The sequence below is a fragment of the Elusimicrobiota bacterium genome (assembly GCA_016182905.1).
In the GTDB taxonomy this organism is placed as follows: Bacteria; Elusimicrobiota; Elusimicrobia; order UBA1565; family UBA9628; genus GWA2-66-18.
On record JACPFR010000031.1, the window covers coordinates 1 to 53,573 of the forward strand.

A 53,573-nucleotide genomic window follows, 5' to 3' on the forward strand; every position below is an offset into this window, starting at 1 on the left:
TCTGCGCGCGAGCGTAACCCGCGAATATCAGAATGATCGACCGTCGAGATCAGCTTCGCCTTCGGGTCCAGGATCTTCCAGGGACGGTCCGGTCGTCAGCAACGACGGCGCAGTTGACTCGGCTCGTCCATATCAGAAGCGGCTCTTGGGCAGGACCTTGCGCGGATCGAGCGCCGTGCGGGCGCGCCGCATCTCGAAGTGGATGTGCGGCCCCGTCGAGCGCCCGGTGCTGCCCAGGAGGGCGATCACCTGTCCCTGCGTCACCTTCTCGCCCAGCTTGACCTTCAGCGAATCGTTGTGGGCGTACAGCGTGGTCACCTGCGAGTCGTGGCGCAGGATGACGACGTTGCCGTAGCCGCGCATGCGGTCGTTGGCGTAGAGGACCTCGCCGGCCGCGGAGGCGTACACGGGCTCGCCCGTGTCGGCGGCGATGTCGATGCCCTCGTGCGCCTTGTGCCAGCGGTGGCCGAACTCGGAGCTGACGATGCCCGCACTGAGCGGCCAGCGGTAGTCGCCTTTGTAGGCCGGGAGCTTCGGGTAGCGCCGCGCGACCACGCGGGTCACCGGGGCGGAGTGCAGGTCGCCGCCGTCGTTGTGCATCTGATAGTACGCCGCTTTCGCCGCGTAGTAGCCGAAGTCCTTCACCAGGCCGCCGGCGACGACGACGGTGCTGACCGCGACCTTGGTGGCGAGCTTGGCGGTGCCGTAGGTCAGCTTCGCCGTCCCCTTGACCACCTTGCCCGCCGTGCGGCAGCCGCTCAGCAAGAAGACGGCGGCGACGGCGACGGCCAGGTGGCGGCGAGGCATCCGAGTGAGGATACACGCCCTTCGGCTAAAAATCCAGAGGCGGGCGCGTCGCCCGGCGCGAAAACCGTCACCGCGCCGCCATGGCGCGCCGTCCGCGTTCCGGGTATAATCGGCCCCATGGACGACGTCCACCACATCGGCGTTCACATCGCGCGCAAGCCGGACGAGGTCTACGAGTTCGCCTCCGATCCGCGGAACCTGCCCCTCTGGGCGGCCGGGCTGGCGCGTTCCGAGGTGCGCAAGGACGGCGACGCCTGGGTCGCGCGGGCCCCTTTCGGCGCGGTCCGGATCCGGTTCGCCGAGCGGAACCGCTTCGGCGTGCTGGACCACGACGTGACCTTGGAGTCGGGGGTCGCCGTCCATAACCCGATGCGGGTCGTCCCCGGCGGCGAGGGGAGCGAGTTCCTGTTCACCTTGATCCGCCAGCCGGGCATGTCGGACGCCCGGCTCGCCGAGGACAAGGCGGCGGTGGAGAAGGACCTGAAGACGCTCAAGGAGCTTTTGGAGCGGAGACCCTGACCGGGGCCTCTATTTCGTAGAATCGCCCCCCGATGGGGCTCGACACGGCGCGCAGGCGCCTGCGGTGGGAACTGATCATCCTAGGCTGCATGTACCTCGGGTACATGGGCTTCATCCTCTGCCGGACGGCGATCTACGTCGCGAGCCCGGCGATGGTCGGCGATCCCGCCCTCGGCCTCACGAAGACCATGTTCGGCGCGATCCTGGGCTGGGGCACGGCCGGGATGGTCACGGGCAAGCTGCTCAGCGGCGCCGTCGCCGACCGCCTCGGCGGGCGCGCGGTCTTCCTGCTGGCGCTGTCCGTCACGACCGCGGCGGCCTTCGCCTTTTCGATCCCCGGCGGCTTCGCGTTCTACTGCTTCCTCAATTTCACGATGCTGCTCGCCGCCGCCGCCGGCTGGCCGGCGATGTCCAAGCTGATCGCGGCCTGGTACGAGCCCGACCGCTACGGGAAGGTCTGGGGGGTGATCTCGACCAGCTCGCGCCTGAGCTCGGTCCTCTCCACCTTGCTGCTCGGCGCCCTGCTCGCGCGAACGACCTGGCCCGCCGTCTTCCTCACGGCGGGGACGATGACCGTCGCCGTCGGGGCGATCGTCTTCGCCTTCCTGAAGGGCGGCCCGGGCGACGCGGGCCTGCCTCCGCCCGCCGCCGCCGAGGACGGCAAGGCCGTGGCGCATCCGCTGGACGGGGCGAGCCTCAAGGACGCTCTTGTCTACTTCGCCCGCAGCGGCCGCGTCTGGCTGATGTGCGTCAGCATCATGTGCACGACGGTGCTGATGGAGGTCATCGGCTTCCTGCCGCTCTACCTGAAGGAGACCTTGGCTATCTCCCCGGCGCAGGCGGCGACGGCCTCGTCGGTGTTCCCGGCCGGGTGCCTCGCGGCGCTCCTTGCCGGCGGCTGGGCGTACGACCGCGTCTCCCGGAGGGGACGCGCGCCGCTGCTCGGCGGGATGCTCGCGGTCTCCGCGCTGTGCCTCGCGGCGCTGTTCGCGATGGGAAGGGTCCCGCTCACGCCGGGGACGGCGTTCGCGGCCACCGTCGTCGTGCTCTTCGTCTACGGCTTGACCGTGGCGCCTTCCTACTATCTCCCGATGAGCGTCTTCTCGATCGAGCACGGCGGCAGGCACTGCGGCGTCCTGATCGGGCTCATCGACGCGGCGGGCTACGCGGCGGCGATGCTCTATCAATTCGCCGGAGGCGTCATCATCGACCGGCCGGGCGGCTGGCAGGACATGCTGGTCCTGCTGATGGCGACGGCCGCCGCCGCCGCGGCCGCGACGGTCTGGTTCGCGCGCCGGGACGCGGCGTCACACGCCGGATATTGAGCCGGCGAAGAGAAATCCGTACAATCCGGGACCCCATCGGAGAACCCATGAAACGAACCCCGACGAAGCCCCGCCGCCCCGCCGCCGGAGTCCCCGCCGTCCTCGTCGCGACGCGCAAGGGCGCCTTCATCCTGAGGGGGGACGCCTCCCGCAGGAACTGGAAGACCTCCGAGCCTCTGTTCCTCGGCAACATGGTCCACCACATGGTGCAGGACCCGCGCGATCCCAAGACGATCCTGATCGCGGCGCGCACCGGGCATCTGGGCCCGACGGTGTACCGCTCGACCGACGCGGGCCGGTCCTGGAAGGAGTCCGAGAAGCCGCCGGCGTTCCGCAAGGCGCCCGACGGGGAGAAAGGCCGCGTCGTCGACCACGTCTTCTGGCTGACGCCCGGGCACGCGTCCGAGCCCGGCGTGTGGCTGGCGGGAACCTCCCCGCACGGCCTGTTCCGCACCGAGGACGGCGGCAGGACCTGGAAGGGCGTCGACGGCTTCAACGAGAACCCGAAGCGCGGCGAGTGGTGCGGCGGCGATCCGACGCCCGACGGGCCCAAGACCCACTCGATCAACATCGATCCGCGCGACAAGAACCATATCTATATGGGCTTCTCGAGCGGCGGCGTCATGGAGACGACCGACGGCGGCGCGACCTGGCGGCACCTGATCAAGGGCCTCGACGTCGTCGAGGGCTTCGACGGGAGCGACCCGCGCGTTCATGACCCGCATTGCGTCCGCCTGCATCCGGCGGACCCGGACCGGCTCTACCAGCAGAACCACTGCGGCATCTACCGGCTCGACCGGCCGTCCGAGGAGTGGGTGCGCATAGGCCGCAACATGCCCAAGACGGTCGGCGACATCGGCTTTCCGATGGTCGTGCACCCGCGCGACCGCGACGCCGCCTGGGTGTTCCCGATGGACGGCACGCAGGCGTGGCCGCGCACGAGCCCGGACGGCAAGCCCGCGGTGTACGGGACCAAGGACGCGGGCAAGACCTGGAAGCGTCTGGACCGCGGCCTTCCCCGGTCCAACGCCTGGTTCACGGTCAAGCGCCAGGCGATGGCGGCCGACGGCCGCGACCCGGTCGGCCTCTATTTCGGCGCGACGCACGGCGAGGTCTGGGGCAGCCGCGACGAGGGCCGGTCGTGGTCGCGCCTGGCCGCGTACCTGCCCCACATCTACGCGGTGGAGACGGCGACCTTGCCGCGCTGATGCGCGTGATCATCCCGTCGTCCTTGCGCTCCTACACGGGCGGCCTGGCCGAGGTCGACGCCGAGGCGGCGACGGTCGCGGGCCTGCTCCAGGAGCTCGACCGCCGCTACCCGGGCTTCCGGTTCCGGGTCGTCGACGAGCAGGACGCGCTGAGGCCGCACATCCGCGTCTCGGTCAACGCCGAGGTGACCGCCGACCTCGCCGCGCCCCTGCGGCCCGGGGACGAGGTGGCCCTGATCCAGGCCTTCAGCGGGGGCTGACGGGCCCTCCCCGCGGGGGGCCGGAATGCCCTTGAATCCGTAACATCGCGGGGCTACCCTTAGAGCATGATCCTCGGGGTTCTTCTGCTGGCGGCCGGGACGGCCTGCGCGGACGCGTCGACGAGCACCGCCGCGCGGGCCCCGGAGGAAACGCTGCGCGTCATGCTCGCCGACCTGCGCCGGGAGCGCGCCTGGGAGGTGCGCAAGGCCGTTCTCGGCTCAGCCGAGGAGCTTCGCGACGCCGTGGCGGCCGGGGAAGGCGCCTCCAAGGAGCGGCTCGCGGACCGGCTTCCGGGGATGGCCAAGGATCCGTTCGGCATCTGCCGCGACCTCGTCGGCTGCCGCGAGGCGCCCGCGTCCCTTCACGTGGAGGACCCCGTGCTCCTCGACGACGCCTTCATGGCTCTGGCGCGGCCCTGGTTCAAGCTGCAGAAGGCGAGAGGGAAGGCGGTGACGGTGAGCGTCGACCCGGGCGCCGGCGTCCAGCTCAAGCTCGAGGATTTCCCGCGGCGGCCGGTCGTGACCTTGTCCGCGCTGCCGGCGCCCACGGGCGGCTTCGACGTGGCCGTGGATGAAGGCGACGAGGCGGCCCGGGATTTCGCCGCCGAGCGCGCAGCCGTCCTGCAGGGCGCCAAGAATTAAGTACGCTACCCGCAGCGTGGCCATCCCGACGATCGAATTCTCGAAGCAGGACGCGAAGAGGCCGTCCGCGAAGACGCTGAGGAAGGTCCGCTCCGCGATGGAGCGCGACGGCGCGGTCGCCTTCGCCAACCTGTTCCCTCTGCCGCTGCTGAAGCGGCTGCGCGCGGAGGTCCTGCGCCGCCACGCCTCGGGAGAGCTCCACGCCCGCGGACTCGTCCGCGACATCGCCGGCCGCTACGCCGCCGTCCTGCCGTTCGAGGGTCCCTTCCTGGACCCGGGGTTCTACGCCGACCCCAAGCTGCGCGCCATGCTCGCCGCGCTGCTGGGGGAGGACTACCGCATCTCGAGCCTGGAGACCGTCATCGCGATGCCCGGCGCCTACCGGCAGCATCAGCACATCGACGCGCCGATCCGCTTCGACCGGTCCGTCGGCGGGAAGAAGATCGTCTTCCCGGGAGACCTGTCCGCGCTCCCGCCTTACGCCGTCACCTTGTGCGTGCCGCTGTGCGACGTGACCGAGGAGAACGGCCCGACCGCGATCTGGCGCGGCTCGCACCGCGCGGCGCTGCGCGCCCGGCCTCCGGGGGAAAAGGAGGTCGCCCGCCGCTTCCCCGTCGAGCGCATGGCGGGCCCCTTCGGCCGCTCGTTCTTCTTCGACTACCGCACCTTCCACGGCGGGATGCCCAACCTCACCTCGGAGCCGCGGCCCGTGCTGATGTTCGTGTTCACGCGCTCTTGGTTCCGGGACCCGAACACGGCCGACGTCTTCCCGCGCCTGGTCGTCTCGAGGCGCAGCCTCGCGCGGGTCCCCGAGCGGCATCGTCCCCTGTTCCTGCTCGCTCCGGCCGCCCGCCGCGCGCTGTGGGGGAATAAAGCTTAGACGCAGCCGTCTTTTCAGGAGACAATCGATGAGGATCCCCGCCGCCGCCCTGCTCGCCTCGCTGACCTTGGCCGCCGGCTGCATGCCGGCCGCGCCCAAGCGCGCCGACGCCCTGAGCGTGATGTCCGCCCAGGGCCGCAACCGCGACGTCAAGAAGCTGAGGCTGGCGATGATGTTCTCGGAGAACACGAAGAACGCCGCCGCGTACCTGCAGAAGGCGGCCGGCACCATGACCGGGCGGTGGGGCAGCGTCAACGACGTCGCCTTCTTCCAGTCCATCAGCGGAGCCCTGGAAAAGGCCTTCGCGACGGTCGTCACGGTGGACAGCCTCGAGCAGGCGAAGGCCGAGGGCGCGCACGTGGCGGCGATCGTGGACGTCTACGCGAAGATCGGAAGCGCCTCCTTCACGAAGACCTCCGCCGAGGTGGGCGCGGCGTTCCAGTCGCTCGACGGCGCGCCGATCGCCGTGGTGCGCGGGGCGGGACATTATCGCGTCCCTTATCCCAACACGAGCTTGCGCTGGGCCGAGGCGAGCGGCGCGGCGGTGGAGACCTTCGCGCTGGCGCTGTCGACCAACGCCGAGCTCGCGGAATTCGCGTCGAGGACGGCGCCGTCGGCCGCGGTCGCCGCCGCCCCGGCGGCCCCGGCCCCCGCGCCCGCGGCCAGGTCCTACCGCTCCGACGTCGAGGAGCCCTCCTTCCATCGCCCCGAGGACGCCTCGAAGTTCGCTTTGGTCGTCGGCGTGGAGCAATACGCGTCGCTGCCCGCGGCCGAGCACGCGGTCCGGGACGCCAAGGCGCTGAAGGCGCACCTGCTCGCCGCCGGATATCCCGAGCGGAACATCGTGCTCCTGACCGATCAGCAGGCGGGGAAATCGGGGCTGGAGAAGTATCTCGACGCCTGGCTGCCGAAGAACACGGACGAGAAGTCCTCCGTTTTCTTCTACTTCTCCGGGCACGGCGCCCCGAACCCGGACGACGACCAGGCCTACCTGGTCCCGTGGGACGGCGACCCCAAGTTCCTGGCGAACACCGGCTATCCCGTCAAGCGCCTCTACGAGCGGCTCAACGCGCTCAAGGCCAGGCGCGTCCTGGTCGCGATGGACGCCTGCTTCTCGGGCTCCGGCGGGCGCTCCGTGCTCGCCAAGGGCACGCGCCCCCTGATCGCCAAGGTGGACCTCGGCGCGGGCACCGCCGGCCGCGTGCAGGCGCTGACCGCCTCGGCCTCCGACGAGATCACCGGGACCGACGAGGCCTCCGGCCACGGGCTCTTCACCTACCAGCTCCTCAAGGGCCTATCCGCGAAAGGCGGCCGGGCCACGTTCAAGGAGCTCTTCGACTACCTGACCCCGAAGGTCCGCGACGCGGCCCGCCGCGACAACCGGGACCAGACGCCGCAGCTCGTCGGGAACGGAGACGCCTCTCTGTAGCCGGCCGGGAGCGTCGCGGCGCGCCCTCGGCGTCAACGACCGGGTCGCGCCGCGCCGTCGAGGGGCAGGCGCAGGATGAGGCGCGCGCCGCCGTCCGGGCCGTTCTCGGCGGCGAGCGTCCCGCCGTGCTCGCGCGCGATGCGGGCGCAGCGGTTGAGGCCCAGCCCGGTGCCGCCCTGCGAGGCGCGCGTCGTCTCGTAGGCGCCGAAGAGGCGCGGCAGGATCTCCGGCGAGAACCCGGGCCCCTCGTCCTCGACCGTCGAGACCGCGAAGTCCCCGTCGCGCCGCGTCGTGAGCCGGACCTCGCCGCCGTTCTTGCTGACGGAGAGCGCGTTGAGGAAGAGGTTCAGGAAAAGGCGCTGAAGGTGGGCGCGGCTGGCCCGGACCGCGCAGGGCTCGCAGGACGGCGTCACGACGAGGCGCGCGTTCTTCGCCAGGAAGACGTTCTGGACCAGCGCGGTGACGCTCTTCGCGATCGCGTCGAGGTCGTCGGGCGCGAGCTCGAACTTGGCGTCGGCTCCCTGGCGGGCGAGCTGCTGCGACATCTCGCCGCCGAGCCGCGCCATCCGCTTCACCCGCTCGAGGCCTTCGCGGGCGCCCTCGCTCAGGGATTGCTCGCCGAGGACCGTGTCGGTGAACCCGGAGATGACCATGAACGCGTTGCGCAGGTCGTGGGCGACCCCGGCGCTGACGAGCGCGACGTTGCTCAGCGCGGCCGCGCCTTCCAGGCGCGTCGTGAGCTGCTCGGCGCGGCGGCTCTCGGTGCGGAGCTGGTCATGGGCGCTGCGGTCCTTGGCGACGAGCCGCGACGCGGCCAGGGCGGTGAAGAGGAAGAAGCCGCTCTTCAGGAAGATCTCGAACGCGGCGACGGACCAGTTCCCGCGGGCCTCGCTGACGGTGAAGACGGCGTTGAACGCCACGACGCCGGCCGTCACGGCCGCGGTCTCGCGCGGCCCGAGCAGGAGGCAGACCGTGAAGATCGGCAGCAGGTAGAGGACCCAGAGGTTGGAGGAGGCTCCGCCGGAGTAGGCCAGGATCGCCGTGATCGTGCCGCAGTTGGCGAGGATGAAGCCGGTCGAGATCAGCGGGGCGTCGGGCCGGCGGCGCAGGGCTATGCCGGCGAGGAGATTGAGGGCCATCAGGACGCCGAAGAGATGGAGGATCGCGGGGTACTCGAGGCTCGGGTTGTCCCGGCCGAGGAACGCGAGGGCGGCCATGAAGACGCAGAAGGCCGCCTCGTAGCGGTTCGACAGGTTGTCGTTCATCCCGGATAAGCATACCCCCAAAACCGCCGCGGCTCAAGGCGGCCGGGAAAATCGTACGATGGACGCATGAACGACCGGCGGACTTGGATCGAGCGCGCGCTCCTCCTGTCCTGGCTCACGATCGCCTACAACCTCGTCGAGGGCGGCGTGTCGGTGTATTTCGGCGTCGCCGACGACTCGGTCGCGCTGGCCGGCTTCGGCGCGGACAGCTTCATCGAGGTCTTCTCCGCGGCGCTGGTCCTCTGGCGCTTCCGCGCCGAGGAGGGCGCGGGGAAGGGGCTCCCCGTCGAGCGCGAGCGGCGGGCGACGCTCGGCATCGGGGTCCTGTTCGTTCTGCTCGCCGCCGGCACGGCCGCGGGGGCGCTCGCGCAGCTGCGCTCGGGCGGGCGCCCCGAGACGACCTTGCCGGGGCTCGTCATCTCCGCGGCGAGCCTGAGCTTCATGTTCTACCTGTGGCGCGCCAAGCTCGCCGCGGCGCGGGAGCTCGACAGCTGCACGGTCCTCAAGGACGCCGACTGCTCGCTGGCGTGCATCAAGCTGTCCGGCGTCCTGCTGGCGGGGAGCGCGGTCTTCCTGGCCGCCCCGGCGCTGTGGTGGTCGGACTCGGCCGCGGCCCTCGTCCTGGCGCTGTTCATCGCGCGCGAGGGGGCCGGAACGATCCGCGCGGCGCGCCGGCCGGATTTCGCGGGCGGCTGCGGCTGCGCCTGACCTTATATATACTCTGCTCATGGGCGGCATCGCGGACTTCTTGGCGGCGGATCACGACCGGCTCGACGCGCTCTTCGCGAAGGCCTGCGCCGACCCGTCCCGCGTCGACCTGGAGCCCTACGAGGCGTTCCGCCGCGGCCTGCTCAAGCACGTGGGCATGGAGGAGCTGATCCTGATCGCCGCCGCGCGCCGGCTGAGCCCCGAGGCCGTGCCTCTGGCGGCGCGCGCGCGCCTCGACCACGCGGCCCTGACCTCGCTGCTGATCCCGACGCCGACGCCCGGGATCCTGTCCGTGATCCGGGCGGTCCTGGAGCCGCACAACGGGATGGAGGAGGCGGCCGACGGCCTCTACGCCCAGTGCGAGCGCGCGCTCGGCGCGGAGGGGGACGCGGCCCTCGCCCGGCTGCGCGCCGCGCCCGACATACCGCCCGCCTCGCACGTCGACGGGCCGCACGTCACGGCGTCCATCCTCCGGGCGCTGACGGAGGCCGGCTTCGCCGGTCTGGGGAGGGATCTATGAGCGATGTTCTCGACGCCGCCGGCCTCGTGGGCTATTCCGAGGGCTCGGTCGTCAGCCGGACCTTGATCAACCGCGACACCGGCTCGGTCACGGTCTTCTCGTTCGACAAGGGCGAGAGCCTCAGCGAGCACACCGCGCCGTTCGACGCGTTGGTCCACGTCCTGGACGGCGAGGCCGAGATCACCGTGGGCGGCGTCGCCCGCCGGGTGAAGGCCGGCCAGATGATCCTCATGCCCAGCGGGATCCCCCACGGGCTGAAGGCGGTCGAGCGCTTCAAGATGACCTTGTTCCTGGCGCGCGTCTCGGGGCCCGAGAAGAAGGGCGCGCCCCGGCCTTAAAGCGGGGCTCACTCGTCCCGCGAGAGGTTCCGCAGGGAGGCGCCGAAGCGCCCGAGGCCCGCGCCGAGCACGTTGAGGATGACGCAGGCGTTCCACGCCGCGAGCCGCTCCGGAGGCATCGCCGCGAGCCGGCCGCAGCCGATCATCAGCGCGACCAAGGCGAAGGCGAGGAGCACGTCGAGCGAATTCCCGAGGTCCAGCCATCTCTGGCGGGAGGCGGATGGCTTGCGGAAGGGCAAGGCCGCCAGGGCCAAGGTGCAGGCCGCCATGGGCCGGCGCCGGTTGGCGAGCAGGCCGAGGAGGTTGATCCCGTTGATGATCCCGTCCAGGACGCCGAGGCCGACCAGGAGGACGCCGAACGGGCCGGCCAGCGAGAGGCCCGCGAGGATCTTGAAGCCGCAGAACGGCAGGCCGACGGTGAGCACCTCGAGCAGGTCCATGCGCATGCGATGAGTCTATCACTTGCGCCGGAACGGCGGACGCGCCATAATATGGCCATGTGGGCGCTTCATGAGACCTACGACGCCGAAGGGCGCGTGCTGTATCTTTTCCTCGTGTCCGACACCGCCGAGCCCCCCGCGCGTCCCGGTCTCGACGCCCCGAAGCTGCTCGAGTCCTTCGCCGACCTCGAGACGGCCCGCAAGTTCGCCGAGGGCTACCGGACCGCGCTCGACGGCAAGGGCGAACGCGTGGTGCGCGAGGTCCGCTGCGGCATGGAGCGCCTGGGCGGCTGCAAGGGACCGGGGAGATCCTGCTACCTGGGCCTCGACTGCTACCGGTGCGAGACCCGCGGGGGCTAGCTTAGCGACGCGGCCCACTCTCGGAAGGCGAGGTGCCCTTCCTCGAGGAAGATCGCGTTGTGGCCGCCCGGCAGGCGCTTGATCCTCGTGCGGCCCGGGACCTCGAACTTCGCCAGCGACCGGATGTAGCTCTCCGCGGGCACGAACGCGTCGTTGTCGGCGGGCGTGAACAGGACCGAGTTGAGCGCGATCGCCGCGCGCAGGTCGGGGACGCTCGCGAACGGCGTGGGGGGCGGGGGGCGCCGGTCCATCGCGGTCACGAAGGCCTCGCGCCAGGCGACGCCGCCGCCCGCCTGCATCGTCACCCAGTTCTCGTCGATCATCCAGGGCTCGTAGGGGATCTCCGCGGTGGTGCGCGCCGCGATCGTCCGGTCGGTCTCGCCCGGGGTGAAGTTGCAGCTGGAGAGGACGTAGTTGAGGAGGTTCACCTCGCCGAAGTTGTCCTTGGCGTCCTTCTCGACCTCGGCGCGCGTCTGGCCGAGCATCTTCTCGAGATGCGCGAGGAAGGCCTTCTCCCAGACGCCCTTCACGCCCTTGCCGAGGAGGCCGAACAGGCCGTTGACCTGGTCGGGGTTCAGGCCGAGGGCCTTGAGATGGGCGCGCACCTTCCCGAGCCGGGCTTCGACGTCCGGGCAGGCCTCGCGCAGCTCTTTATTCAGCTTCAGCTGCTCGGCGCGGCGGGCGAGGCTGGCGGCCAGGACGTCCTCGTAGGGGAGGGCCGAGGCGGAGAAGACGATGCCCCTGGGCTTGCGCGCGCCGGCGCGCGTGAGGCTGAGGTACTGCATGCCGACCATGCCGCCGTAGCTCTGCGCGATCATGAAGAACGGCTCGCCCTTCGGGATCACCGCTTCGATGACGGCGAGATAGTCGCGGGACTGATTGTCGGAGGAGAAGCCGAGCGCGATCGCGTCGGCGTCGATCGCGGGGTCGGTCATGTCGATCGGCGCCGACTGCCCGTCGGTCCCGCGCTGGTCGACGAGGAGGACGCGATAGGAGTTCAGGAGGTATTTGAACCGATCGAGCGAGCCGTTCTTCGGGGAGGCCGGGTCGACGTAGTCGAAGCCGAGAGGCCGGTAGGCGCTGCACGAGATGCCGGGGCCGCCGTTGATGACGACGATCACGGGAAGCGAGGGGTCGTCGTGGCGGCGGCCGTAGGCGGGGATCAGTCGGTAGAAGACGGGGATCCTCGGCCCCTCGGGCCGGGCGTAGTCGAGCGGGACGTCCACGAAGCCGCGGCGCTCGAGGGGGTGCTCGACGATCTTGGGGTCGACCTTCTTGAAGGGCAAAGCGGAGGGGGCTTTCGTGGTCATGGGATCAGTGTGCCTCGGACGGCCCGCGCGAGTCAAGCCCGCACGACGAGCCAGAGGCGGGCCGAGCGCGAGCGCGGGTTCTCCCGGATCTCCTCGGGCGAGGCGCGGCGCGGCGGGGCGGGGGGCGCGGCCCACAGCCCCGCGGCCGCCTGCTCGTTCAAGGCCGCCGACACGAGGGCCTCCTCCCCGGAGTGGAAGGTCAGCAAAGCGACTCGTCCTCCGGGGCGCATCAAGGAGGGCAGGTCGTGCAGCAGCCGGGCCAGCGACTCGCGCTCGGCGTTGACGGCGATGCGCAGGGCCTGGAAGGCGCGCGCGGCGGGATGCTTGGAGGAGGCGTCCTTCTTGACGAAGCGGCCCGGCCCCAGGCCCTTGGCGACGCCGACCGCGGAGGCGAGCTCGAAGGTCGTCCTCGGCGCGCGCCCCTCGGCGGCGAAGGCCGCGAGCGTCCTCGCGATCGCGCGGGCGTCGGGCTCGTCGCCGTAGCGGACGAGGGCGTCCTCGATCTCGTCCGCGGAGGCGGCCGCGAGCCACTCCGCCGCGGTCCGGCCGCTCGAGCGGTCCATGCGCATGTCGAGCGGGCCGTCGTTCTTGAACGACATCCCGCGCTCCGGCCGGTCGAGCTGCATCGACGAGACCCCGAGGTCGGCCAGCAGCGCGTCCACGCCGTCGAGACCGAGCCCCCGGAGCGCGTCCTTGGCCGCCGCGTAGTCGCTCCGGCGCGCGGTGATCCTCACGCCGGACTCGCGCAGGCGCTTCTCGGTGCGGGCGAGCTCCTCGCCGTCGCGGTCGAGGCCGACGACCGTGCCGGCCGGCCCCGCCGCGCGGGACAGCTCGGCCGCGTGGCCGCCCCAGCCGAGCGTGCAGTCGAGGACCTTCGCGCCCGGCAGCGGCGCCAGCGCCTCCAGGATCTCGCGGACCATGATCGGCACGTGCGCGCCCGCGGGCGTCGAGCCGCGGGCCTTCGCCTTGGCGATCGCGTCGGGATCGGCGCCGAGCTCCTTGTACTTCTGCTCGAACTTCTTCGGGTGCGTGCCCGTGTAGCGCTCGCGCCGGCGGTAGGCGGCGAGGACCTCGGCGATCGGGACGTCCGCGGGGGCCAGGTCGTACTCGAGCAGGCGGCGGGCCTCGACCCATTTGACCTGGTCGTGGTCGACGAGCTTGAATTCTCCGATGAATTTCGGCACGAGGAACGCGATCAGCTCGATCTCCCCGAAGTCGTAGGCGTGGCGCGTCCGCGCGACCTCGGCGCCGACCGTGGCCTCGATGCCGAGCTCCTCGCGCAGCTCTCTCAGAAGCGCCGCTTGCGGCGTCTCGCCTTCCTCGATGCGGCCGCCGGGGAACTCCCACTTGCCCGCGTGCTTGCGGCCGGGGCCCCGCCGGGCGAGGAGGACGGCGCCGGAGCGTAGGATGACGCCGGCGCACACGGGGATCATGCTTCATTCTATCGAAAATTCACTACACTGGGAGCGATGAGCCCCGCCGCGCGCGCGATCGCCGCCGTCGTCATCGCCAACCTGCTCCTGTTCCTCGCCGTCGTCGCCCTGCCCGCGTATCAGGCCGCCCATCATCACTGGATCTTCCCGGTGCTCGCGGCCCTGTTCGCGGCCGAGTGGGGGCTGACCTTCGTGCCGTCGCCGGCCGACAAGGTGGTGGACCGCTCGGCTCTGCGCGCGAGCGTCGTCTCTTTGCTGGTCTTCCTGCTCGTCATCGGCATCGCCCGCCACGCGACCATCCTCGCCTGCTTCGACCGCTGCTCGTTCAAGCTCGCCGCCGCCGCGGCCCTCGCGGGGTGCGTGTTCCTCGGCCAGACGTGGTCGCGCAGCGCGGGCTTCTGGGATCCGCTGCGCTCGAGCCTCGCGGCGTACGGCGCCTTCCTGTGGGCGCTGTACCTCGTCCTGCGCGGGCTCAACGTCGCGCCCTGGCTCGTCGACCTCGGCTTCGTCATCCTAGCGCTGATGTTCTGGCTCGGACGGGACCGCGCCGCCTTCCTGATCGCCTCCGCGGGCATCCTCGCGGCGCTCGCCGTGCGCGCGACGGCCAACGAGTACGCCATCATCGGCTTGAGCGTGGTCTGGAGCGTCGCGCTCCCCCTGTGGGCCGCGCCGCGGGTGGAAGCGTGGCTCGCGAAGCGAAGGGTCGGGCCGGCGCCGGCGGGGCCCGCCGAACCTCTCGGCCCAAGGCTTCTGATGAGCGCTCTGCGCATTTCCGTTGCCGTTGCCGTCATCGCCGGAATCGCTCGATTCGTTGCCGGTCCCGTCTCCCTCGTCACCGACCCCCCGAAGCGTCGCGCCTATCTCCTCGAACGGGCTCCGGCGCCGTTGGACCACTCCGCGCTATCGCCTCTGGCCGCCCGCCTGCGCGCGCACGTCGTCATGCTCTCCGTCACGATCGGCGCGCGCGACGCCTACAGCAAGAAGGGGCGCGAGCGGGCGCGCGACTACGTCGTCGCCCAGCTCAAGGCGGCCGGCTACGCGCCGAAGCTCCTGCCCTACGAGTCGCGCCTGATGATCGGCGTGCCCGACGGCTCGCGCTTCCACAACGTCGAGGCGCTCCTTCCCGTGCGCGCGCCCGAGCCGCGCGGCGCCTGGGTGATCGGGGCCCATTACGACTCGGCCCCCGGCACGCCCGGCGCCGACGACAACGCCAGCGGCGTCGCCGTGCTCCTCGAGGCCGCGCGCCTGCTCCGGGAGCGGAGGCCCGGCCGCGAGGTGCGCTTCGTCGCGTTCGGCACCGAGGAGCCGCCCTCGTTCGGCACGCGCAACATGGGCAGCTGGCAGTACGCGCGGGCGTTGAAGGACGGCGGGGTCCGCGTGCACGGCGTCGTCGTCCTCGAGATGCTCGGCTTCTACAACCCGCGCCCCGGCTCCCAGCTGTACCCGCCGTTCATGCATCTCTTCTTCCCGGACCACGGCGGCTTCGTCGGCGCGGTCGGCAACGTCGAGAGCCGCGGCCTGCTCGCCGCGTTCGGCGCGGCGTGGAGGAAGGCCTCGCGCTTCCCGCTGACCCTCTCGATCCTGCCCGGGCCGTTCGCGACCCTCGCCCTGTCGGACCAGCTCAACTTCTGGGCGCACGGCTATCCCGCCGTGATGGTCTCCGACACCGCCTTCTACCGCAACGCCAACTACCACGAGTCGACCGACCTCCCCGAGACGCTCGACTACGAGAAGATGGCCGAGGTCGCGGAAGCGCTCGCCTCGGTCCTCTCCGAGAAACGGTGAACTCGCACCGGTGCGAGTCATCTGCGAGGGGGGCCAAAAACTGTTGTTGACAACAGTTTTCGGGGGCGGAGCGGTGGATACCGGGGATAACGCCTTGACGAATCCTCCCGCCGATGTACACTGACCGCATGAGAGCGCGTGCATTCCTCTTGGCGGCCTTACCCGCATTCCTGGCCTTGGCCGCGCCTGCCGCGGATGTCGAGAAGCAAAGGGCGATCCTCGACTACGGGCTGTGGAACAACCGCGTGCAGGCGCTGTACGACCTGGGCGAGGAGGGCAAGGAGGCCCTGCCCCTGCTGATCTACTCGTCGGACGACGCCGACTGGCAGATCCGGCTCACGGCGGTCCATTTCATGGGCAAGATCGGGGCGCCCGCCGCTTCCGCGCTGGGCGAGATCGTCCGCGTCGAGCCCTGCCCCAACGTGCGCGTCGCGGCTCTGCGCTGGCTGACGGGCATGGGCCCGGCCGGAAAGGACATCCTGCGCGAGGTCATGACGCCCGAGGACGAGCGCGAGATGGAGAGCCTGCCCGACCGCTACGGGACCGAGCGCATGGGCAAGCCGCTCGTCATCGACGCGCCCGGCGGCTCGATGACCGCGGAGTTCTTCGATCACGGCCCCGACTTCCGCGTGTGCGCCTCGTCGGAGTACGCGAACCGGCGCAAGCGCCGCCGCGGAGCGGCCCCGGCCCCGGTCGCGCGCGCCGCGCCGTCCGTCGCCGCGGTCCGGGCGAACGAGGACGCGCCTCCGTCCGAGGAGTCGTTCGAGCCCGTGTCCACTCCGCCGGTCCGCGTCGGCAAGCCCGCCTCGCCCGCGCCCGAGCGTCTCCCGGATTCTCCGCCCGGGTCCCCGGTGGCGGTGATCGAAGCCGAGCCGCCGCTTCCGTCCGACGCCGGCGTCCCCGAGACCATGCCGAAGGCCGGGCCGGGGTTCGCGCCGCGCGAGGCAGCGGTCCCCCGTGAGCCGCCTCCGGAGACGCCGGAGCGCCGCGCCGTCGCCGCGGCCTCGCCGCGCGCGCCGCTGCCGCCCGCGGAGACGATGCCCGCCGCCGGCCCGGGCCTCCACCGCGAGCCGGTCGAGCGCGGCGAGGCGGCCCTCGTCGAGGACGCCGGAACGGGCAAGCCCGAGAACGACCCCGTCCCCGAGCTGATCCGGCGCCTGTCCGCCGCCGAGCCGCGGACGCGGGCCCGGGCGGCCGACGAGCTCGGCAAGCGCGGCGCGGCGGCCCTCCCCGCGGTGCCCGCCCTGCGGCGGGCGCTCAAGGACCGCGACCGGCGCGTGCGCGCCAGCGCGGTGCTGGCGCTCGGCGGCGTCGGCGCCTCGGTCGACGGCGTCGGCGCCGACCTGCGCCGCGCGCTGCGCGACAAGAACGAGGACGTGCGCTTCAGCGCCGTCATCGCCCTCCACCGCCTCCGGGCGGCTCCCGAAAAATAATAGGCCGAAAGACCCAGGCGGGCGTGGGCCGCCCGGACCACAATTGGTATGATCCCGTCACGGAGGCCGTCCATGTCCCGAACACCTCGCTTCCTGATCGCCGCGTCCCTCGCCCTGCTCCTCGCCGCCGCGCCGTCGCGCGCCGCTGGTCCCTTCGACGGAGGCGCCGCCCTCGACGTTCCCTGGCCGGACGCCGCGGCCATGCGGGAGGCCGCGGCCGACGCCCGCCGCTCGAACGCCGACCTGTACCATTTCACGCGCGCGGAGGCCGAGGCCGCCGCGAAGAAGTTCGCGTTCCGCCCGAAGGGACCGCGCAAGCCGGGCTTCACCTTCGACCAGGACGTGCCCGCCGACATCCAGAAGCAGATGCTCGCCGACCTGGCGTTCATCAAGGGCATCGCCGGCGAAAAGGCCACGGCGCTCCACAAGAAGATCTTCGGCGCGGTGAGCGGCGCCGACTACGGGACGTTCTTCGAGACGCGCGTCTCGGCGATCGGCATGAACTCCTGCGGCGGCGGCAACGCGGTCGCCTGCGTGATCCCGTTCCGCGACCCGTCGAAGATGTGGCTGACGCGGAATTTCATCCGCTTCAGCCATCCGCAGGTCTCGCGCATGATGGTCGTCTTCCACGAGGCGCGGCACACCGAGACGAAGAACTGGAACTGGTCGCACGCGACGTGCCCGACCCCGTTCCGCGACGAGCACGGCAAGGACATGAAGAGCATCTGGACCGGCGCGGCGCTCGAGGGCGAGCCGGCCTGCGACGAGACCCCGCTCGGCTCGTACGGCTCCTCGACTGTGATGCTCAAGAACATCTCCAAGTTCTGCTCGAACTGCACCGACAAGGTGCGCATGGACGCCGGGCTGTACGCCGACGACCAGCTGGGCCGCATCATCGACGCGGACGCCCGGAAGGAGATGAAGGACGACTTCGCCCGGTGACGCGAGGCCGCTGGGCCGCGCTGAGCCTGCTCGCCGCGGCCGCCGTCCTGCTGGCGACGATCCGGCCGGGTCCGCCTCCGGGCGCGGAGGCGGTGCTCGACGAGATCCTGGCGTCGCGCGACGACAACGATCCGCGCCTCGACCGGGACTTCCTGGGCCTGCCGGACGGGACGAAGCGGCGGTTCCGGGATAAGTACCGCGCTTTGCCCCGCGAGCGCCTCAACGAGCGCGGCACCATCGTCTACCTGCTCGGCAGGAACCTGACCGCGCCCGAGGACTGGGCGTTCCTGCGCGAGGTCGCCGCCGAGCCGCCGTGCCTGAGCCTCGCCGACTGCGCGCGGCCCTCCGCGGAGCCCGGCGCCGCGGGCGACGACGTCACGCTCGCGTACCCGGCCCTCGTCGCCGTGCGTCAGGCCGCGCGCGCGGCGCGCGAGGGCGGCTCGAAGGAGGGCGCCCGCCTCGTCCTGGACGCCGCGCGCGGCTCGCGCGCCGCGGCCGTCACGCGGCTGGCGCGCACGCTAGACGCCGGCGCTACGGCGCCCTGAGCGCGCTCTTGGTAACCTGAGGCGAGGCGCGCCGCCTCGGGAGGACCCATGCGCAAGCAGGACCAGTCGGTGCCTTTGTGGCCGGACACGTTCCGCGTCGCCGAACGTCCCGCGCTCGACGCGAGCCTGACGACGGACGTCTGCGTCGTCGGCGCGGGCATCGCGGGGCTCTCGACGGCTTACCGCCTCGCCCGCGACGGCGCGAGCGTCGTCGTCCTCGAGGCGGGCTCCGTCGGGGGAGGGGAGACCGAGAGGACGACCGCCCATCTCGCGGTCGCGCTCGACGCCGGCTACGCCGAACTGCTGCGCGTGCACGGGGACTATGACGTTCGTCTCGCCGCCCAGAGCCACGCCGACGCCATCGACGAGATCGAGCGCGTCGCGGCCGACGAGGGCATCGACTGCGGCTTCGAGCGCGTGGACGGGTGGCTGTTCTCCAAGCCCTCGGACCCGCCGCGGCGCCTCGAGGACGAGTTCGCCGCCTCCGAGAAGGCCGGCATTCCCGGCGTCGCGCTGTCGGGCCGCGCACCGCTGCCGTCGTTCATCACGGGGCCGGCCATCCGCTACCCGCGCCAGGCGCAGTTCCATCCCCTGCGCTACCTCGGGGGGCTGGCCGACGCCTTCGAGCGTCTCGGGGGCCGGCTCTTCTGCCGCACGCGGGCCGTCGAGGTCCGCGGCGGGACGCGCGCGCGGGTCGGGACGACGGGCGGGCTCTCGGTGTCGGCCGGCGCCGTCGTCATCGCGACCGACACGCCGTTCAACGACCGGCTCGTGATCCACACGAAGCAGGCCTCCTTCCGGTCCTACGTCGTCGCGGCGCCGCTCGCCGAGGGCGGCTTCCCGCGCGCCCTCTTCTGGGACATGGAGGATCCCTTCCACTACGCGCGCGTCCAGCCCGGCGCGCCGGGCGGGACGGACATCCTCATCGTCGGGGGCGAGGACCACAAGACCGGGCAGGCGGAGGGGAACCCGGAGGAGCGCTTCGCCCGCCTCGAGGCCTGGTCGCGCGAGCGCTTCGCGGGCATGGGGGCCGTCACGCACCGGTGGTCCGGGCAGATCATCGGCACGAGCGACGGCATCGCCTTCATCGGGCGCAACCCCGGAGACGAGCCCAACGTGTACGTCGTCACCGGCGACTGCGGCCACGGGATGACCCACGGCACGATCGCCGGCCTCCTCCTTCCGGAGCTGATCGCGGGGCGCCCGCATCCGTGGGAGAAGCTCTACGACCCGTCCCGCGTGCGCGCGGGCTCGCTGGCCCGCTGGGCCCGGGAGAACCTCAACGCGGCCGCGCAGTACGCGGGACACCTGGCGCCCGCGGAGGCGTCCTCCGCGGCGGACATCGCGCCCGGCGACGGAGCCGTCCTGCGCCGCGGCCTCTCGCGGGTCGCCGTCTACCGCGCTCCGGACGGCGCCTTGATCGAGCGCTCCGCCGTCTGCCCTCACCTCGGCGCCCTCGTCTGCTGGAACGCCGCCGAGAAGACCTGGGATTGCCCGGCGCACGGCTCCCGCTTCGACGCCGAGGGACGCGTGCTCAACGGCCCGGCGGCCTCCGACTTGAGCGGGGCGAAGCCCGCGGCGAAGGCGCGGGGCGCGCGGCGGCGCGCGGGGCCGAAGAAGCGCCGGGCCCCCGCGCGATTTGGTAGAAAAGCGAGATGAAATACCGGAAGCTGGGCGCGAGCGACCTGACCGTCTCCGAGATCTCCCTGGGCTCGTGGCTGACCTTCGGCAACGGCGTCGACGATGCGGCCGGGCGCGCCTGCGTGGACGCGGCCTTCGACGCCGGCATCAACTTCATCGACACCTCCAACGTCTATGGGCTCGGCGCCGCCGAGGAGTTCCTGGGCAAGGCGCTGAAGGGCCGCCCGCGCTCGTCCTACGTCCTGGCCACGAAGCTCTACTTCCCGATGACCCCGGCGGACAAGGGCCTCTCCCGCGCCCAGATCCTCAAGCAGATCGACCTGTCCCTCAAGCGGCTGAAGACCGACTTCGTCGACCTGTACCAGTGCCACCGCTACGACAAGGAGACCCCGCTCGAGGAGACGATGGGGGCGCTGACCGACGTCGTGAAGGCCGGCAAGGCCAGATGGATCGGCTTCAGCGAGTGGAGCCCCGAGCAGATCTCCGCCGCGCTGGCGATCCCCGGCGCGGCGAAGTTCGTGTCGAGCCAGCCCCAGTACTCGATCATCGCGCGGCGCCACGAGCCCGAGGTGTTCCCGCTGTGCGCGAGGAACGGCATCGGCCAGATCGTCTGGTCCCCGCTCGCGCAGGGCATCCTGACCGGGAAATACCGGCGCGGGGCGCCGCCGCCGGCGGGCACGCGCGCGACGAGCCCGGAGATGGGCGGTTTCCTGAGCCATTGGCTGACCGACGAGAACCTGGCCAAGGTGGACCGCCTGCGCCCGATCGCCGAGCGGGCGGGGATGAGCCTGGCGCACATGGCCTTGGCCTGGGTGCTGCGCCGCCCCGAGGTCGCCTCGGCCATCGTCGGCGCGAGCCGGCCCGGGCAGGTGAAGGAGAACGCCGCGGCGTCGGGCAAGACCCTGTCCGCGGACCTCGTGAGCGAGATCGACGCCGCCGTCGCCTGACCCGGATATCGTAGAATCCCCGGCGATGTATACCACGGCCGAGTATTATCAGAGCATCCTGGACAACCTCACCGGCGGATTCCTGTCCGTCAGCCTCGACGGCCGGGTGGTGTACGTCAACCCGACCGCCGGCCGCATCCTCCACTTCACGGACGTCGGCGCGCTGATCGGCAAGGACTACGCCTCGGCGCTCGACGGCTTCCCCGCGCTGTGCGCCGTCGTGCGCGACGCGCTCGCGACCCACAAGACCGTGCACCGGGCGGAAGTGTCCGTGCTCCACGGCGACGCTCCTCTGACCATCGGCTACAGCACCCTTCAGGTGAAGAACCGTTCCGGCGAGTACCTCGGCCTGGGCATCATCTTCCAGGACCTGACCTTCGTCAAGAAGAAGGCTTAAGGGCGCTTCGGCAGGGGGCAGGCGGGCGCGTAGCAGCGGGACAGGACCATGCTGGCGGCCGTCCACGCGATCGCGGCGTCCACGACCTGCGTCGCCGTGAACGCCCAGGGCAGATGCCAGCACACCGAGCCGGGCAGGATCCCCAACGCGCCCACGCCCAGGCCGAAGAACAGGCCGCACAGCGCTGAGTCCTTGACCGTCAGGCCGGGGATCTTGCCCAGGATCCAGGTCCAGAAAAAGGCGCCGGTCATCTGCAGGAGAAGGCCGAGCGCCAGCGCGGCGGCGTTGGAGCCCGCGCCTTCCTTCTTGTAAGAGACGAGGACGAAAGGATCGGTCGGAGCAGTCTGCCCCTTGGGATCGTTGGCGAGGATGAAGACGCCGGACCTCGGCGACCCGGTCGCCAGGACGTTCACGAGCGCCGCGGGATCGCCGAAAGGCGAGAACGTCATGCCGTGGAACGGCAGGACCGTCCACGAGAACGCGCTCCAGGCGAACGCGATCAGCCCTCCGGCGACGGCTCCTCTCCACGGCGACAGGCAGCGGTGTTCCATGGGGCGACTCTACAAACTAGGCCGGGAGGGCGTCGAGTATCGCGGCGAGGAACGCCGCGTGGTCCCAGGCCTTGATGTCGATGGATAGGCCGAGACGGACGACGACGAGGCGGCGCGAGGGGATCACCGTCAGGCACTGGCCCTCGTGGCCGAGGGCGTGGAAGGCGTCGGACGGGATCCGCGCGGCCGCGGCCGTGCCGCCGCCCAGCTCTGGCGACAGCTTCAGCCACCAGTGCGCGCCGTATTTCCCGTCCGGCGCCTGGGGCGTCGGCGTCGTCCCGAAGCGGACCCAGCCCTCGGGCAGCGGGCCGCTCCCGCCGTTCGCGTGCGACAGGCCGAAGCGCGCCCAGTCGCGGGCCGTCGCGAACAGGAAAGAGGACCCGACGAAGGTGCCCGAGGCGTCGGGCTCGATCACGGCGCTCGTCATGCCCAGCGGGTCGAACAGCGCGCGCCGGGGCCACGACGGATAGTCCTTCTCGCCCAGCACGCGTCGGGCGATCAAGGAGAGGATGTTCGTCGTCCCGCTCGAGTATTTCCATAAGGTCCCCGGCGGAGCCTCGAGCGGACGCGACGCGGCGAAGCCTCCGGCGTCATGGCCGTCGAAGAGCATCCGAGTCACGTCGGACAGCGGGTCGGCGTACACCTCCGAGAAGCGCAGGCCGCTGCGCATGCGCAGAAGGTCCTCGAGCGAGATCCCCGCGCGCGGGTCCCCCGGCTCCCGCCACTCGGCCAGCAGGCTCTTGTCCGTCAGCGCGATCTTGCCCTCGCCGACGAGCGTCCCGATCAGCGCGCCCATCACGCTCTTCGTCATCGACCAGCCGTTGAGCGGCGTCTCCGCCGTGATGCCGGGCGCGTAGCCCTCGCCGACGATCGCCCCGTCCCGGACCACGACGAGGGCGCGCGTGCGGCGGCGTCTCGGGCCGCCTTCCGTGAATGCGTTCTCGAGGATCGTCCGGAGAGCGGGGGTATCGCGAACGGGCAACTCGGCCGCGCGGGCGGGCGCGGGCATGGAGGGCGCCGGCGGAAGCGGGGCATCGGTCAAGGTCGCGCCGAGGCCCGGACGATACGCCGCCGTCCGCGGCTGCAGGCCGAAGAACGACACGCTCACCGTCTTCTTGTCGCGGTCGACGCGCGCGCGGAACAGGCGCATCAGCCGGTAGGCCTCGTCGGCGATCTCCGGGGCGCGCTCGGGGTCCGTGTCGAGGCCGGACACGAACAGCGCGGAGGCGAGGGCCTTGGCCTTGTACGAGCAGCCGACCGAGGCGACGCGCCGCAGGCGGGGGATGCCCCACGCGGCGGCGAGAAGGGCGGCGAGCAAGGAGAGGAGAACCATCACCGGCGAGCGCAACGGTCGCGGATGCGCTTCTCTTCGAGCGTCACGTAGGCGGTGCCGTCTTCCTTCAGGTAGAGCTCGTAGCGGTCGTCGCCGTAGCGCCTGCCGGCGACGGCCTCCAGGTCGCGCAGGGCGAAGTCGTCGCCGCCGAGCGAGAGGACCGCGCCGACGCCGCCGGGGGGGAAATAGACGTCGAAGGGCTCCCCGTCCTTGCACTCGTACGTCGCGCGCCGGTCGGGCAGCGAGGCCGCCCGCGGCACCTCGAGCGGGGGCGCCTTCGCGCGCAGGCGCGAAGCCTGGTAGCGGATCTCGTTGCAGCCGCACAGAAGCACGCCGAAGGCGATTATCAGAGTACGCGGCACCACAGGACTTTGAGGTACTCGCCTTCGGGATGGTCCGCGGTGAACGGGTGGTCGGGGCCGGCGCCGCTCTTGCGGAACACCTGCACGCGGCGTCCGGCCGAGCCGGCGGCGGTGCGCACGAACTGCAGGAACTCGTCCCAGGAGAGCATGCCCGAGCAGGAGCAGGTGACGAGGATGCCGCCCGGCTCGAGGACGACCATGCCGAGGCGGTTGAGGTCGATGTACTTCTGTCGGCCGAGGGCGTAGCCTTCCTGGTTGGCGATGAGCTTGTAAGGGTCGAGGACGATCACGCCGTAGCGGCGCGTGTTCATCGCGGCCTGGCGCAGGTACGGGAACGCGTCGGCGCAGACCGTGTCGATGCGGACCTGGTTGGCGTTGGCGTTCATCTTGAGCAGCGCGGCCGCGTCGGGATCGAGCTCGACGGCGGTGACCTCGTCGGCGCCGCCGAGCTTCTTGGCGTACAGCGCGAAGCCGCCGGTGTAGGAGCAGACGTCGAGGACCTTCTTGCCCTTCACGAACGGGAGCAGGGCGGCGCGGTTCTCGCGCTGGTCGGTGAAGAAGCCGGTCTTGTACCCGGTCGACGGGTCGACGATGAAGGTGACGCCGTTCTCCTTGACGCGCGTGCCGGTGCCCTTGTTCGGGTCGAGCTTGAAGCCCTCCATGCTCTGCGTGTGCGGGGAGGCGCGGTGGAAGAAGCGCGCGTTCGGGAAGTGGACCTTCAGCGCGCGCTCGATGCGCGCCGACTGCTTGAACATGCCGAGCGAGTAGAACTCGAGGGCGATGCAGTCGCCGTAGCGGTCCACCACCAGGCCGGGCAGGCCGTCGCCGTTGTCGTGAACGAGACGATAAGCGTCCGTCCTGGCGTCCAGGTCCAACAAGGTCCGTCGGAAGGTCACCGCCGTCGTTATCCGTTCGTTGAAAAAAGCGTCCGGATCGAAGGCCCCGATGCCGCGCGTGAGCAGGCGCAGCGCGATGAGGCTGCGCGGGTTGTAGAGGGCGACGCCATACGGCGCGTCGAAGCGGTCGTAGACGGCGACGATGTCGCCGGGGCGCGCCTTCGGGTCCACCTCGCCCAGCATGCGCTTGTAGAGCTGATGCCCGGACGCCGTCGAGCGCAGGCGCACCCACGGGATCGGGAGCTCGTGGCCCTTCGGGCGGCCGGTGAGCTTCGGCTTCGGGGGGAACGACTCCTTGGGCTCGGCGGGCTCGCTGGCCTCGGACGGCTCGGGGCGGGGATCTTCCACAGGTACAGTCTACCAAATGGAACTTTTCAAGGGGGTCGATCGTATGATAGGGACGGCGCGGGGCGACGATCTATGGCGATAGATGATCACTCGTCCCGGGAAGTGTGATTATCGTCGATAGTAGATAAGGAGGGAGAATGAGCGAAGAGGAATGGGATCGCTTATGCGGGGACACGGGCCCGCGTCAGCAGCCGGTCGATGCGCAGGGGTTTTGGGCGCCCAAAGGCGGTTCGGATTGGCCGTGGCCGGTGCTTCTGCGGCGTCTTCGTCTCGTGAGGGGCGTGACCCAGAGCCGCTTGGCCGCGGAGGCCGGGATCGTGCAGTCTCACGTGGCCAAGGCCGAGTCCGGGGCCGACGTCCGTCTGAGCACGATCGTACGCCTGATCGGGGCTTTGGGCTGCCGCTTGTCCCTGCGCGTCAAGCCGGTCGTGCCGTTCCAGATACGCTGATTGAAGCGGAGCGGGCCCGCCGGCTTTCCGTCAGGAAGGCCGGGCGCTGACCCAGGCTTCGGCCGCGGCGAGCTTCTCGACCGTGCCGATGTCGTGCCAGGCCCACTGGTCGGCGCGGAAGGCGCGGATGTCGGCGCCGCCGGCGGCGAGACGCAGGTAGGTCTTGGTGACCGAGAACACGCCGCTCTCGGTGATCTTGTCCAGGAACTCCGGCGAGATCACGTGCACGCCGTCGAAGGCGAGGCGTTGGGGGTTGGGGACCGCGCCCTTGGCCCAGGTGACGCTGCCCTCGCCGCGGTCGTGGCCGGCAAAGCGGCCCTTCGCGTCGAACAGATAGGCCCGGCCGCTCTTCCGCTCGCGCACGGACAAGGTGGCGAGCGCTCCGGCGTCCTTGTGGGCCTTGGCCAGGGCGCGCAGATCGAGGTCGGTCAGGACGTCGGCGTTGTGGACGTAGAAAGGCTCGCGGCCCCTCAGGAGGGGGGCCGCCTTCTTGATCGCTCCGCCGGTGTCGAGCAGGAGGTCGTCCTCGCGGGACACCGAGATCGGCACGGCGTGGCGGCGCGAAAGGTCGGCGCAGAAATCGGCGACCTTCTGCGCGTGGTGGTGGGCGTTGACGACGAAGGACTTAACGCCGGCGGCCTTCAGGCGGACGAGGACGCGCTCGAGCATCGGGACGCCGCCGACGGGGATCAAGGCCTTCGGCGTCGCGTCCGTCAGGGGCTTGAGGCGGGCGCCGACGCCCGCCGCCAGGATCAGGGCCTTCATTTCTTGGGCCAGCTCTTCTTCTCGCGGTGCGCGACGACGACGGACACGCCCTGGTCGCGCAGGTGCTTGGCCAGCCGCTCGGCCAGGTACACGGAGCGGTGCTGGCCGCCGGTGCAGCCGAAGGCGACGAACAGGTCGGTGAAGTTCCGGCGACCGTAGTCCTCGACGGCCTGGTCGATCATGGAGAACGCCGAGCGCGCCCAGCGGTCGACCTCGTCCTGCTTCGACAGGTAGGCGATCACCTCCGCGTCGAGGCCGGACTGCGTCTTGAAGACGATCTGGCGGCCGGGATTGGGCAGGCAGCGGCAATCGAGGACGTACCCGCCGCCGTGGCTGCCCTGGTCCTTGGGCATGCCGCCCTTGTAGGAGAAGCTCTGGATCCGGACCGTCAGCTTCAATTTCGCCGAGCCGAACTGCCGCAGCGCCGAGGAGCCGACGAGCTTCTTGAACACGCCCGTCAGCTCGGGGACCTCGACCGGCAGGCCGGAGATCGCGAGGACGTGCTCGATGTTGCGGATCGCGTAGGGGATGCTCTGCAGGAACAGGGGCTTCTTCTCGTGGAAGCCGCGCAGGCCGTAGGCGCCCATCGCCTGCATGATGCGGATGAGCACGAAGCCTGGAAAAAATCTCTTGAATTCGTTCCGTTCTATCGGAGCGAGCTTTCCTGCTTCCGTTATATAAAGATCCAGGAGTTCGTCCCTGAGATCGAACGGCACGTCGGCTTTCGCGTCGTATAAAAGGGAGGCGATGTCGTAGTGAAGGGCGCCGCGCCGGCCGCCCTGATAGTCGATGAAGTAGGGCTTGCCGTCCTTGAGCATCACGTTGCGCGACTGGAAGTCGCGGCACAGGAAGTGCTTCCGGTCGGCGGCGAGCAGGTAGTCCGCGAAGACCTGGAAGTCCTCCTCGAGCCTTTCTTCGTGGAACGGGATGGAACCCAACGTCAGGAAGTAGTACTTGAAATAGTTGAGGTCCCAGAGCATCGACTGCTTGTCGAAGCTCTGGCGCGGGTAGCACCACTTGTCGTCGATCGTCGCGCCGGCCGTGATCTGGATCTTCGGGAGCCAGCGGACGACGTCGTGATAAGACGAGACGACCTCGGGCGGAAAGCCCGCCGGGGTCCGGCGCTTGCCGAGGAACTGGAACAGGGTCGTGTCCCCGAGGTCCTCCTCGAGATAGGCCGTGGCCTCCTTGTTCTCGGCGTAGAACTCCGGCACCGGTATGCCGTTCTTGAAGAAGTGCTTGGAGAACTCGATGAACGCGCGGTTCTCCTTGGCGTCGTCGTTCAAGACGCCGATGGCCGTGGTCCCCGCGCCGGTCAGGCGGTAGATCTTGCGGCTGGACCCGTCCGCCCTCACGGGGACGAGCGCGTCCGCCTCGGCGCCGAAGCGCGAGCGGAACAGCTCTCTCAGGGGGTCGGGAGCCTCGGTCATAAATTCATCTTAGCGCTTCACTGGACGCGCGTCCAGCCGATGGTCTATCATCGAGGCATGAGAAACCTCCTGATCGCCGCTTTCGCCGCCGCCTTTATCACGGAAACGTTCGCGGCCGGTGCCGCGACGCCCGCCGCCCCGGTCCGCGAGTTCAAATCGGTGAACATCGAGGTCAAAGGCAACAAGATCTGGACCCCCGGCGTCTTCATCGTCAAGAAGGGCGACCGGGTGAAGATCACCCTCGTCAACACCGCGCCGTCCGGCGTCCACGCCTTCGCGATCGAGGGCATCCCGGGCTCCGAGGCGTCGGTCGACAACAAGGAAGGGGCGAACACGAAGGTCGTCGAGTTCACCGCCGACAAGGCCGGCCTGTTCCGCGTGTACTGCCCGATGCACATCCCGCACGTCGGCGGACAGCTGCTCGTCCTGGAATAGATGACCGTCACCGACGTCGATCAGCGGGAGCGGGTCCGCGCGATCGTCATCTCCCTCGCGGCCGGGACGGCCATCCTGGGCCTGAAGGCCGCCGCCTACTACATGACGGGCTCGATGGCGCTGCAGTCCGACGCGTTGGAGAGCATCGTCAACGTGGTGGCCGCCGCCTTCGGCCTCGGGGCCGTCGTCTTCGCCGGCCAGCCGGCCGACAAGGACCACCCCTACGGCCACGGCAAGATGGAGTACTTCGCCGCCGCCTTCGAGGGCGGGCTGATCTCGCTGGCGGCCGTCCTCATCCTCTACGAGTCGGTCGTGGCGCTGGCGCGCGGCGTCGAGCTGAAAAGCCTCGGCCTGGGCCTGGCGCTGAACGTCTCCGCGGGGGCGCTCAACGGCCTTCTCGGCTGGTACCTGCTGCGCACGGGCCGGCGGCTCAAGTCCAAGACGCTCGAGGCCGACGGCCATCACGTGCTCTCCGACTTCTACACGACCGGCGGCATCTTCGCCGGCCTCCTGCTCGTCCATTTCACCGGCTTGAGCTGGCTCGACCCCCTGATCGCGATCGCGGTGGCCGTCCTCCTCGCCAAGACCGGCTTCCGGCTCGTGCGCGAGTCGGCGGCGGCGCTGCTCGACGAGGAGGACTCGGCCACGATCGCGACGATCGTGGGGACGCTCGACGGCCTCCTGAAGAAGGGCGTCGACGAGAGCGGCGTGATCACGGTCCACGGCCTGCGCGCCATCCGCGCCGGACGCTACACGCACGTCGACATCCACCTCGTCGTTCCCGAATACCTGCCCGTGGCGGAGGCCCACGACGACACGGAGCGCCTCGAGAAGAGGCTGATCGCGGCCTCGGGGCTCGAGGGCGAGATGCACGTCCACATCGACCCCTGCCGGCGGAAGTACTGCGCGCGCTGCACCGATTCCGCCTGTCCGATCCGCGTCGAGCCGCTGAAGGGCTCCGTGACCCTGACGGCCGAGGAAGCCGTGCTCGTCGAGCCGATCGAGTAGGGCGTGGCCGAGCCGGCCTGCCCGCTGTGCGCCGGCCCGTCCCGCCCGTTCCACCGCGCCGAGCGGGACTTCCTGCGCTGCGGCACCTGCGCCTTGACCTTCGTCCCCGTGTCCCAGCACCTGGCGCCCGACGCCGAGCGCTCCCGCTATGCGACGCACCGCAACTCCCCGGAGGACGCGGGCTACCGCGCGTTCCTCGACCGCCTGCTGGCGCCGCTCTCCGCGCGCCTGCCCGCCGGCGCGCGCGGGCTCGACTACGGCAGCGGCCCGGGCCCCACGGCCTCGGTGATGATGCGCGAGCGCGGCTTCGTCATGACCGACTACGATCCGTTCTTCGCGCCGGGCGAGTCGCCGCTCGGTTCGTCCTACGACTTCGTCGTCTGCACCGAGGTCGCCGAGCACCTGCGCCGCCCCGCCGAGGTCTTCGAGCGCCTCGACGCCCTGCTCGCCCCGGGCGGGACGCTGGGCGTGCTCACCGGCGTGCTCGAGGACGACGCGGCGTTCCCGTCCTGGTGGTACCGCAAGGACCCGACGCATATCGCGTTTTATCGGCCGGAGACGCTCGCCTGGATCGCGCGCCGCTTCGGCTGGACGCTCGAGCGTCCGTCGCGCGACGCCGCGCTGTTCCTCAAGCCCCGCTCGGGGCTTTGTGTATAATGGCGTCATGAACCCTATCGCGTTCGTCGCCACGGGCCTGCTCGTCGGAGTCTTCAGCGGGATGGTCGGCGTCGGCGGCGGCATCATCCTCGTCCCGATCCTCGTCCTCTTCTTCGGCTTCTCCCAGCACATGGCCCAGGGCACCAGCACCGCGATGCTCCTGCCGCCGATCGGCGTCCTCGCGGCCTGGACCTACTACCAGAAGGGCATGGTGGACGTGAAGGCCGCGGGGCTGCTGTGCGCGGGCTTCGTCCTCGGCGGGCTGTTCGGCGCCAAGATCGCGGTCGCGCTGCCCCAGGAGATCCTGCGGCGCTCCTTCGGAGTGCTGCTGCTCGGCATTTCCCTCAAATTGATCCTCGCCAAGTGAGACGACCATGAAAATCCTCCTCCTGACCGCCCTGTTCGCCGTTTCCGCCTCCGCCGCCGGCCCGACGGCGAAAATACACGGCTTCGATCCCGCCGCGATGGACCTGACGGCCAAGCCCTGCGTCGACTTCTATCAGTACGCCTGCGGCGGCTGGCTCAAGAAGAACCCGATCCCGGCCGACCAGTCCCGCTGGGGCCGCTTCAACGAGCTCGCCGAGCGCAACAAGGAGATCCTGCGCGGCGTGCTCGAGGCCGCGGCCGCCTCGCCCAAGGACGACTCCTCGCGGCGCATCGGCGCCTTGTACGGCGCGTGCATGGACGAGGCCGCCGCCGAGGCCGCCGGGCTCAAGCCGCTCGCCGCGGAGCTCGACGCGATCGCGGCCCTGTCCTCGGCCAAGGACTTGGCACCCCTGCTCGGGCGCCTGCACCGCACCGGCGTCAACGCCGGCTTCGGCTACGGCTCCGACCAGGACTACAAGGACTCGACCTCGGTGATCGCGCTCGTCGACCAGGCCGGCCTCGGCCTGCCCGACCGCGACTACTACTTCAAGGACGACGCGAAGTCCGCCGACCTGCGCCGCGCCTACGAGTGGCACGTCGCGCGCTCCTTCGGCCTCGCCGGCGCCGATCCGAAGACCGCCGCCGAGGCGGCGGCCGCCGTCATGCGCGTGGAGACCGCGCTCGCGAAGTCCTCGATGGACCGCGTCTCCCGCCGCGACCCGATGAACACCTACCACAAGATGACGCGCGAGGAGCTGGCGAAGCTCGCGCCCGCCTTCGACTGGAACGCGTACTTCGACGCCGCCGGCGGCCCGGCCTGGACCTCGGTCAACGCCTCCTCGCCGGACTTCCTCAAGGGCTTCGGGGCCGCCCTCAAGGAGACGCCGCTCGCCGACCTCAAGGCCTACCTGCGCTGGCGCGTGCTCTCCGGCTCGCAGTTCTGGCTCGGCCGCGCCTTCGTCGAGGAGAAGTTCGACTTCTACGGCCGGCGCCTGACCGGCGCCAAGGAGCTCAAGCCCCGCTGGAAGCGCTGCGTGGAGCTCGTCGACGGCATGCTCGGCGAGGACCTCGGCCGCGGCTACGTCGAGAAGGCCTATCCTCCCGCGACGAAGAAGAAGATGGACGCCCTCGTCGTCGCCGTCGAGGCCGCCCTCAAGGACGACATCTCCGGCCTCGACTGGATGACGCCGGCGACGAAGGAGAAGGCGCTGGCCAAGCTCGCCGCGATCGGCAACAAGGTCGGCTATCCCGAGAAATGGCGCGACTACTCGACGGTCAAGATCGACCGCGCCGACCTGGTCGGCTCGATCCGCTCCGCGATCGACTTCGAGCATCTGCGCCAGTTGAATAAGATCGGCAAGCCCGTCGACCGCAAGGAGTGGCACATGACGCCGCCGACGGTCAACGCCTACTACAACCCGCAGATGAACGACATCAACTTCCCCGCGGGCATACTCCAGCCCCCGTTCTTCGACCCCGAGATGCCCGAGGCGGTGAACCTCGGCGGGATCGGCATGGTGATCGGCCACGAGCTGACCCACGGCTTCGACGACTCGGGCCGCAAGTTCGACCTCAACGGCAACATGAACGACTGGTGGACGCCCGAGGACGCCAAGGCCTTCGAGGGCCGCGCCCAGTGCTTCGTCGACCAGTATGCTTCTTACGAAGCGATCCCGGGAGTGAGGCTCAACGGCAAGCTGACCTTGGGCGAGAACACCGCCGACAACGGCGGCCTGCTCGTCGCCGGCCTCGCCGTGGACAAGCTCGGGCCGCGGAAGAAGTGGAAGGGCTTCACGCCGCGCCAGCTCCTGTACCTGGGCTTCTCCCAGATCTGGTGCCAGAACCGCACCGAGCAGGCCGCGCGCATGCTCGCCGCGGTGGACCCGCACTCGGCCGCGCGCGAGCGCGTGATCGGGCCGCTGTCGAACTCGGCCGAGTTCGCGAAGGCGTTCTCCTGCAAGCCCGGAGACCCTATGGTCGCGCCGAAGGCCTGCCGCGTCTGGTGACCCTCGGCAGATTGCTGTCCGGGCCTTACGTCCCCCTGGCGCGGGAACTGGCGGTTACGCCCCGCTTGGACGGCTTTCGAACCTTTTTTGCCGAAAGCGTGCTTGTTGAGCCATCGCTCACGCAGGTTCCATCTATTTTGTAGACCAAGGGGTATTTCCCGGGCTGCTGGAGCGAGTCCAATTCCAGATCGACATCCAGATCGGGCCAGTGCAAGTGCGTCCCGTGAAGCAGCTTGAGATTGTATATCGCGGCCAGCTTCGCTTCCTTGAACCAGGGATAGTCCGCATACGCCAAGAAATATTCCTTTCCCCGAATGAGCAGCCATATCCCATTCCTGGAAATATCTTGGACTTCAGCGGCCAAAGTGTTTTTTCCAGGCGCGGACGATCTCATCTTCATGTTCCTCGACGACTTTTTGAATCTCCTTCAAGACTCTTGGTGAAAGGCCGCAGTGTTGATTCAGTGATATGATCGGCTCAAGCCAATATTTCGCTTCTCCATCCGGACAAGAAACGTGGACATGCATGCGATCTTCTTCACGTGAGAAGAAAAAGAACCTGTAGCTCTTATACCGAAAGACGGTCGGACTCATCGTGTACGACAAATTATAACAGGCCCCTCCATGATGAACAAGAGGTGCGCATCCATCGCCGGGGGCCTGCAAAAGGCGGCATGGCCGGGAACAATACGGCGGGTTCAATCGTATGGTATGAGCGGCAGCCGCCGTCGGCGCGGCTTACCGCCCGCGGGACGCGGCCGGCAGCGCGCGCCTGCCCGTCGTGCGACGCTAAGCGCGCGGTCGTGGAAAGGGCGGAATGCGCGCTAGAAATTCCTACTTCGTAAAGGCGCCTATCTCATGGAAGGCGCGGGTCTCGCCGTGGGCGAGGTGGCTAACTGACACCGGGTCGTCACTGGGTCCGGGTCCCGCTATCGAGGCGGGGTGCCGCTGAGCTCACGGACCCGCTGCTGGTCCCGGCGCGCGTTCTCGATCTGTCCATCGCGAAGGTAGGCGATGGCCCGGTTGTTGTAGGCCTGGATGAAGTCCGGCTTGATGTCGATCGCGCGCGAAAGCGCCGCGATGGCTTCCTTGTATCGGCCCGCCGCCAAGTGGGCGCTCCCCTCGTTGTAATGGACGTACGGGTCCGACGGCCTCAATTCCTCGGCGCGCCGCTCGTCCCGCTCCGCATCCTCTACTTGCCCTAGCCGGCGATAGGCCTGCGCGCGAGCGAGGTAGGTGGCCCAGTTCTTCGGGTCGTGCGAGACCGAGGCGTCCAGGTCCTCGAGCGCCCCGGCCGGGGATCCGAGGGCTAGACGGGCGCGGCCCCGCATGAGGAACGCCGGGGCCTTGATGTAAGCATAGGCGGGATCCTTGTCGAGCAGGACGACGGCGGCGTCGAGCTGGGTCAGCGCGGCCGCGTGCTCCCCCCGGCCCTGCAGGATGCCGGCGAGGTTGAATCGCGCCTTGAGGTGCTCGGGGTCGAGGGCGATGGCGGCGAGGTACTCCTGCTTCGCCTCCTCGACCCTTCCCGCGTTCGCCAGCTCGTTCCCTCTCACGTAGCGCGCCTCCGCATCTGGCGAAGGGGCCGCCGCGACTGCGGCGGCGAGAAGAAGCGCGAGCATCGGCACGCTGGTATGGTACGCGTTCGGCCGCCTCCAGTCAAGAGGAAGACTTGTCCAATACAGAATGAGCCTGAAATCCGGGAGATTCCAACACTTAGGAGCTATGTATGCTAGATTGACGTGACGCCCAGCGCCGCTACGCTCCGACAAGTGGTCGGCATGGTCCGGGCGCGTGGTCGGCATCCCACCGAAACGCTGGTCGGCTTGGCCGGAATACGTAGCTGGATGCGGAATGCCCAAGAAGTGGTTTTTTCTACAGCTTCGCTAGGACGCCCTGGAGAATCGCGTGAGAGATATCCGCCGCCTCCTGATATTCGGCTGTTGCATGGCCGCTATAGCCTGCGCGCCTCGGTCAGCGTTCATTTCGAAGCCTGCTGATGAAAAGGAACAGATGAAGGTGGTCTTGAAAAACCTGGCGTTTCACGACGGAGTGCTCGAGGGCGAAGTCGTCAATGAGTCCGCCAGGACAGTGCGGCTGGCCATAGTGGAAGTCGCATTTCTGGACTCATCAGGGAAACAGGCCTTTGCGCAGGATTTCCGGGCGGTGCCAGGTGGTGACGGGCAGGGACTCTTGCCGGGATACGTGAAGCACTTTAACTATCAACTGAAGATATCGCAGGCAGCTGGGATCACGGTCGCCGGCAAGATCAAGGCTATTGAATACGACTAGAATGCCGCGTCCTGACTATCCCCTTCTTGGGGAGTGACGCACACGGTGGGCGAACGAGACGTGCCCGGGGGGCGCCTTGCGCTTGCGCCCCCCCGGGCTTCACCCCTACCTCTTACCCGCCCCTGCCGTCATCCGCTCCAGCCCCGCCTTCTTCATCTCCTCGGGCGACATGTCCTTCTGCGCATCAAGAGCATTTCTCGCAAAGCTTTCAAGCTCGTTCCATGAATTGACGTATCCATGAAAGCGTCCCGGGAGGTGTTCTCTAAGGACCACGATCTGTTCATTGCTGACATCGACGCGCGCTGGCCTACGCGCGCGTAGTCGTCAACGCAGCCGACTCCGTGTCGCTTTCGCGCATCGTCAACTGCCCGCCGCGGGGTCTCGGCGCCAAGATCGAGGGCCTGGGGCCCAACCCTATGGTCGCGCCGAAGGCCTGCCGCGTCTGGTAGCTCTTGATCTATTCTCAATGATGATCACTCGTCCCGGGACGAGTGATCATCTATCGTTGTAGATCGGCGTTAGCATCCCGGGGTCAGACCTCCCGTCGTTGCGTTGTGCGCCATCCCTTGACGCCGCACCGATTCCGGGGCTATAGTGCGGAAATGACCAAGAACGACGCCTTGCTGGCCTTTCTACTCCTCGCCGCCCCGTGCCTGCGCGCCGCGGCTCAGCCCGCCGATGCCGCGCTGGCGACCGAACCCGCCGACATCATCGTTCCCTTGAACGTACGCGACCCTTCCGCTTTGGTCATGGGGCCGGGGGCGGGAGGGGCGCCCAACACCATTTCCATCGAGGCGCCCGTCCGGGCCCCGGCCGCCGGGGCCTTGAAGGTCGCGAAGTCGTCTTTTGACAAGGCCGGTCCGGCGCGGGGGCGGCGCTCCGTCGGGGTCCCGGTGCCGGAGGATCAGCTGTTGACCGTCAAGCCCGGCGATCACGTGGACCTCCTGGCCGTCTTCGATCGCGTCAACGGCGCCGGCGTCAAGGAGAAGACCGCGGCGACGATCCTGCAGAACGTGAAGGTCCTCGGGGTGACGACCAGCGCCGACCTGCGCGCGACGGGGGTCCTGACGCTCGAGCTGAATCCGGTCGAGGCGCAGTACGCTCTGCTGGGAGTGCGCCAGGCCGACCTGGGCGTCGCCGTGCGCTCTCCGGGCGACGAGGAGATGTACCCGATGGAGATGTCGGCGTTTTTCCGGCTTTTCCGCTGACGCCCGGCTAGGAGAGCGCGCCCAGCAGGCGCCGGCGCACCGACAGCGCGATGCGGGACAGCTCCGCGCGGCGCTCGGAGAGCGCCGCTACGGTCCACGTCGCGTGCAGCGCCGCGAGCTTCAGGTCGCCGCGGTCGAGCGCCGCGACGGCTGACTCCAGGTTGCGGGCCGCGAGGCGCTTGGCCTCGACGCGGCCGCGCCCGGCCCACTCGGCGGCGGCCGACAGCCGCGCCCGCGCCTGGGCGCGGTCCGCGGCCGACGGCCGCGGAGAGGAGAGCAGGGCCTCGGCGTGGCGCAGGCTCGTCTCGAACTCGAGCGTCTCCAGGTAGTCGGCGCGCGAGGACTCGAGGGCATGCACCTGGGCGCGCAGCGCGGAGGAGAGCTTCTCGTAGGGGACCGGGGCCGGGGTCTTCACCTCGGGGTGCGCAACGAGCGCCTTGGCGGCGAGGATCGCGTCGGACTTCGGGCGCTTGGCCAGCGCCTCGAAGGCGGCGGCGGCCTTGAGGTCCGCGGCGTCGCGGCCAGCCTGACGCAAGGTCGCCGCGGCGGCGCGCAGGGCCTGGCGCGCTTCGGCGGGGCGGCCGTTGCGCGCGTGGCGCGCGGCGGCGTCGAGCTCGGCGTGGATGTTCGACCAGCGGTTCCAGACCACGTAGGGCCGGCCGTCGCCGAAGACTTCCTCGCCGCGGGCGAGCGCCTCGAGGCGGGTCGCCTCGGCGGCGGAGGCGGCGGCGCTGTTGTGCGCGCCGACCAAGGACCACAGGGCCGCGTTGCGCTTGAACGCCTTCGGCGCGACCGGCGACTCGTCGGAGATCATCTCGCGCGCCACGCGCAGCTGCAGGGCGGCGAGCTCGCCGCTGACGGCGGCCAGGCGGACCGGCTCGCCCGCGCGCTCGGCCTTGGCGCGCTCGCGGCGCAGGACCTTCACGCGCCCGCGCGGGGACTGGCCCTCGGGCAGCTCGACGGCCGGCAGGCCGGCCAGCACGCCGTCGAAGTCGAGGAGCAAGGCGCGCTTGAGCGCGTTGAGGGCGGCGGGCGTCTCGTTGGCCTTCTCCTTCGAGTGGATCTCGGCGAGTGCGGCGTACAGGCGGTCGGCGTCGTCGCGCAGGCCGAGGACGGTGCGGGCCGGGAGCGCGGCGGGGACGACCGCGGCGGGCGCCTGGGGCGCGGCGGGGGCGGAGAGAAGGGAGGGGGCGAGGGCCGGGGAGAGAGGAGCGGCAATCGAAGGCGCGGAGATCGCGGGAGCGGAGAAGACCGTGACGGCCGGTGCGGCGGAGCCCTGAAGTGCGGGGACGACGCGGACCTGGGCGGCGGCGGGGAAAGCGAGGAAAAGGGCGAGCAAGGACCGGAGGATCTTCATAGGCCTATTCTACCGCGCTCCGGACGCGCCGCTCTGGGTCCTGCGCTCCCCCCGGGCGGGGGGCCTAAAGGGCCCCTGGCGCGGAAGCCTCTCCGGGGCTACACTGGCGTCGATGGCCCCTCGGTCCCTGGTCGCCTTCCTATTCTTGGCCGCCGCCGCGCCCTGCCGGGCGGGCGAGGCCCGCGTCGTCGTCGAGCGCGTCGAGACCGCGCCGCGGATCAGCGCGCCCGTCCTTTCGGTCCCCCTGCTCTCGCCCGCGCAGACCTCGTTATCCCTGTCGCCGGTCATGTCGCCGCTCGCGGCGTCGCCCGCGGCGATCGCCCCGATCCCCGTCCTGCCCGCGCCCGTCGCCGGCCTGGCGCCCGCTCCGGCGCTGGTCCCCGTCAAGGCCGCCGCCTCGGTTCCCGCTTCGCCGTCGCGCGGCCCGCCCGCGGCCGCCGCCCCCGCCGAGGAGGACGCCGGCGCCGCGCTGTTCGACGGCGCCAAGGCCGCCGAGATCCTGTCCGGCGCCGCGCGCTCCGTTTCCGGCCGTCCGCTCGAGGCCGGCGTCTTCATCCAGAACGAGCAGGAAGGCAGCCTCATCGCGCAGGATTACCGCGACTCGTCCGGGACCTTCTTCAAGTATTACCGGCCCGTCGAGCTGCGCCCCGCGCTCGTCGCCGAGGTGCGGGCCGGCCTCAAGGGCTTCGCGAAGGCCGGCTACGGCCTGCGCCGCGCGCTGTCGCCGTTCTCGAAAGGCGACGGCGCGGTCTGGGAGGCCTTGAGCAAGGAGGCCAAGCTCGCCTATCTCGACAAGTACGAGAAGGCGGTGACCGCCGAGCGCGGGGCCCAGGCCGCGTGGAAGGGCAAGACCTTCCTCCTGATGGAGCGCGCCGCGGGCGCGCCGGACTTCCTCGCCGAGCACCCGGACATGGAGGCGCCGCCCTCGGGCTACGAGCACATCCCGGGCCATCGCTTCCTCCAGCCCGAGATCGTCAGCGGCAAGACGACGCCGGCCGCGTCGGTCGGCGAGGCGCTCGGCCGCACGAGGCTCATCATCGGCGACACGGGCCACGCCGGCACGCAGTACCACGTCTTCGTGAAGGCCGAGCCCGCGGCCCTGCGGGCGCAGCTCCAGGGGCTTCAGGCCGCCCTGCAGGCGTTCAACGACGCGCTGTACGCCCGGGCGGTCCAGGACAGCTTCCAGAACGTCGTGCACGCCTCGCTGCAGCCCTGGCACGCGGGCCGCTCCCGCCGCGTCGCCGGCTTGCTCGCCGCGGAGGGGGAGGCGCACCAGCCGTCGGCGGACGACCCGGACAGCGAGAAGCACGCCTTCGTCGGCCTGCGCTGGTGGGGCATGGAGAACGGCAAGGCCGTCGTATCGCTCGAGCTGCGCGGCGCGAGCCTGCCCTTCAAGGGCCGCAAGTCCGCGGCGCGCGACATGGAGACGGCCGAGCTGCCCAAGCGCGACTACGGCGAGGCGGAGCGCTGGCTCTCGCTGCTGTCGGCGTACGCGGAGTCGCTCGCGAAGGGAACGGCGCCGAAGGCCGCGCGGCGGCCGTTGGTCCTCGACGCGGCGGCGGCGGACGCCCTGCTCGCGGCGCGGGCGGCCAAGCGGGGCATGCCGCCGGGCTCCTACCTGCCGGCCGGGGAGCTGTCGAGGCGGTTCACCGGCGGCGTCGCTCCGGGCCTGCTCGCGCCTTTCGCCGCGTCGGCGCCGGGCTCCGCCGAGCTCGACCTCTTCCTCGACGAGTGGCTCGCCGTGTCCGCGAAGGTCCGCTCGCTGGAAGCCTCCGGGGGGACCTTGGCCGACGCGCGGCGCTTGCTCGAGTATCAGCTGTGGAGCGCCTACGCCGGCTGGGGCCGCTCGCACGAGCAGGTCGCCCGCGCGCGCCTGGCCGCGATCCTCGCGGGCCGCTGAGCGCCCGCCCTCGGCCTCGGCCCCGGCCCCGGCGCTTGCCGGCTAGCTGATTCCGGCGGCGGAAAAGAAGTAGGCGTTCTTTTCCAGGTCGAGCTTTTCTCCCAGGAGCTTCTCGAAATAGGGGACCCGGTCGCCCACGAGCTCGAAGCCGCCGGAGTACAACTCGAGATCGTCGGCCGGGGCCGCGAAGAGCTGGTGCAGCGCTTTCAGATCCGGGTTCTCGATCTCGCGCTCCCAGACCAGCTTCTCGGTCTCGTTGTCGTAACACTCCACGACGTAGACGATCTTTTTATATTCCATAGCTCATTTCTCGAGGGGTCGTTTGGTCCGATCCGGAGGCTTGGTCGGCTGCTGCTCGAGATGGAGCCGCGGCAAGACCACGACGACAGCGAAGGTGCCGACGGCCCACCCTGGAATCATGGAATTTCAAAAAAGGTGTTTAAGGGTAGATATCCAGGGCGAGTTGGATGCCCAGGGCTGACATTTCGCGAAGGTCGAGATCTTCCAAAACGATGCCGGCGTTACCCTCGAGCAGAAGGATCAGGTAGTATTCCAGCCTCCCGCCGCTGCGGCGTATCTTTTGGAGCGCCGCCTTGCGTTTTCCCAAGGTGCGCGTCCATTTGCGAAGAGATTTTTCGAAGGTATCCCGTCTGCCTTCAACGAGCTCATAACAGCAGTACGTCTGATCGTAGACGCCCTTGAGCGGCTCATCCTTGGGAGTCTTGCGGGGCTTGCCGACTTCCTGTTTATAATTCGCCTTGCGACCGACAGCAGTGTCGATATCTGCGATGGAAGCCTTCGGATGGAAAACACGAAAAGCGAGGCTGAATTTAAAGTCGTTCATGTTTAGGGCAGGAAGGATTCGTACGGTCCGTTATCTCGCGCTTCGCCCTTTTCGTCATTCGTAATGATACGTCCATCAGGTGTGATGCCAGTCCAATCGGCAGGCCCGGCGCCAACCTGTTTTTTAAGTTTACCATGATGCTCGCGTGGGATTCTCTCATCTTTGTCTATGGGCAGCGTGCCTGTAGGACAATTCTTGGGCTTTGCTCCCTTATCCACCTTCTTTGCGGCGAGCGTCCAGTTGTCCCAACTCGACGTCACGACGGGCACGTAGCGCTCGAGGTGGAGGTGCGGCAAGACGACGACCGCGAAGGAGCCGAGGGCCCACCAGGGACTGATCAACGTGCGCCCGACGTAGAGCGTGCCGAAAGCCATGATGGCCAGGTGCTCCTGATAGTCGGCCTGCAGCGCGGCCTTGACCGTGCGCCCTTCGCGGATGCCGACGTCGTCGAGCTCCGCCACGGGCTTGATCTGCAGCATGTTGCTGTACGCGGCGGCGTGGCGCTCCGCGGCCCGGCGCTGGCATTCGGAATCGCAGACCGGCCCCTTGTCCTCATAGCCCCAGCCGCTTTCAGGCTTGCCGCCGCCGATGGTACCGTAGCCGGGACAAGAGGGAGCATTGGCGACGCTGCAGAGTTCGGAGAGCGACTGGGCACCGGCCGGAAGCGGGGCGAGGAGAAGGAGCAGCGTAAGGAGTTCACCGCGCATCGCCTGGAGGATATTACATTTCCAATAAATTTGATAGTCTCACGGAAATGGGCTTCCTGTTCCTGCTCCTGCTGGCGGCGCCCGCCGCGGCCTACGACCTTCCCGCCTTGCCGATCTACGTCGAGCTGCATGGCGGCTCGCCGATCTGCGGCTCGCAGGCGCTGCTCGACAACTTGAATTCCCGGTTCACCCGCGTGACCTCGAGCAACCCGGACCTTCACATCAGTTGCCGTGAAGGCGAGAATCTGATCCTCGAGGCGCGAACGGCGGCGGGCAAGGGCATCGCCCGCTTCACCGTCGAGATATCGCAGACCTCGAAGCCCGAGACCTTGGCCTACCTGGGTGCGGCGCATCTGGCTAAGGACCGCGATGTCATCGATGCGGCGCTGTTGGCCCACAACGCCAACCTCGCGGAGCCCGCCGCCGAGTATCTGGCGCAGGGCGACCTGCTCCGGGCCGCCAGCCACTTCACCGCCGCGCTGGAGTCGGACCTGGATCCGCGGGTTCTCTACTACGGCCTCTATCTGGCCGCGGCGCGAGGCGGACGCCTGCGCGACGCGAAGTGGCATCTGGCCGCTTTCTCCAAGTCGTCGGACCTCGACCCCCGCGATCTCACCGACGAGCAACTCCGCGCCTTCATCGAAGCGCGCAACGCCGGCGGCGACCGGCCCGGTGATGCGGACGCGATCTTCCGGGAGTACGAGAACGCCGCCCGTGCGCACAAGTGGAACGAGGCCCTCTATCACCTGCGCAGGCTCCTCGTCGACGCGCCCTGGTACGAGCCGGCCTACCACGCTCTCGCGCAGACCTATGAGGCGGCGAAGTGGAAGCGCCTGGCCAAGCATTGGGAAAAACGCGCCTCGTTCGTGCGCAGGCTCAACAAAGACGCCGGCCTCGGGGAAGATATTGAGAAGCGTCTGGCTCTGTAGCTTCCTGTTGCTGGCCGCCGGAGACGCCTCCGCCTACTGGCTGCGCATGGGCGGCGTCGGAGGGGAAGCCCGGACAGGCTCGCAGTTGGCGCGCGTCGGCGAGTTCGGGCTCTACGAGTCGCGCTATGGCCTCGGCCTGGGAACGACCATGCTCGAGGGACAGTTCGGCGCCTGGGACCTGCCGCGCCGCGGCCGGCCCGACGCCTCGGGCCACCTTATAGTCAGCGCCTTCCCCCTGCAGGCCTTCGCCACGCTCTACAGCTGGCGCGGCCCGGCCTTCCTGCACTTCTTGGACGACTCGAAGGCCGACTATAGCATCGGCCGGCTCGAGGCCTATGGCTCGTACACCAACTGGGCGCGTATGCACTTCTTCAGCGACGTGCAAACTCCTACCTTCTTCGGGCCGCCCGAAAGGACGGTGGTACCGCGCGTCACAGCCCAGATGAAGGTCATCGACTACGGGTTGCGCGCCGATCACATGTTCGGCCTGTCCTGGACGCTGGCGGTCGGTCGCCAGGAGATCACGGCGCGCGAGAGCGACGTGTTCCGCCGGAAATATTTCTCACGGTGGTACGGATCGGTGGGTGTCTACATCGGAGCCACTACGGGCACGGATTACTCGGGCGGCGTCTATCGGATATTCACCGACTCTTGGCGGGGCATGAAGGCTCTCTTCGGGGGCTCGACCGTGAGGAAAGAGAAGCTCTAAAGCGTTTTTATTTCTCCGCTGAGGAGCGCCTCATGTTTCGTTTAACGGCTGAAGCGGGCCGCGGGAATCGACAGGACGCTCAGGAGCAGCACGGCGAGCGTGCGGCCGGCCCACAGCTCGAGGCCGGGGGACCATATCAGCGCGGTCAGGATTCCCGAGACCGCGTAGCCCATGAAGTAATCCACGGGCAGGCCGCCGATCTTGCGGCGGAACCACGCCACCTCGCGCGTGCGCAGCGCGTCGAAGCCCCACGCCGGGTTCCAGACGAACCACTGCAGGTCCCACGCCGCGGTGACGAGCATGTACGACGACAGGCACTTGGCCCATAGCGCGAGCGAGAAGCCCGCGAACGCGAGCGGCAGATGGAACATCCCGATCAGGAACAAGGTGAGCCACAGGTGATAGCCGGTGAGCTCCTTGCCATTGGTGAGATTGAGCCACCACTCGGGGCCCCAGCGCCAGGTGGGGAGGTTGACGGCCCAGCCGTGGGCGCCCTCGATGTGGATCTCCACGCGGGCGAGGATGTGGCAGAGGGCGAAGAGATAAAGCCCCTCGCCCGCCCCGCCGAGAAGATCGGCGCTCATTTCCGTTTCTCTTTGATGTGCTTGCGCGCTGCCTTATGGATGGCCTTCCACTTCTGCTTCTCGGTCACCGCGGCGGGAGCCTCGCGTCGGGCCGCCTCGTGGGCCGCTTCGCGCCTGAGCTTGGTCCATGACGCGAGCCGGTCGGCGGGCAAGGTCCCCGCCTCGACGGCGGCCTTCACCGCGCAGCCGGGCTCGGAGCCGTGGGCGCAGTCCTTGAAGCGGCACGACGGCGCCAGCGCCTCGATGTCGTCGAAGGTCTTCTTCAGGCCCTGCTCGGCGTCCCAGAACTGCATCTCGCGCATGCCCGGGGTGTCGAGCAGGATGCCGCCGCCGGGAAGGATGAACAGCTGGCGGTGCGTCGTCGTGTGGCGGCCGCGCTCGTCGGAAGCGCGCGTCTCGGCCGTCTTCAACGCCTCGTTGCCGGCCAGACGATTGACCAAGGTGGACTTGCCCACGCCCGAGGATCCGATGAGGCCGACCGTGCGCCCGGGCTTGATCCACGCCGCGAGGGCGTCGAGCCCCGCGGCCGTCTTCGCGCTGATCGCGACCACGGCGGCGTCGCCGGCGGCCTGACGCGCCTCGGCGAGGAACGGCCCGGGCTCCGCGCAGGCGTCGAGCTTGTTGAGGATCAGCACCGGCTCGGCGCCGCTCTCCCGGCTCACGGTCAGGAAGCGCTCGAGGCGCCGGGGATTGAAGTCGGCGTTGAGCGCGGTCATGACCAGGACGGTGTCGAGATTGGCGGCGATCACCTGCTCCTCCATCGTCTCCCCGGCGGCCTTGCGCGAGAGCTTGGTCCGGCGCGGGAGGATGCGGCGGATCAGGACGACCTTCTCGTTGGGAACCGACTCGGCGCTGACCCAGTCGCCGACGGCGGGCAGGCCGGCGCGGTCGGCCGCCTTGTGGCGCATGTTGCCGGGCGTGCGCGCGGACTTCACGCCCTGCTCCGACATGATCTGGAAGAGGCCGCGCTGCTCCTCGATCAGGCGAGCGGGGAAAAGGCCTTTCGCGGCGTCGCCGCCGAACTCCTCGGCCCACCGCGCGTCCCAGCCCCAGTCCTCGAGAATCCCCATCGGAAAGATTCTAGCCTAATCTCGACGAGAACCGCCCCCGATATTGCGGCCGCCCCTCACCGCTATTCACAGGCCGTCCGAAAACTGTTGTTGACAACAGTTTTCAGCGAGTCGTCTGTGAATAGTGGGGATGGCCGATTCAAGAGCCCCTCCGGCGCCGCCCGGCGGCGGCGATCCGGCTCAGCGCCACCGGCGTGATGCCGAGGTAAGACGCGATGAGCTTCTGGGGCAGCTTCGCCGCGAGCTCCGGCTTCTCCCGCAGGAAGGTCCGGTAGCGTTTGGTCGCCGAATCGAGCAGCAGCTCCTGCTCGCGGCGCTCGCGCTGGCGGTAATGGTCCTCGGCGATCACGCGGCCGAGTTCCTGCCAGCAGGCGTGAGCCTTGTACAGCGCGGTGAAGCGGTCGTAGCGGACGACGAGCAGCTCCGAGTCCTCGAGGGCCTCGATCGTCGTGCGCGAGGGGCGCGCGTCGAGCAGCTCGGCGTAGGCCGCCACCATCTCGCCGGGGCCGCGGAAGGCCTTCGTCGCCTCGCGCCCGTCCGCGTCGGTGTAGTAGAAGCGGAAGAGGCCGGAGACGACGATGGCGGCCTCGCTCGACGGCTGGCCCGGCTCGAGGAAGCGCCCGCCCTTGCCGATGCGCCGGGGCCGCAGGTGCGCCTCGAGCTTGAGCCATTGCTCGGGGGGCACCGGCGCCAGGCGGCGGACGGCGGCGAAGATCTTCGGGTGGCGGATTAACATAGGTTAACGACGGGAGATCGTTTTGCCGTTATCGTATCGGGATGGATATGAACGTCTACGTCGTCGCGACCCCCGCCGTGCTCGCCGTCGTCGCCCTGGAGGCCGCCTACTGTTTATACCAGAAAAACGGCTATTACCGGTTCGACGACGCGATGGCGAACTTCGGCACCGCGATCGGCCATCAGGTGGTCAACGTCGCCGTGGCCGCCCTCGCCTTCGAGCTGTTCACCGGCCTGCGCGCGCGCTGGCCCTTGGCCGACTGGGGAACGACGCCCGCGTCCTTCGCGGCGCTGTACCTGTCCGTCGACTTCCTGTTCTACTGGTTCCACCGCGCCGGGCACGGGATCAACGTCCTGTGGGCCGCCCACGCGCCGCATCACTCGAGCGACGAGCTGAACTACACCGTGGGCCTGCGCGCGAGCGTGACCCAGCGCCTGGCCTCGTTCCTGTTCTACTGGCCGCTGGCGCTGGTCGCGCGGGCCGAGGTCGTCCTTCCGCTGATCGGCCTCCATCTGCTGATCCAGCTCATCCCGCACACGCGCGTCATCAAGCGCTTGCCGCGCTGGATCGAGTCCTGGCTCAACACGCCGACCCACCACCGCGTCCATCACGCCATCAACTCGGCGTACCTCGACAAGAACTTCGGCGGGACCTTCATCGTCTGGGACAAGCTGTTCGGGACTTACGCCGAGGAAGTCGAGCCGCCCGTCTACGGGGTGCTCCGTCCTTTGGACACCTGGTCGCCGGTCGCGATCAACGCGCAGTACTGGGCCCTGCTGTGGCGGGACGCGCTCGACGCGCCCGCGTGGACGGACAAGCTCAAGCTGTGGGTCATGCCCAACGGCTGGCGGCCGGCGGGCGCGCCCCCGCGCGCGCCGATGCCGCCGGTGTTCGGGAGGACGAAGCTCCGCTCGGAGCCGTCCGCCGCGGTCCGCAACCGCCTCCTGCTCGAGCTGCCGCTGATGCTCGGCGCGATGTGGCTGGTGACGAGCCAGGGCTCCCCGGCGGGGCCTTGGGCCAAGGCCGCCCTCGGCGCGGGGATATGGGCCGTCGCGATCCGCTGGGGCCGGGCGCTGGACGCGGCCCGCTCAGGGGATCAGGACGATCTTGCCGCGCGCGCCGGGCGCCATGACCGCGGCGTGGGCCTGGGCCGCGTCGGCGAGCGCGAACTTCCGGCCTATCACCGGCTTTAGCGTCCCGGAGGCGAAGCCCCGTCCGAGGTCGGCGTGCACCGCCGCGCGCTCGGCGTCGCTCATGTTGAACAGGCTCATGCCGCGCACCGTGAGGTCCTTCGTGATCGTCGCGCGCGGGTCGAGGGTGACCTCGCCCCGGCTGCCGACGATCACGATGCGCCCGCGGAAGGCGGCGATCCTCAGGTCTTCGGCGAGGTTCGCGTTGGCCAGCATCTCGACGATCAGGTCCGGCGAGATCCCCTCGAGGTAGCCGGGGGCCCGGTGGTCGAGCGCGCGTTTGACGCCGAGCGATCTCAGGAAAGCGACGCCTTCCGGCCCGCCCGCCGTCCCGATCACGTCGAGCCCGGCCGCGAGGGCGAGCTGGACGGCGGCGACGCCCACGCCGCCGGAGGCGCCGTGGATGAGGACGGTCTCGCCGCGGACGGCCTGGCCGCCGTGGAACAGGGCGCGGTGGGCGGTCGCGAAGGGAACGCCGATCGCGGCGCCCTGCTCGAAGGTCAGCGCGTCCGGCAGGCGATAGGTCCGGCCGGCGTCGGAGACGGCCTTCTCCGCGTAGACGCCGGAGACGGCGCCGTAGACGTAGACCCGGTCGCCGGGCTTAAACGGCGCGCCCGCGCCCGCGGCCTCGACGACGCCGGCGGCGTCGGTCCCGGGCGTGTAGGGCAAGGCGATCTTGCGCGTGTAGTTGCCGGTGTGCAGATAGACGTCCACCGGGTTGACCCCGATCGCCTTGAGCGCGACCAGGACCTGTCCCGGCCCGGGCGACGGCGCGGGAACCTCGGAGAGCGAGAGGACCTCGGGACCGCCGTACGCCCGGACCAGGATGGCCTTCATGTCAGACCTTGGCGACGATCTCGGCCTTGGGAAACCGGACCTTCCTGCTCTTCGCGTAGGCATCGTCGGAGGCGCGCACCCCCGCCGTCGCGACGACGACGGACTTCCAGCCTTGCTCGCGCAGGCCCAGGATATTGTCGTACTCGTCCTTGTCGAAGCCCTCCATCGGGCAGGCGTCCACGCCGAGCAGAGCCGCGGAGGTCAGGAAGTTCCCGAGGGCGATGTACACCTGGCGGGTGAGCCACGCCTCCACCTTCTCCGGGGGCAGGGACATGGACTGGAGCATCATCTGCTTGTAGCCCTCGAGCGTTTCGGCGGGCACGCGGCGCACCTCGGAGATGCGGTCGACGAAGCGCTGCACGTCCTCGGGGCCCGCGTCCTTCTTGACGAGGAAGACGACGAGCTTGTCGGCGTCGGTGATCTGGCTCTGGTCCCAGGAGGCGGGCCTGAGCTTGGCGCGCAGAGCCTTGTCCTCGACGACGAGGAACTTCCAGGCTTGCAGGCCATAGGAGGAGGGGGACAGCAGCAGCGACTCCTCGAGGGCCTCCCACTTATCGAGCGGGATGCGGCCGGCGGCGTCGAACTTCTTCACGGCATAGCGCCAGTTCAGGGCGTTCAGCAGGGTCTCCGGCAGGACGGTCTTCTCGGCGGTTGCGGTCATCATATGTATCTTCTCCTGTTACATTCGAGGTTAAAAAAAATCAGGCCGGCAGGTCGATCTCTCCCACGATGTCGGCCAAGGTGGTGCGCTTGAGCTCCGGCAGGACCTTCGACTCGACGCGCGTGAACACGCCCGCGAGGATCTTCTGCATGCGGCAGGCCAGCGGGCACTTCTCGTTGCGCTTCTCGTGCTGGACGAAGAAGGCGCCCTCTTCGACGGCCCGGTAGATGTCGTGGAGGGAGACGCGGGCGGCGGGCCGGGCGAGGCGGAAGCCGCCCTTGGCGCCGTGGGACGACTCCACGATGCCGGCGCGGGCGAGCTGGGCGAGCAGGCGGCGGATCACGACGGGGTTCGTCGCGACGGAGCCCGCGATGTCGCGCGAGGTCTGACGCTCGTCCTTGTGGACCGCGAGCATCGAGAGGGCGTGGACCGCCACGGCGAATCGGGAGTTGGCCGCCATACTGTAACCATTATAGTCACATATGAGGGAGTTGTCAAGGGCCTTTGCTATCATTGACCCATGGCCCGCTACCGCTATCTGCTCGGCGACTCCCGCGGCGAAGCCGCGCGCCTGAGGTTCCAGGCGAAGCTCTGGGATCCGGCGTCGCTCGCGCTGTTCGACCGCCTCGGGGTCGAGCCCGGCTGGAAGGTCCTGGAGATCGGCCCCGGCCAGGGCTCCCTGCACCTGGAGCTGAGGCGCCGGGTGCAGGGCCCCGTCGACGCCGTCGAGCGCTCGCGGCCCTTTGCCGCGCGCCTGCGCCGCCTGTGCGCGCGCGACGGGCGCGGCGCCGGGACGATCTGGGAGACCGACCTCGTCGACGCGCCCCTGCCGGACGGGAGATACGACCTGATCTTCGCGCGCTGGGTGTTCCTGTTCCTGCCCGAGCCGGAGAAGCACCTGCGCAAGCTGGCGCGCGCGCTCAAGCCCGGCGGGCGCATCGCGATCCAGGATTACCATCGCGCGACGATGGCGCTGTATCCGAAGCCGAAGGATTGGGACGCGATGATGGCGGCCGACCGGGTCTTCTTCGAGACGCAGGGCGGCGACGCGAGCGTCGGCGGGCGCCTGCCGGCCTTGTACAAGCGCGCCGGCCTCGTCCCGACCGAGGCATATCCCAACCTCAAGACCGGCTTCCCGGGCTCCGCGGTCTGGACCTGGGCGTCGTGGTACTTCCTCGGCGTGATGCCCCGCCTGGGCAAGCTGCGCCCCTTCACGCCCGCGGCGGCGCGCCGCACCGCGGCCGCGTGGCGGGCCGCCGCGCGGCGCCCCGAGAGCCTGTTCATCGCCCCGTGCGTCCGCGACTGCGTCGCCCGCAAGCCCCGGACATGATCGAGAGCTGGATCGCGGTCTCGGCGGCCTACCTGGCTTCGAAGAAAGCGAAGGACAGCCTCGCCCTCGACCCCTATTGGCCGAAGTGGGACTCCCCGTGGTGGCACATGACCTTGCTGTGGGAGCTCGGCCGCGCCGACGCGATCCCCAAGGAAGCGGCGGAGGCGATTCTCGCCGCGATCGAGGCCAAGTACGTCCGCTGGTTCCCCAACCCGCGAGAGCCCATGCCGCCCGGCAAGGACTATCACCGCGACGGCCTGTGCCACTGCGCCCTGGGCAACATGTACCAGGCCTTGGCGGCCTGCGGCCTCGACCTCGACGCGCGGGCGCCGTGGATGCGGGCGTGGTTCCTCCACTATCAACTGCCCGACGGCGGCCTCAACTGCGACGACAAGTCGTACGAGAAGGGGGGCTCCTCCTCGATCCAGTCGACCGTGCCCGCCCTCGAGGCGGTCCTCGCCGCGGGCCGTCCTCTTACGCCCATCGAGGAGCATTTCGTGGACCGCGGCGCGGAGTATTTGATCGAAAGGCGCCTGGCGTTCCGCTTGAGGGACGGTCGATTGATGGACCCGTCGTTCCTCGACGTCGGCTTCCCGCGCTTCTACGACTACGACGTCCTCCGGGGCCTCGCCTTCATCGCCGACTGGGCCCGCCTGCGCCGCCGCCGGATCCAGCGGCGCGCGGTCGGCTGGATCATGGACTCGCTCGACGAGCGGTTCCGGGACGGGAGGATCAAGATCGAGAAGCCGGGCTTGATCGCGACCGAGGGGACTTTGCTCTTGGATAAAGAGGGGAATTGGTCGAGAGGAAAGTCTTCGTCGTTCCCTCTTCTCGACGCGGTGCGCAAACCGGGCGCCATGTCCGAAGCCTTGACCCGCTCCTGGGGCGAAACACGAAAGGTGTTGGAATCCCGTCTTGAAGGGTAGGTCCAACGATAGGATGGGATTGCCCTTACGGCCCTGGGAAGGGGACGGGTCGTTGGGATACCCTTTGAGGAATGCGCCGGATGATCGCCGTTTGGCTGTGCATTGCCGTATCCCTTCCCGCCGAGTCCTTCGCTCAGGTGCGAGCCGTGATAGCTCCAGCGGGGTCGGTTTCCGTTCCGGCGGCCGTTCCTATTTCCGGCAGTTCCGGCATCACCCTTCCGTTGTCGAGCTCCCTCTCTCCGTCGTTAACTCCGTCCCTGAGTCAGCTCCCGGTGGCGCCGTCGATCTATCCCCAATCCGTTGCCGTTGCGTTATCCGTTCCACAGGCGATAACGCCCGTTCTTTCCGTGAAAACGCCGGTCATCAGCGCCCGCCCCGTCCTCGCCGCCGCCGCCTCCCGCCTGACCGCCGCTTCCGTGCCGGACAAGCCGGTCTCGGACGCGAAGCAGGCCGGGGACGAGGTCTTCTCCGGCGAGACGCCTCGCCGTCCTTCCGACGAGTCGCCCGTCCCGGGCCGTTATTCGGAGTCCCCGCCGTTGTCTCCCGCGCCGCCGTCCGTTCCCGCGAAGAAAGTCCCTCTCGTCGCCCGCTGGAGAGCCGCCATGTCTGACGGCTCCGGTCCCCTCGTCGTCGCCGCCTTCGCCTGGAATTTCCTCACGATCGCCGCTTATTCGATCATCGGCCCCGCGCGCGGCGCCCTGCTGATGACGAAGTTCGGGCCCGAGACCTTGCCCTGGGTCTACATGGCCAGCGCCGCCCTCACCGGCGCCGTCGTCTTCGCCTACAGCCGCTTCTCCCGCGCCCCGCGCAAGCTCCTCATCGGCGGCTCGCTGGCCATGCTCGCCGCGACCTTGGTCGCCGGCGCGTTCGCCGTCTCGGCGACCGCCCTGCCGTCCGTCGCCTTCGGCTACTTCCTGTGGACCGACGTGTTCGGCATCATGTCGGCGACCTTGTTCTGGACCTACGCGAACGACGTGTTCACGCGCGACGAGTCCAAGCGCGTGTTCGGCCTGATCGCGGCCGGCGCCCCGCTCGGCTCGATCGCCGGCGCCCTGCTGATGAAGCTCGTCGTCGGCTCGATGGGCCCGATCCCGATGCTGATGGTCGCGGCCGGGATCTTCTCCGCGGTGCTGCCGATCTTCCTTTACATGGAGAGCCGCGCGAAGGGCCGCGGCGCGGCTCCCGCGGCCAAGGAGGAGCCCGGGGCCGCCGCGCCCGCGAAAGGGATCCTCAAGACGATCATGGGCTCCCCGTTCCTGATCTTCCTGACGGTCATCGTCGCCCTCGAGCGCCTGGTCCCGGACATCACGAACTACCTCTACAGCGTCGCCGCCGCGGCCGCCTACAAGGGCGACCCGGCCGGCATGGCGCAGATGTTCGCCAACGTGAACTTCTACACGAGCCTCGCCTCGTTCACCGCGAGCAGCCTTCTCGTCGGGCTCACCTTGCGCAAGATCGGCACGGGGGGGAGCCTGATGACCGCCGGCCTGGTCAACCTGGCCCTGTTCGCCCTTTACCCGATGGCCCCCACGCTCGGGGTCGCCGCCGTGTTCTTCGGCCTCGACGGCGTGACCCGCTACACCTGGTTCAAGACCGCGAAGGAGTCCACCTACTCGGCGACCGACCGCGACGTGATCTACCGCGTGAAAGCCTTCATCGAGATGTTCGTCTACCGCTTCGCGCGCGGGCTCGCGGGACTGCTCCTGCTCGGGGTCGCGTGGCTGCAGGGCGGCCCGACGGGCGCGGCCCTGCTCGGCATTCCGCTCGCCCTGCTCTGGCTGTACGCCTCGTGGCGCCTGGGCCGCGAGCACAAGAAGCTCGAAGACAAGAAAGGTTGACGCGCCCGGTCCGGGGTGGTATCATATTCGTATAAACGAATATGAATACCTTGCTCTTCAAGGCGTTCGCCGACCCGACGCGCCTGCGCATTCTCGGCCTGCTGTCGGGCCGGGAGGTCTGCGTCTGCGACCTCATGGCCGTCTTGGGCGAGCCCCAGCCCAAGGTGTCCCAGCATCTCGCGTTCCTGCGCGCCGCGGGCCTGGTCGTGTTCCGGCGCGAGGGGAAGTGGCGTCACTACGCCTTGGCCAAGCCCGCCGGCCGAGTCCACGCCCGCCTCGTCGGCTGCCTCGGCGAGTGCTTCGCCGAGATCGCCGACCTCAAGCGGGACCAAGTCAAGCTCAAGAAAACGCTCAAGGCCAAGGAGAAGTGCCCATGAAGCCCCTTCCGACCCTGCTGTTCGTCTGCATCGAGAATTCCTGCCGCTCCCAGATGGCCGAGGGCTTCGCCCGGCGCCACGGCGCGGGCAAGGTCGCGGCCTGGAGCTCCGGCTCGAGGCCGAGCGGCAAGGTCAACGAGACGGCCGTGGCGCTGATGGAGGAGAAGGGCGTGGACATGTCCTCCCACCGCTCCAAGGGCCTCGACGAGCTGCCCAAGCAGAAGTGGGATTGGGTGATCACGATGGGCTGCGGCGACGCCTGCCCGTTCGTGCCCTCCAAGGGCAAGGAGGACTGGGCCATCCCCGATCCGAAGCACATGCCCCCCGAGGACTTCCGCAAGATCCGCGACCTCGTCGAGGAGAAGGTCAAGGACCTGATCGCCCGGGCGGTCAAGGCGGAAAAATGAGCGCCTCGCGGCTTTCCTTTCTCGACCGCTACCTGACCGGCTGGATCTTCGCCGCGATGGCGCTCGGCGTGGGCCTCGGCTTCTTCCTCCCGGGCGTGCCCGCCTTCGTCAACCGGTTCCAGTCCGGGACGACGAACATCCCGATCGCCGTCGGCCTCATCCTGATGATGTACCCGCCGCTGGCCAAGGTGCGCTACGAGGAACTCGGCGAGGTGTTCCGCGACAAGAAGGTCCTGGCCCTCTCGCTCGTCCAGAACTGGGTCATCGGCCCGGTCCTGATGTTCGTCCTGGCCGTGGCCTTCCTGCGCGGCTATCCCGAGTACATGGTCGGCCTGATCATGATCGGCCTGGCGCGCTGCATCGCCATGGTCATCGTCTGGAACGAGCTCGCCGAGGGCGACACGCAGTACGCGGCGGGGCTGGTGGCCTTCAACAGCGTCTTCCAGGTCCTCTTCTTCAGCGTCTACGCCTGGTTCTTCATCGGCGTCCTCCTCCCGAGGCTCGGCCTGGAGGGGAGCGCGGTGAGCGTGAGCATGCTGCAGATCGCGGAGAGCGTGGCGATCTACCTCGGGATTCCGTTCGTCGCGGGCATGGCCACGCGGTGGGCGCTTCTGCGGACGAAGGGCCGGGAGTGGTATGAGGCCGTCTTCATCCCGCGCGTGAGCCCGCTCACCTTGCTGTCCCTGCTCTTCACCATCGTCGTGATGTTCAGCCTCAAGGGCAAGCTCATCGTGGCCTTGCCCTTCGACGTGCTGCGCGTCGCGGTCCCGCTGCTGATCTACTTCGTCGTCATGTTCCTGCTGAGCTTCTGGCTGAGCCGCAAGGCCGGGGCGGATTACGCGAAGACGGCGACCTTGTCCTTCACCGCGGCCAGCAACAACTTCGAGCTGGCCATCGCGGTGGCCGTCGCCGTGTTCGGCATCGACTCCGGCCAGGCCTTCGCCGCCGTCATCGGCCCCCTCGTCGAGGTGCCGGCCCTCATCCTGCTCGTGGACGCCGCGCTTTACTTCCGGAAGCGGTACTTCCTCGCCGCGGCCTAGGCCGGGATCGCGCCGCGGAAGATGAAGTACACCGCGCCGAGCAGGCACAAGGCCGCCCACACATAGTCGAGGCGCAGGGCGTCCTTCATGTACAGCACCGAGAACGGGACGAACACGCTCAGGGTGATGACCTCCTGCAGGATCTTGAGCTGGGCCGATGCTGTTGGCGGGGACCTGCAGCAGGTACTCGAACAGCGCGATACTCCAGCTGATGAGGGCGGCGACGTACCACTTGGAGCCGCTCAGGTTTTGCAGGTGCGCATACCAGGCGAAGGTCATGAAGACGTTGGAGAGGGCCAGCAGGCCGGCGGTCTTGGCGATGACGGGCATGGCCTGATTATAGCGCTTCAGGCGAGGATGAGCTTGAAGCCGGCGATGGCGAGGACGAGCGTCAGAAGGCGCTTGATCGCCGCGTGGGGCAGGCGCGTGCTGCCGAGGTAGGAGCCCGCGAAGCCGCCGGTCACGGCGGCGAGGGCGAGGGGCCAGGCCGCGTCCGGGAAGGCCTTCGCCCGGCTGAGATGCCCGGCCAGGCCCGCCGCGGAATTGACGAGGATGAAGGCCGCGGAGACCGCCGCGATCGTCTTGGTCGCGTCCCAGCGCAGGAAGATTCCGAGCGGGGTGAGGAAGATGCCGCCGCCCGTGCCGGTGAGGCCGGAGAGCAGGCCGAGGCCCGCGCCCACGCCGAGGGACGTCGGCAGGGACGGAGGAGCCGATCCGGCCTCCGCCGGAGGATCGAGCAGGAAGCGCGCGGCGGAGAACAGCAGGACCAGGCCGACGACGATCTTGAAGGCCTCCGAGGGCAGGTCGAGCCAGCCGCCGAGGAAGGCGAACGGCACGGAGGTCAGCGCGAGCGGCCAGAACAGCTTCCAGGAAAAATGTCCCGCCCGCCGGA

At 69.5% G+C, this 53,573-nt stretch carries 60 protein-coding genes and 2 pseudogenes (1 of these 62 running past the window's edge); 36 read left to right on the plus strand and 26 right to left on the minus strand.

Annotated features, from left to right (window positions below; genetic code table 11):
- Positions 1 to 132: 132 nt before the first annotated feature.
- A complete protein-coding gene (locus tag HYV14_11105) occupies positions 133 to 807 on the minus strand; it encodes a M23 family metallopeptidase (GenBank protein ID MBI2386549.1) in 675 nt (224 codons plus the stop codon).
- A gap of 117 nt (positions 808 to 924) precedes the next feature.
- Between HYV14_11105 and HYV14_11110 the strand changes: the two genes are divergently transcribed.
- The 7 genes from HYV14_11110 to HYV14_11140 all read left to right on the plus strand — a co-directional run bounded on the left by HYV14_11110 (position 925) and on the right by HYV14_11140 (position 7,070).
- On the plus strand, positions 925 to 1,326 hold the full coding sequence (locus tag HYV14_11110) for an SRPBCC family protein (protein ID MBI2386550.1): 402 nt from the start codon (positions 925 to 927) through the stop codon (positions 1,324 to 1,326).
- A gap of 32 nt (positions 1,327 to 1,358) precedes the next feature.
- On the plus strand, positions 1,359 to 2,651 hold the full coding sequence (locus tag HYV14_11115; GenBank protein ID MBI2386551.1) for an MFS transporter: 1,293 nt from the start codon (positions 1,359 to 1,361) through the stop codon (positions 2,649 to 2,651).
- A gap of 47 nt (positions 2,652 to 2,698) precedes the next feature.
- Positions 2,699 to 3,859, plus strand: coding sequence for a glycosyl hydrolase (locus HYV14_11120; GenBank protein ID MBI2386552.1), 1,161 nt, complete (start codon positions 2,699 to 2,701; stop codon positions 3,857 to 3,859).
- Positions 3,859 to 4,119, plus strand: a complete 261-nt coding sequence (locus tag HYV14_11125) for a MoaD/ThiS family protein (protein ID MBI2386553.1) — start codon at positions 3,859 to 3,861, stop codon at positions 4,117 to 4,119. Before HYV14_11120 ends, HYV14_11125 begins: the two co-directional genes overlap by 1 nt.
- A gap of 66 nt (positions 4,120 to 4,185) precedes the next feature.
- Positions 4,186 to 4,761: a hypothetical protein gene (locus tag HYV14_11130; GenBank protein ID MBI2386554.1), complete on the plus strand. Its 576-nt coding sequence runs from the start codon at positions 4,186 to 4,188 to the stop codon at positions 4,759 to 4,761.
- Positions 4,762 to 4,777: 16 nt separating this feature from the next.
- Positions 4,778 to 5,641: a phytanoyl-CoA dioxygenase family protein gene (locus HYV14_11135; GenBank protein MBI2386555.1), complete on the plus strand. Its 864-nt coding sequence runs from the start codon at positions 4,778 to 4,780 to the stop codon at positions 5,639 to 5,641.
- A 28-nt stretch (positions 5,642 to 5,669) separates the two neighbouring features.
- Entirely contained in the window at positions 5,670 to 7,070 is a 1,401-nt protein-coding gene (locus tag HYV14_11140) for a caspase family protein (GenBank protein ID MBI2386556.1), read from the plus strand.
- Positions 7,071 to 7,102: 32 nt separating this feature from the next.
- On the opposite strand, the gene HYV14_11145 is transcribed toward HYV14_11140, so the two are convergent.
- Positions 7,103 to 8,335, minus strand: coding sequence for a hypothetical protein (locus HYV14_11145; GenBank protein MBI2386557.1), 1,233 nt, complete (start codon positions 8,333 to 8,335; stop codon positions 7,103 to 7,105).
- A gap of 66 nt (positions 8,336 to 8,401) precedes the next feature.
- Here HYV14_11145 and HYV14_11150 point away from each other — a divergent pair, with 66 nt between their 5' ends.
- Genes HYV14_11150 through HYV14_11160 form a run of 3 tightly spaced genes read left to right on the plus strand, consistent with a single transcriptional unit; the run spans position 8,402 to position 9,901 of the window.
- A complete protein-coding gene (locus HYV14_11150) occupies positions 8,402 to 9,043 on the plus strand; it encodes a cation transporter (GenBank protein MBI2386558.1) in 642 nt (213 codons plus the stop codon).
- Between the two features lie 19 nt (positions 9,044 to 9,062).
- Entirely contained in the window at positions 9,063 to 9,563 is a 501-nt protein-coding gene (locus tag HYV14_11155) for a hemerythrin domain-containing protein (protein MBI2386559.1), read from the plus strand.
- Positions 9,560 to 9,901 carry a cupin domain-containing protein gene (locus tag HYV14_11160; GenBank protein ID MBI2386560.1) on the plus strand — a complete coding sequence of 114 codons (342 nt, stop codon included), beginning with the start codon at positions 9,560 to 9,562 and terminating at the stop codon, positions 9,899 to 9,901. The genes HYV14_11155 and HYV14_11160 overlap by 4 nt, the downstream gene beginning before the upstream one ends.
- A gap of 8 nt (positions 9,902 to 9,909) precedes the next feature.
- Here the strand turns inward: HYV14_11160 and HYV14_11165 are convergent, their stop codons facing one another.
- Entirely contained in the window at positions 9,910 to 10,347 is a 438-nt protein-coding gene (locus HYV14_11165) for a hypothetical protein (protein ID MBI2386561.1), read from the minus strand.
- A 51-nt stretch (positions 10,348 to 10,398) separates the two neighbouring features.
- On the opposite strand from HYV14_11165, the gene HYV14_11170 reads away from it, so the two are divergent.
- Positions 10,399 to 10,701, plus strand: coding sequence for a hypothetical protein (locus tag HYV14_11170; protein ID MBI2386562.1), 303 nt, complete (start codon positions 10,399 to 10,401; stop codon positions 10,699 to 10,701).
- Here the strand turns inward: HYV14_11170 and HYV14_11175 are convergent.
- Both HYV14_11175 and rsmH read right to left on the minus strand, forming a co-directional pair.
- Complete coding sequence (locus HYV14_11175) at positions 10,698 to 12,011, minus strand: alpha/beta fold hydrolase (GenBank protein ID MBI2386563.1); 1,314 nt, start codon at positions 12,009 to 12,011, stop codon at positions 10,698 to 10,700. The two genes, HYV14_11170 and HYV14_11175, sit on opposite strands and share 4 nt — an antisense overlap.
- A 32-nt stretch (positions 12,012 to 12,043) precedes the next feature.
- Entirely contained in the window at positions 12,044 to 13,444 is a 1,401-nt protein-coding gene (gene rsmH, locus HYV14_11180; GenBank protein MBI2386564.1) for a 16S rRNA (cytosine(1402)-N(4))-methyltransferase RsmH, read from the minus strand.
- A 36-nt stretch (positions 13,445 to 13,480) separates the two neighbouring features.
- On the opposite strand from rsmH, the gene HYV14_11185 reads away from it, so the two are divergent.
- The 7 genes from HYV14_11185 (at position 13,481) to HYV14_11215 (ending at position 21,134) form a co-directional block, all read left to right on the plus strand.
- Positions 13,481 to 15,229, plus strand: coding sequence for a M28 family peptidase (locus HYV14_11185; protein ID MBI2386565.1), 1,749 nt, complete (start codon positions 13,481 to 13,483; stop codon positions 15,227 to 15,229).
- A gap of 455 nt (positions 15,230 to 15,684) precedes the next feature.
- A complete protein-coding gene (locus HYV14_11190) occupies positions 15,685 to 16,662 on the plus strand; it encodes a HEAT repeat domain-containing protein (protein ID MBI2386566.1) in 978 nt (325 codons plus the stop codon).
- Between the two features lie 72 nt (positions 16,663 to 16,734).
- The gene (locus tag HYV14_11195; protein ID MBI2386567.1) at positions 16,735 to 17,604 is read left to right on the plus strand and encodes a hypothetical protein; all 870 of its coding nucleotides are present in this window, start codon (positions 16,735 to 16,737) and stop codon (positions 17,602 to 17,604) included.
- A complete protein-coding gene (locus tag HYV14_11200; GenBank protein MBI2386568.1) occupies positions 17,601 to 18,149 on the plus strand; it encodes a hypothetical protein in 549 nt (182 codons plus the stop codon). Before HYV14_11195 ends, HYV14_11200 begins: the two co-directional genes overlap by 4 nt.
- A 48-nt stretch (positions 18,150 to 18,197) precedes the next feature.
- Complete coding sequence (locus HYV14_11205) at positions 18,198 to 19,808, plus strand: FAD-dependent oxidoreductase (GenBank protein ID MBI2386569.1); 1,611 nt, start codon at positions 18,198 to 18,200, stop codon at positions 19,806 to 19,808.
- Positions 19,805 to 20,737 (plus strand): aldo/keto reductase family protein, encoded by a 933-nt coding sequence (locus HYV14_11210; GenBank protein ID MBI2386570.1) that lies wholly within the window; start codon positions 19,805 to 19,807, stop codon positions 20,735 to 20,737. The genes HYV14_11205 and HYV14_11210 overlap by 4 nt, the downstream gene beginning before the upstream one ends.
- A gap of 25 nt (positions 20,738 to 20,762) precedes the next feature.
- Entirely contained in the window at positions 20,763 to 21,134 is a 372-nt protein-coding gene (locus HYV14_11215) for a PAS domain-containing protein (GenBank protein MBI2386571.1), read from the plus strand.
- On the opposite strand, the gene HYV14_11220 is transcribed toward HYV14_11215, so the two are convergent.
- From HYV14_11220 to HYV14_11235, 4 genes are read right to left on the minus strand one after another with little or no spacing between them, the layout of a single operon-like run.
- Positions 21,131 to 21,685 (minus strand): hypothetical protein, encoded by a 555-nt coding sequence (locus HYV14_11220; protein MBI2386572.1) that lies wholly within the window; start codon positions 21,683 to 21,685, stop codon positions 21,131 to 21,133. The two genes, HYV14_11215 and HYV14_11220, sit on opposite strands and share 4 nt — an antisense overlap.
- Before the next feature lie 16 nt (positions 21,686 to 21,701).
- Positions 21,702 to 23,033, minus strand: coding sequence for a serine hydrolase (locus HYV14_11225; GenBank protein ID MBI2386573.1), 1,332 nt, complete (start codon positions 23,031 to 23,033; stop codon positions 21,702 to 21,704).
- Positions 23,018 to 23,380 (minus strand): MliC family protein, encoded by a 363-nt coding sequence (locus HYV14_11230; protein ID MBI2386574.1) that lies wholly within the window; start codon positions 23,378 to 23,380, stop codon positions 23,018 to 23,020. The genes HYV14_11225 and HYV14_11230 overlap by 16 nt, the downstream gene beginning before the upstream one ends.
- Positions 23,365 to 24,624: a class I SAM-dependent rRNA methyltransferase gene (locus tag HYV14_11235; protein ID MBI2386575.1), complete on the minus strand. Its 1,260-nt coding sequence runs from the start codon at positions 24,622 to 24,624 to the stop codon at positions 23,365 to 23,367. The genes HYV14_11230 and HYV14_11235 overlap by 16 nt, the downstream gene beginning before the upstream one ends.
- A 137-nt stretch (positions 24,625 to 24,761) precedes the next feature.
- Here HYV14_11235 and HYV14_11240 point away from each other — a divergent pair, with 137 nt between their 5' ends.
- Positions 24,762 to 25,073, plus strand: a complete 312-nt coding sequence (locus HYV14_11240) for a helix-turn-helix domain-containing protein (protein MBI2386576.1) — start codon at positions 24,762 to 24,764, stop codon at positions 25,071 to 25,073.
- A gap of 30 nt (positions 25,074 to 25,103) precedes the next feature.
- Here HYV14_11240 and HYV14_11245 read toward each other — a convergent pair whose 3' ends face one another.
- Both HYV14_11245 and HYV14_11250 read right to left on the minus strand, forming a co-directional pair.
- Positions 25,104 to 25,838, minus strand: a complete 735-nt coding sequence (locus tag HYV14_11245; GenBank protein ID MBI2386577.1) for a nucleotidyltransferase family protein — start codon at positions 25,836 to 25,838, stop codon at positions 25,104 to 25,106.
- Positions 25,835 to 27,268, minus strand: coding sequence for a phosphotransferase (locus tag HYV14_11250; protein ID MBI2386578.1), 1,434 nt, complete (start codon positions 27,266 to 27,268; stop codon positions 25,835 to 25,837). The genes HYV14_11245 and HYV14_11250 overlap by 4 nt, the downstream gene beginning before the upstream one ends.
- Before the next feature lie 57 nt (positions 27,269 to 27,325).
- On the opposite strand from HYV14_11250, the gene HYV14_11255 reads away from it, so the two are divergent.
- From HYV14_11255 to HYV14_11275, 5 genes are read left to right on the plus strand one after another with little or no spacing between them, the layout of a single operon-like run.
- Positions 27,326 to 27,703, plus strand: a complete 378-nt coding sequence (locus tag HYV14_11255) for a cupredoxin domain-containing protein (protein MBI2386579.1) — start codon at positions 27,326 to 27,328, stop codon at positions 27,701 to 27,703.
- Entirely contained in the window at positions 27,704 to 28,711 is a 1,008-nt protein-coding gene (locus tag HYV14_11260; GenBank protein MBI2386580.1) for a cation transporter, read from the plus strand. It abuts the gene before it with no gap.
- Between the two features lie 3 nt (positions 28,712 to 28,714).
- Positions 28,715 to 29,368, plus strand: a complete 654-nt coding sequence (locus HYV14_11265) for a class I SAM-dependent methyltransferase (GenBank protein MBI2386581.1) — start codon at positions 28,715 to 28,717, stop codon at positions 29,366 to 29,368.
- Positions 29,369 to 29,375: 7 nt separating this feature from the next.
- Positions 29,376 to 29,735, plus strand: a complete 360-nt coding sequence (locus tag HYV14_11270) for a sulfite exporter TauE/SafE family protein (GenBank protein MBI2386582.1) — start codon at positions 29,376 to 29,378, stop codon at positions 29,733 to 29,735.
- Positions 29,736 to 29,742: 7 nt separating this feature from the next.
- Positions 29,743 to 31,740 carry a M13 family metallopeptidase gene (locus HYV14_11275; protein MBI2386583.1) on the plus strand — a complete coding sequence of 666 codons (1,998 nt, stop codon included), beginning with the start codon at positions 29,743 to 29,745 and terminating at the stop codon, positions 31,738 to 31,740.
- A 25-nt stretch (positions 31,741 to 31,765) separates the two neighbouring features.
- On the opposite strand, the gene HYV14_11280 is transcribed toward HYV14_11275, so the two are convergent.
- The 3 genes from HYV14_11280 to HYV14_11290 all read right to left on the minus strand — a co-directional run bounded on the left by HYV14_11280 (position 31,766) and on the right by HYV14_11290 (position 33,367).
- A complete protein-coding gene (locus HYV14_11280; GenBank protein ID MBI2386584.1) occupies positions 31,766 to 32,134 on the minus strand; it encodes a DUF2442 domain-containing protein in 369 nt (122 codons plus the stop codon).
- Positions 32,094 to 32,333 carry a DUF4160 domain-containing protein gene (locus HYV14_11285; protein ID MBI2386585.1) on the minus strand — a complete coding sequence of 80 codons (240 nt, stop codon included), beginning with the start codon at positions 32,331 to 32,333 and terminating at the stop codon, positions 32,094 to 32,096. The genes HYV14_11280 and HYV14_11285 overlap by 41 nt, the downstream gene beginning before the upstream one ends.
- Before the next feature lie 335 nt (positions 32,334 to 32,668).
- A complete protein-coding gene (locus HYV14_11290; GenBank protein MBI2386586.1) occupies positions 32,669 to 33,367 on the minus strand; it encodes a tetratricopeptide repeat protein in 699 nt (232 codons plus the stop codon).
- Positions 33,368 to 33,647: 280 nt separating this feature from the next.
- Here HYV14_11290 and HYV14_11295 point away from each other — a divergent pair, with 280 nt between their 5' ends.
- Complete coding sequence (locus HYV14_11295; GenBank protein MBI2386587.1) at positions 33,648 to 34,031, plus strand: hypothetical protein; 384 nt, start codon at positions 33,648 to 33,650, stop codon at positions 34,029 to 34,031.
- A gap of 602 nt (positions 34,032 to 34,633) precedes the next feature.
- Positions 34,634 to 35,239, plus strand: coding sequence for a hypothetical protein (locus HYV14_11300; protein MBI2386588.1), 606 nt, complete (start codon positions 34,634 to 34,636; stop codon positions 35,237 to 35,239).
- Positions 35,240 to 35,246: 7 nt separating this feature from the next.
- Here the strand turns inward: HYV14_11300 and HYV14_11305 are convergent, their stop codons facing one another.
- Entirely contained in the window at positions 35,247 to 36,596 is a 1,350-nt protein-coding gene (locus HYV14_11305) for a hypothetical protein (protein ID MBI2386589.1), read from the minus strand.
- Between the two features lie 112 nt (positions 36,597 to 36,708).
- Between HYV14_11305 and HYV14_11310 the strand changes: the two genes are divergently transcribed.
- Positions 36,709 to 38,496, plus strand: coding sequence for a hypothetical protein (locus HYV14_11310; GenBank protein MBI2386590.1), 1,788 nt, complete (start codon positions 36,709 to 36,711; stop codon positions 38,494 to 38,496).
- A gap of 42 nt (positions 38,497 to 38,538) precedes the next feature.
- On the opposite strand, the gene HYV14_11315 is transcribed toward HYV14_11310, so the two are convergent.
- The 3 genes from HYV14_11315 to HYV14_11325 all read right to left on the minus strand — a co-directional run bounded on the left by HYV14_11315 (position 38,539) and on the right by HYV14_11325 (position 40,047).
- Positions 38,539 to 38,796 carry a hypothetical protein gene (locus tag HYV14_11315; GenBank protein ID MBI2386591.1) on the minus strand — a complete coding sequence of 86 codons (258 nt, stop codon included), beginning with the start codon at positions 38,794 to 38,796 and terminating at the stop codon, positions 38,539 to 38,541.
- 139 nt (positions 38,797 to 38,935) lie between these two features.
- Positions 38,936 to 39,340 carry a hypothetical protein gene (locus tag HYV14_11320; protein ID MBI2386592.1) on the minus strand — a complete coding sequence of 135 codons (405 nt, stop codon included), beginning with the start codon at positions 39,338 to 39,340 and terminating at the stop codon, positions 38,936 to 38,938.
- 2 nt (positions 39,341 to 39,342) lie between these two features.
- Positions 39,343 to 40,047, minus strand: coding sequence for a hypothetical protein (locus HYV14_11325; protein ID MBI2386593.1), 705 nt, complete (start codon positions 40,045 to 40,047; stop codon positions 39,343 to 39,345).
- Positions 40,048 to 40,094: 47 nt separating this feature from the next.
- Between HYV14_11325 and HYV14_11330 the strand changes: the two genes are divergently transcribed.
- A complete protein-coding gene (locus HYV14_11330) occupies positions 40,095 to 40,976 on the plus strand; it encodes a hypothetical protein (GenBank protein MBI2386594.1) in 882 nt (293 codons plus the stop codon).
- On the plus strand, positions 40,954 to 41,685 hold the full coding sequence (locus HYV14_11335; protein MBI2386595.1) for a hypothetical protein: 732 nt from the start codon (positions 40,954 to 40,956) through the stop codon (positions 41,683 to 41,685). The genes HYV14_11330 and HYV14_11335 overlap by 23 nt, the downstream gene beginning before the upstream one ends.
- A 41-nt stretch (positions 41,686 to 41,726) precedes the next feature.
- Here HYV14_11335 and HYV14_11340 read toward each other — a convergent pair whose 3' ends face one another.
- From HYV14_11340 to HYV14_11350, 3 genes are all read right to left on the minus strand, one after another.
- Positions 41,727 to 42,269 carry a hypothetical protein gene (locus HYV14_11340; protein ID MBI2386596.1) on the minus strand — a complete coding sequence of 181 codons (543 nt, stop codon included), beginning with the start codon at positions 42,267 to 42,269 and terminating at the stop codon, positions 41,727 to 41,729.
- Positions 42,266 to 43,339, minus strand: a complete 1,074-nt coding sequence (gene rsgA / locus HYV14_11345; protein MBI2386597.1) for a ribosome small subunit-dependent GTPase A — start codon at positions 43,337 to 43,339, stop codon at positions 42,266 to 42,268. Before rsgA ends, HYV14_11340 begins: the two co-directional genes overlap by 4 nt.
- Before the next feature lie 139 nt (positions 43,340 to 43,478).
- A complete protein-coding gene (locus HYV14_11350; protein ID MBI2386598.1) occupies positions 43,479 to 44,075 on the minus strand; it encodes a Crp/Fnr family transcriptional regulator in 597 nt (198 codons plus the stop codon).
- A 41-nt stretch (positions 44,076 to 44,116) separates the two neighbouring features.
- Here HYV14_11350 and HYV14_11355 point away from each other — a divergent pair, with 41 nt between their 5' ends.
- Complete coding sequence (locus HYV14_11355; GenBank protein ID MBI2386599.1) at positions 44,117 to 45,268, plus strand: sterol desaturase family protein; 1,152 nt, start codon at positions 44,117 to 44,119, stop codon at positions 45,266 to 45,268.
- Here HYV14_11355 and HYV14_11360 read toward each other — a convergent pair.
- Genes HYV14_11360 through HYV14_11370 form a run of 3 tightly spaced genes read right to left on the minus strand, consistent with a single transcriptional unit; the run spans position 45,164 to position 47,223 of the window.
- Positions 45,164 to 46,102 (minus strand): NADPH:quinone reductase, encoded by a 939-nt coding sequence (locus HYV14_11360; protein MBI2386600.1) that lies wholly within the window; start codon positions 46,100 to 46,102, stop codon positions 45,164 to 45,166. The two genes, HYV14_11355 and HYV14_11360, sit on opposite strands and share 105 nt — an antisense overlap.
- Before the next feature lies 1 nt (position 46,103).
- Positions 46,104 to 46,763: an NAD(P)H-dependent oxidoreductase gene (locus HYV14_11365; GenBank protein ID MBI2386601.1), complete on the minus strand. Its 660-nt coding sequence runs from the start codon at positions 46,761 to 46,763 to the stop codon at positions 46,104 to 46,106.
- Positions 46,764 to 46,803: 40 nt separating this feature from the next.
- The gene (locus HYV14_11370; protein ID MBI2386602.1) at positions 46,804 to 47,223 is read right to left on the minus strand and encodes an Rrf2 family transcriptional regulator; all 420 of its coding nucleotides are present in this window, start codon (positions 47,221 to 47,223) and stop codon (positions 46,804 to 46,806) included.
- A 60-nt stretch (positions 47,224 to 47,283) separates the two neighbouring features.
- On the opposite strand from HYV14_11370, the gene HYV14_11375 reads away from it, so the two are divergent.
- From HYV14_11375 to arsB, 6 genes are all read left to right on the plus strand, one after another.
- Positions 47,284 to 48,093 carry a class I SAM-dependent methyltransferase gene (locus HYV14_11375; protein MBI2386603.1) on the plus strand — a complete coding sequence of 270 codons (810 nt, stop codon included), beginning with the start codon at positions 47,284 to 47,286 and terminating at the stop codon, positions 48,091 to 48,093.
- Positions 48,090 to 49,019: a hypothetical protein gene (locus tag HYV14_11380; protein MBI2386604.1), complete on the plus strand. Its 930-nt coding sequence runs from the start codon at positions 48,090 to 48,092 to the stop codon at positions 49,017 to 49,019. The genes HYV14_11375 and HYV14_11380 overlap by 4 nt, the downstream gene beginning before the upstream one ends.
- Positions 49,020 to 49,366: 347 nt before the next feature.
- Positions 49,367 to 50,857 (plus strand): MFS transporter, encoded by a 1,491-nt coding sequence (locus HYV14_11385; GenBank protein MBI2386605.1) that lies wholly within the window; start codon positions 49,367 to 49,369, stop codon positions 50,855 to 50,857.
- Between the two features lie 41 nt (positions 50,858 to 50,898).
- The gene (locus HYV14_11390; protein ID MBI2386606.1) at positions 50,899 to 51,234 is read left to right on the plus strand and encodes a metalloregulator ArsR/SmtB family transcription factor; all 336 of its coding nucleotides are present in this window, start codon (positions 50,899 to 50,901) and stop codon (positions 51,232 to 51,234) included.
- Positions 51,231 to 51,641: an arsenate reductase ArsC gene (locus tag HYV14_11395; protein ID MBI2386607.1), complete on the plus strand. Its 411-nt coding sequence runs from the start codon at positions 51,231 to 51,233 to the stop codon at positions 51,639 to 51,641. The genes HYV14_11390 and HYV14_11395 overlap by 4 nt, the downstream gene beginning before the upstream one ends.
- Positions 51,638 to 52,681, plus strand: a complete 1,044-nt coding sequence (gene arsB / locus HYV14_11400) for an ACR3 family arsenite efflux transporter (GenBank protein ID MBI2386608.1) — start codon at positions 51,638 to 51,640, stop codon at positions 52,679 to 52,681. Before HYV14_11395 ends, arsB begins: the two co-directional genes overlap by 4 nt.
- On the opposite strand, the pseudogene HYV14_11405 reads toward arsB, so the two are convergent.
- Positions 52,678 to 53,011 (minus strand): annotated as a pseudogene (locus HYV14_11405) (DMT family protein). The gene arsB and the pseudogene HYV14_11405 sit on opposite strands and share 4 nt — an antisense overlap.
- A gap of 17 nt (positions 53,012 to 53,028) precedes the next feature.
- Positions 53,029 to 53,573 (minus strand): annotated as a pseudogene (locus tag HYV14_11410) (sulfite exporter TauE/SafE family protein); it runs 165 nt beyond the window's last position.

Bases quoted from the DNA above. Each gene is read 5' to 3' on its own strand.
- HYV14_11105 (MBI2386549.1), bottom strand. From the start codon at position 807: ATGCCTCGCCGCCACCTGGCCGTCGCCGTCGCCGCCGTCTTCTTGCTG.
- HYV14_11110 (MBI2386550.1), top strand. From the start codon at position 925: ATGGACGACGTCCACCACATCGGCGTTCACATCGCGCGCAAGCCGGAC.
- HYV14_11115 (MBI2386551.1), top strand. From the start codon at position 1,359: ATGGGGCTCGACACGGCGCGCAGGCGCCTGCGGTGGGAACTGATCATC.
- HYV14_11120 (MBI2386552.1), top strand. From the start codon at position 2,699: ATGAAACGAACCCCGACGAAGCCCCGCCGCCCCGCCGCCGGAGTCCCC.
- HYV14_11125 (MBI2386553.1), top strand. From the start codon at position 3,859: ATGCGCGTGATCATCCCGTCGTCCTTGCGCTCCTACACGGGCGGCCTG.
- HYV14_11130 (MBI2386554.1), top strand. From the start codon at position 4,186: ATGATCCTCGGGGTTCTTCTGCTGGCGGCCGGGACGGCCTGCGCGGAC.
- HYV14_11140 (MBI2386556.1), top strand. From the start codon at position 5,670: ATGAGGATCCCCGCCGCCGCCCTGCTCGCCTCGCTGACCTTGGCCGCC.
- HYV14_11145 (MBI2386557.1), bottom strand. From the start codon at position 8,335: ATGAACGACAACCTGTCGAACCGCTACGAGGCGGCCTTCTGCGTCTTC.
- HYV14_11150 (MBI2386558.1), top strand. From the start codon at position 8,402: ATGAACGACCGGCGGACTTGGATCGAGCGCGCGCTCCTCCTGTCCTGG.
- HYV14_11155 (MBI2386559.1), top strand. From the start codon at position 9,063: ATGGGCGGCATCGCGGACTTCTTGGCGGCGGATCACGACCGGCTCGAC.
- HYV14_11160 (MBI2386560.1), top strand. From the start codon at position 9,560: ATGAGCGATGTTCTCGACGCCGCCGGCCTCGTGGGCTATTCCGAGGGC.
- HYV14_11165 (MBI2386561.1), bottom strand. From the start codon at position 10,347: ATGCGCATGGACCTGCTCGAGGTGCTCACCGTCGGCCTGCCGTTCTGC.
- HYV14_11170 (MBI2386562.1), top strand. From the start codon at position 10,399: ATGTGGGCGCTTCATGAGACCTACGACGCCGAAGGGCGCGTGCTGTAT.
- HYV14_11175 (MBI2386563.1), bottom strand. From the start codon at position 12,011: ATGACCACGAAAGCCCCCTCCGCTTTGCCCTTCAAGAAGGTCGACCCC.
- rsmH (MBI2386564.1), bottom strand. From the start codon at position 13,444: ATGATCCCCGTGTGCGCCGGCGTCATCCTACGCTCCGGCGCCGTCCTC.
- HYV14_11185 (MBI2386565.1), top strand. From the start codon at position 13,481: ATGAGCCCCGCCGCGCGCGCGATCGCCGCCGTCGTCATCGCCAACCTG.
- HYV14_11190 (MBI2386566.1), top strand. From the start codon at position 15,685: ATGGGCCCGGCCGGAAAGGACATCCTGCGCGAGGTCATGACGCCCGAG.
- HYV14_11195 (MBI2386567.1), top strand. From the start codon at position 16,735: ATGTCCCGAACACCTCGCTTCCTGATCGCCGCGTCCCTCGCCCTGCTC.
- HYV14_11205 (MBI2386569.1), top strand. From the start codon at position 18,198: ATGCGCAAGCAGGACCAGTCGGTGCCTTTGTGGCCGGACACGTTCCGC.
- HYV14_11210 (MBI2386570.1), top strand. From the start codon at position 19,805: ATGAAATACCGGAAGCTGGGCGCGAGCGACCTGACCGTCTCCGAGATC.
- HYV14_11215 (MBI2386571.1), top strand. From the start codon at position 20,763: ATGTATACCACGGCCGAGTATTATCAGAGCATCCTGGACAACCTCACC.
- HYV14_11220 (MBI2386572.1), bottom strand. From the start codon at position 21,685: ATGGAACACCGCTGCCTGTCGCCGTGGAGAGGAGCCGTCGCCGGAGGG.
- HYV14_11240 (MBI2386576.1), top strand. From the start codon at position 24,762: ATGAGCGAAGAGGAATGGGATCGCTTATGCGGGGACACGGGCCCGCGT.
- HYV14_11245 (MBI2386577.1), bottom strand. From the start codon at position 25,838: ATGAAGGCCCTGATCCTGGCGGCGGGCGTCGGCGCCCGCCTCAAGCCC.
- HYV14_11250 (MBI2386578.1), bottom strand. From the start codon at position 27,268: ATGACCGAGGCTCCCGACCCCCTGAGAGAGCTGTTCCGCTCGCGCTTC.
- HYV14_11255 (MBI2386579.1), top strand. From the start codon at position 27,326: ATGAGAAACCTCCTGATCGCCGCTTTCGCCGCCGCCTTTATCACGGAA.
- HYV14_11260 (MBI2386580.1), top strand. From the start codon at position 27,704: ATGACCGTCACCGACGTCGATCAGCGGGAGCGGGTCCGCGCGATCGTC.
- HYV14_11270 (MBI2386582.1), top strand. From the start codon at position 29,376: ATGAACCCTATCGCGTTCGTCGCCACGGGCCTGCTCGTCGGAGTCTTC.
- HYV14_11275 (MBI2386583.1), top strand. From the start codon at position 29,743: ATGAAAATCCTCCTCCTGACCGCCCTGTTCGCCGTTTCCGCCTCCGCC.
- HYV14_11280 (MBI2386584.1), bottom strand. From the start codon at position 32,134: ATGAGATCGTCCGCGCCTGGAAAAAACACTTTGGCCGCTGAAGTCCAA.
- HYV14_11285 (MBI2386585.1), bottom strand. From the start codon at position 32,333: ATGAGTCCGACCGTCTTTCGGTATAAGAGCTACAGGTTCTTTTTCTTC.
- HYV14_11300 (MBI2386588.1), top strand. From the start codon at position 34,634: ATGACCAAGAACGACGCCTTGCTGGCCTTTCTACTCCTCGCCGCCCCG.
- HYV14_11305 (MBI2386589.1), bottom strand. From the start codon at position 36,596: ATGAAGATCCTCCGGTCCTTGCTCGCCCTTTTCCTCGCTTTCCCCGCC.
- HYV14_11310 (MBI2386590.1), top strand. From the start codon at position 36,709: ATGGCCCCTCGGTCCCTGGTCGCCTTCCTATTCTTGGCCGCCGCCGCG.
- HYV14_11315 (MBI2386591.1), bottom strand. From the start codon at position 38,796: ATGGAATATAAAAAGATCGTCTACGTCGTGGAGTGTTACGACAACGAG.
- HYV14_11320 (MBI2386592.1), bottom strand. From the start codon at position 39,340: ATGAACGACTTTAAATTCAGCCTCGCTTTTCGTGTTTTCCATCCGAAG.
- HYV14_11325 (MBI2386593.1), bottom strand. From the start codon at position 40,047: ATGCGCGGTGAACTCCTTACGCTGCTCCTTCTCCTCGCCCCGCTTCCG.
- HYV14_11330 (MBI2386594.1), top strand. From the start codon at position 40,095: ATGGGCTTCCTGTTCCTGCTCCTGCTGGCGGCGCCCGCCGCGGCCTAC.
- HYV14_11340 (MBI2386596.1), bottom strand. From the start codon at position 42,269: ATGAGCGCCGATCTTCTCGGCGGGGCGGGCGAGGGGCTTTATCTCTTC.
- rsgA (MBI2386597.1), bottom strand. From the start codon at position 43,339: ATGGGGATTCTCGAGGACTGGGGCTGGGACGCGCGGTGGGCCGAGGAG.
- HYV14_11350 (MBI2386598.1), bottom strand. From the start codon at position 44,075: ATGTTAATCCGCCACCCGAAGATCTTCGCCGCCGTCCGCCGCCTGGCG.
- HYV14_11355 (MBI2386599.1), top strand. From the start codon at position 44,117: ATGGATATGAACGTCTACGTCGTCGCGACCCCCGCCGTGCTCGCCGTC.
- HYV14_11360 (MBI2386600.1), bottom strand. From the start codon at position 46,102: ATGAAGGCCATCCTGGTCCGGGCGTACGGCGGTCCCGAGGTCCTCTCG.
- HYV14_11365 (MBI2386601.1), bottom strand. From the start codon at position 46,763: ATGACCGCAACCGCCGAGAAGACCGTCCTGCCGGAGACCCTGCTGAAC.
- HYV14_11370 (MBI2386602.1), bottom strand. From the start codon at position 47,223: ATGGCGGCCAACTCCCGATTCGCCGTGGCGGTCCACGCCCTCTCGATG.
- HYV14_11375 (MBI2386603.1), top strand. From the start codon at position 47,284: ATGGCCCGCTACCGCTATCTGCTCGGCGACTCCCGCGGCGAAGCCGCG.
- HYV14_11380 (MBI2386604.1), top strand. From the start codon at position 48,090: ATGATCGAGAGCTGGATCGCGGTCTCGGCGGCCTACCTGGCTTCGAAG.
- HYV14_11390 (MBI2386606.1), top strand. From the start codon at position 50,899: ATGAATACCTTGCTCTTCAAGGCGTTCGCCGACCCGACGCGCCTGCGC.
- HYV14_11395 (MBI2386607.1), top strand. From the start codon at position 51,231: ATGAAGCCCCTTCCGACCCTGCTGTTCGTCTGCATCGAGAATTCCTGC.
- arsB (MBI2386608.1), top strand. From the start codon at position 51,638: ATGAGCGCCTCGCGGCTTTCCTTTCTCGACCGCTACCTGACCGGCTGG.